The 57,671-nt window shown below is 66.8% G+C and carries 39 protein-coding genes (1 of these 39 running past the window's edge); 23 read left to right on the forward strand and 16 right to left on the reverse strand.

The genetic code is table 11. The annotated features are described in order from the left end of the window. Window position 1 precedes the first annotated feature (1 nt). Window positions 2-1,342, forward strand: a complete 1,341-nt coding sequence (gene gudD / locus ACY65G_RS21205) for a glucarate dehydratase (RefSeq protein ID WP_464999276.1) — start codon at window positions 2-4, stop codon at window positions 1,340-1,342. A gap of 191 nt (window positions 1,343-1,533) precedes the next feature. Here gudD and pyk read toward each other — a convergent pair whose 3' ends face one another. From pyk to ACY65G_RS21225, 4 genes are all read right to left on the reverse strand, one after another. Next, window positions 1,534-2,952, reverse strand: coding sequence for a pyruvate kinase (gene pyk / locus ACY65G_RS21210; RefSeq protein WP_464999277.1), 1,419 nt, complete (start codon window positions 2,950-2,952; stop codon window positions 1,534-1,536). A gap of 12 nt (window positions 2,953-2,964) precedes the next feature. Then, entirely contained in the window at window positions 2,965-4,269 is a 1,305-nt protein-coding gene (locus ACY65G_RS21215) for a glycerate kinase type-2 family protein (RefSeq protein WP_464999278.1), read from the reverse strand. 31 nt (window positions 4,270-4,300) lie between these two features. Continuing rightward, a complete protein-coding gene (locus tag ACY65G_RS21220) occupies window positions 4,301-5,650 on the reverse strand; it encodes a dicarboxylate/amino acid:cation symporter (protein WP_464999279.1) in 1,350 nt (449 codons plus the stop codon). A gap of 101 nt (window positions 5,651-5,751) precedes the next feature. Beyond that, window positions 5,752-6,840, reverse strand: a complete 1,089-nt coding sequence (locus ACY65G_RS21225; RefSeq protein ID WP_464999280.1) for a tartrate dehydrogenase — start codon at window positions 6,838-6,840, stop codon at window positions 5,752-5,754. 114 nt (window positions 6,841-6,954) lie between these two features. Here ACY65G_RS21225 and ACY65G_RS21230 point away from each other — a divergent pair, with 114 nt between their 5' ends. Further along, entirely contained in the window at window positions 6,955-7,875 is a 921-nt protein-coding gene (locus ACY65G_RS21230; RefSeq protein ID WP_464999281.1) for a LysR family transcriptional regulator, read from the forward strand. Between the two features lie 15 nt (window positions 7,876-7,890). On the opposite strand, the gene ACY65G_RS21235 is transcribed toward ACY65G_RS21230, so the two are convergent. Then, window positions 7,891-8,601, reverse strand: a complete 711-nt coding sequence (locus tag ACY65G_RS21235) for a PEP-CTERM sorting domain-containing protein (RefSeq protein ID WP_464999282.1) — start codon at window positions 8,599-8,601, stop codon at window positions 7,891-7,893. Between the two features lie 49 nt (window positions 8,602-8,650). Further along, window positions 8,651-9,568 (reverse strand): LysR family transcriptional regulator, encoded by a 918-nt coding sequence (locus ACY65G_RS21240; RefSeq protein WP_464999283.1) that lies wholly within the window; start codon window positions 9,566-9,568, stop codon window positions 8,651-8,653. A gap of 110 nt (window positions 9,569-9,678) precedes the next feature. On the opposite strand from ACY65G_RS21240, the gene ACY65G_RS21245 reads away from it, so the two are divergent. From ACY65G_RS21245 to ACY65G_RS21270, 6 genes are all read left to right on the forward strand, one after another. After that, complete coding sequence (locus ACY65G_RS21245) at window positions 9,679-10,863, forward strand: acyl-CoA dehydrogenase (protein ID WP_464999284.1); 1,185 nt, start codon at window positions 9,679-9,681, stop codon at window positions 10,861-10,863. Window positions 10,864-10,868: 5 nt separating this feature from the next. Beyond that, a complete protein-coding gene (locus tag ACY65G_RS21250; protein ID WP_464999285.1) occupies window positions 10,869-12,080 on the forward strand; it encodes a CaiB/BaiF CoA transferase family protein in 1,212 nt (403 codons plus the stop codon). A 164-nt stretch (window positions 12,081-12,244) separates the two neighbouring features. Next, window positions 12,245-12,502 carry a hypothetical protein gene (locus ACY65G_RS21255; RefSeq protein WP_464999286.1) on the forward strand — a complete coding sequence of 86 codons (258 nt, stop codon included), beginning with the start codon at window positions 12,245-12,247 and terminating at the stop codon, window positions 12,500-12,502. A 2-nt stretch (window positions 12,503-12,504) separates the two neighbouring features. Beyond that, complete coding sequence (locus tag ACY65G_RS21260; RefSeq protein WP_464999287.1) at window positions 12,505-14,076, forward strand: MFS transporter; 1,572 nt, start codon at window positions 12,505-12,507, stop codon at window positions 14,074-14,076. A 21-nt stretch (window positions 14,077-14,097) separates the two neighbouring features. Then, on the forward strand, window positions 14,098-15,132 hold the full coding sequence (locus ACY65G_RS21265) for an HlyD family secretion protein (protein WP_464999288.1): 1,035 nt from the start codon (window positions 14,098-14,100) through the stop codon (window positions 15,130-15,132). A 48-nt stretch (window positions 15,133-15,180) separates the two neighbouring features. Further along, window positions 15,181-15,828, forward strand: coding sequence for a TetR/AcrR family transcriptional regulator (locus ACY65G_RS21270; RefSeq protein WP_464999289.1), 648 nt, complete (start codon window positions 15,181-15,183; stop codon window positions 15,826-15,828). A gap of 25 nt (window positions 15,829-15,853) precedes the next feature. On the opposite strand, the gene galB is transcribed toward ACY65G_RS21270, so the two are convergent. After that, on the reverse strand, window positions 15,854-18,394 hold the full coding sequence (gene galB / locus ACY65G_RS21275) for a beta-galactosidase GalB (RefSeq protein WP_464999290.1): 2,541 nt from the start codon (window positions 18,392-18,394) through the stop codon (window positions 15,854-15,856). A 293-nt stretch (window positions 18,395-18,687) separates the two neighbouring features. On the opposite strand from galB, the gene ACY65G_RS21280 reads away from it, so the two are divergent. The 3 genes from ACY65G_RS21280 to ACY65G_RS21290 all read left to right on the forward strand — a co-directional run bounded on the left by ACY65G_RS21280 (window position 18,688) and on the right by ACY65G_RS21290 (window position 25,057). Further along, complete coding sequence (locus ACY65G_RS21280; RefSeq protein WP_464999291.1) at window positions 18,688-20,613, forward strand: glycoside hydrolase family 43 protein; 1,926 nt, start codon at window positions 18,688-18,690, stop codon at window positions 20,611-20,613. 118 nt (window positions 20,614-20,731) lie between these two features. After that, complete coding sequence (locus ACY65G_RS21285; protein ID WP_464999292.1) at window positions 20,732-22,828, forward strand: hybrid sensor histidine kinase/response regulator; 2,097 nt, start codon at window positions 20,732-20,734, stop codon at window positions 22,826-22,828. A gap of 141 nt (window positions 22,829-22,969) precedes the next feature. Beyond that, on the forward strand, window positions 22,970-25,057 hold the full coding sequence (locus ACY65G_RS21290) for a TonB-dependent receptor domain-containing protein (RefSeq protein WP_464999293.1): 2,088 nt from the start codon (window positions 22,970-22,972) through the stop codon (window positions 25,055-25,057). Between the two features lie 241 nt (window positions 25,058-25,298). Here the strand turns inward: ACY65G_RS21290 and ACY65G_RS21295 are convergent, their stop codons facing one another. Next, window positions 25,299-25,772: a transcriptional repressor gene (locus tag ACY65G_RS21295; RefSeq protein ID WP_464999294.1), complete on the reverse strand. Its 474-nt coding sequence runs from the start codon at window positions 25,770-25,772 to the stop codon at window positions 25,299-25,301. Window positions 25,773-25,906: 134 nt separating this feature from the next. On the opposite strand from ACY65G_RS21295, the gene ACY65G_RS21300 reads away from it, so the two are divergent. Further along, window positions 25,907-27,220 (forward strand): amidohydrolase, encoded by a 1,314-nt coding sequence (locus ACY65G_RS21300; RefSeq protein ID WP_464999533.1) that lies wholly within the window; start codon window positions 25,907-25,909, stop codon window positions 27,218-27,220. Window positions 27,221-27,305: 85 nt separating this feature from the next. Here the strand turns inward: ACY65G_RS21300 and ACY65G_RS21305 are convergent, their stop codons facing one another. Continuing rightward, entirely contained in the window at window positions 27,306-28,283 is a 978-nt protein-coding gene (locus tag ACY65G_RS21305; RefSeq protein ID WP_464999295.1) for an aldo/keto reductase, read from the reverse strand. A gap of 170 nt (window positions 28,284-28,453) precedes the next feature. Beyond that, on the reverse strand, window positions 28,454-31,477 hold the full coding sequence (locus tag ACY65G_RS21310; protein WP_464999296.1) for a TonB-dependent receptor: 3,024 nt from the start codon (window positions 31,475-31,477) through the stop codon (window positions 28,454-28,456). Between the two features lie 397 nt (window positions 31,478-31,874). Here ACY65G_RS21310 and ACY65G_RS21315 point away from each other — a divergent pair, with 397 nt between their 5' ends. Then, the gene (locus ACY65G_RS21315) at window positions 31,875-32,255 is read left to right on the forward strand and encodes a response regulator (protein ID WP_464999297.1); all 381 of its coding nucleotides are present in this window, start codon (window positions 31,875-31,877) and stop codon (window positions 32,253-32,255) included. A gap of 19 nt (window positions 32,256-32,274) precedes the next feature. On the opposite strand, the gene ACY65G_RS21320 is transcribed toward ACY65G_RS21315, so the two are convergent. From ACY65G_RS21320 to ACY65G_RS21330, 3 genes are read right to left on the reverse strand one after another with little or no spacing between them, the layout of a single operon-like run. Then, window positions 32,275-36,120, reverse strand: a complete 3,846-nt coding sequence (locus ACY65G_RS21320) for a TonB-dependent receptor (RefSeq protein WP_464999298.1) — start codon at window positions 36,118-36,120, stop codon at window positions 32,275-32,277. 8 nt (window positions 36,121-36,128) lie between these two features. Next, window positions 36,129-37,124: a FecR family protein gene (locus tag ACY65G_RS21325; RefSeq protein WP_464999299.1), complete on the reverse strand. Its 996-nt coding sequence runs from the start codon at window positions 37,122-37,124 to the stop codon at window positions 36,129-36,131. Continuing rightward, the gene (locus ACY65G_RS21330) at window positions 37,117-37,701 is read right to left on the reverse strand and encodes an RNA polymerase sigma factor (protein ID WP_464999300.1); all 585 of its coding nucleotides are present in this window, start codon (window positions 37,699-37,701) and stop codon (window positions 37,117-37,119) included. The genes ACY65G_RS21325 and ACY65G_RS21330 overlap by 8 nt, the downstream gene beginning before the upstream one ends. Window positions 37,702-38,055: 354 nt before the next feature. On the opposite strand from ACY65G_RS21330, the gene ACY65G_RS21335 reads away from it, so the two are divergent. From ACY65G_RS21335 to galK, 6 genes are all read left to right on the forward strand, one after another. Continuing rightward, a complete protein-coding gene (locus ACY65G_RS21335) occupies window positions 38,056-41,688 on the forward strand; it encodes a TonB-dependent receptor (RefSeq protein ID WP_464999301.1) in 3,633 nt (1,210 codons plus the stop codon). A gap of 15 nt (window positions 41,689-41,703) precedes the next feature. After that, entirely contained in the window at window positions 41,704-43,473 is a 1,770-nt protein-coding gene (locus ACY65G_RS21340) for an NPCBM/NEW2 domain-containing protein (RefSeq protein ID WP_464999302.1), read from the forward strand. After that, entirely contained in the window at window positions 43,470-46,220 is a 2,751-nt protein-coding gene (locus tag ACY65G_RS21345; RefSeq protein ID WP_464999303.1) for a family 78 glycoside hydrolase catalytic domain, read from the forward strand. Before ACY65G_RS21340 ends, ACY65G_RS21345 begins: the two co-directional genes overlap by 4 nt. Window positions 46,221-46,676: 456 nt before the next feature. Then, complete coding sequence (locus ACY65G_RS21350; RefSeq protein ID WP_464999304.1) at window positions 46,677-48,347, forward strand: sodium:solute symporter family transporter; 1,671 nt, start codon at window positions 46,677-46,679, stop codon at window positions 48,345-48,347. Between the two features lie 196 nt (window positions 48,348-48,543). Further along, a complete protein-coding gene (locus ACY65G_RS21355; RefSeq protein WP_464999305.1) occupies window positions 48,544-49,593 on the forward strand; it encodes a UDP-glucose--hexose-1-phosphate uridylyltransferase in 1,050 nt (349 codons plus the stop codon). Window positions 49,594-49,618: 25 nt separating this feature from the next. Further along, window positions 49,619-50,782 (forward strand): galactokinase, encoded by a 1,164-nt coding sequence (galK, locus tag ACY65G_RS21360; protein WP_464999306.1) that lies wholly within the window; start codon window positions 49,619-49,621, stop codon window positions 50,780-50,782. A gap of 79 nt (window positions 50,783-50,861) precedes the next feature. Here galK and ACY65G_RS21365 read toward each other — a convergent pair whose 3' ends face one another. Further along, a complete protein-coding gene (locus ACY65G_RS21365; RefSeq protein ID WP_464999307.1) occupies window positions 50,862-51,092 on the reverse strand; it encodes a hypothetical protein in 231 nt (76 codons plus the stop codon). A gap of 164 nt (window positions 51,093-51,256) precedes the next feature. Here ACY65G_RS21365 and ACY65G_RS21370 point away from each other — a divergent pair, with 164 nt between their 5' ends. Then, window positions 51,257-51,790, forward strand: a complete 534-nt coding sequence (locus ACY65G_RS21370; RefSeq protein WP_464999308.1) for a DUF488 domain-containing protein — start codon at window positions 51,257-51,259, stop codon at window positions 51,788-51,790. 6 nt (window positions 51,791-51,796) lie between these two features. On the opposite strand, the gene ACY65G_RS21375 is transcribed toward ACY65G_RS21370, so the two are convergent. Then, entirely contained in the window at window positions 51,797-52,735 is a 939-nt protein-coding gene (locus ACY65G_RS21375) for a DMT family transporter (protein WP_464999309.1), read from the reverse strand. Between the two features lie 472 nt (window positions 52,736-53,207). On the opposite strand from ACY65G_RS21375, the gene rnk reads away from it, so the two are divergent. Beyond that, entirely contained in the window at window positions 53,208-53,615 is a 408-nt protein-coding gene (gene rnk, locus ACY65G_RS21380; protein WP_464999310.1) for a nucleoside diphosphate kinase regulator, read from the forward strand. A 208-nt stretch (window positions 53,616-53,823) separates the two neighbouring features. On the opposite strand, the gene ACY65G_RS21385 is transcribed toward rnk, so the two are convergent. Beyond that, window positions 53,824-56,625, reverse strand: a complete 2,802-nt coding sequence (locus ACY65G_RS21385; protein ID WP_464999311.1) for a glycosyl hydrolase 115 family protein — start codon at window positions 56,623-56,625, stop codon at window positions 53,824-53,826. A gap of 203 nt (window positions 56,626-56,828) precedes the next feature. Here ACY65G_RS21385 and ACY65G_RS21390 point away from each other — a divergent pair, with 203 nt between their 5' ends. Continuing rightward, complete coding sequence (locus ACY65G_RS21390) at window positions 56,829-57,425, forward strand: histidine phosphatase family protein (protein ID WP_464999312.1); 597 nt, start codon at window positions 56,829-56,831, stop codon at window positions 57,423-57,425. Window positions 57,426-57,478: 53 nt separating this feature from the next. Continuing rightward, window positions 57,479-57,671: the start of a ThuA domain-containing protein gene (locus ACY65G_RS21395; protein WP_464999313.1), read on the forward strand. Its footprint extends 581 nt past the window's final position; 193 of the gene's 774 nt are visible here — the first part of the coding sequence; it begins with the start codon at window positions 57,479-57,481; its stop codon lies off the right edge, out of view.

Here is a 57,671-nt window from a genome sequence, read left to right on the forward strand (position 1 = left end):
CATGACCAACTACGTTTCCGGCGCCCCCACCGTTACCGACATGCGTGTCGTGCCCGTCGCGGGCCAGGACAGCATGCTGCTCAACCTCTCCGGCGCGCACGGCGCCTGGTTCACCCGCAACATCGTGATCCTCACCGACAGCGCCGGCAACACGGGCCTGGGCGAAGTGCCGGGCGGCGAGAAGATCCGGCAGACGCTGGAAGACGCGCGCTCCCTCGTGATCGGCAAGAGCCTGGGCGAATACAACAACATCCTCAACGCGATGCGCAGCACGTTCGCCGAACGCGACGCCGGTGGCCGCGGCCAGCAGACCTTCGACCTGCGCATCACGATCCACGCCGTGACGGCGATGGAATCGGCGCTGCTCGATTTGCTGGGCCAGTTCATGAACGTGCCCGTGGCTGATCTGCTGGGCGAGGGCCGGCAGCGCGACAAGGTGGAGATGCTCGGCTACCTGTTTTATGTCGGCGACCGCAGGAAAACCAATCTGGACTACCGCGCCGAACCGGATGCCGGCGACGCGTGGTTCCGCCTGCGCAATGAAGAAGCCTTGACGCCCGAAAGCATCGTGCGCCTGGCCGAGGCCACGCGCGAGCGCTACGGTTTCAACGACTTCAAGCTGAAGGGCGGCGTGCTGAGCGCCGACGCGGAGATGGAAGCGATCGTCGCGCTGCACGAGCGCTTTCCCGAAGCGCGCGTGACGCTGGACCCGAACGGCGCCTGGTCGCTGCAGGAAGCGGTCCGCGTGTGCCGCGACAAGCACGGCATCCTCGCCTATGCGGAAGACCCGTGCGGCGCCGAGAACGGTTTCTCGGGCCGCGAAGTGATGGCCGAGTTCCGCCGCGCCACGGGCCTGCCGACGGCCACCAACATGATCGCCACCGACTGGCGCCAGATGGCCCACTCGATCCAGCTGCAGTCGGTCGACATTCCGCTGGCCGACCCGCACTTCTGGACCATGCAGGGCTCCGTGCGCGTGGCGCAGCTGTGCCAGATGTTCGGCCTCACGTGGGGTTCGCACTCGAACAACCATTTCGACATTTCGCTGGCGATGTTCACGCACGTGGGCGCGGCGGCGCCGGGCAGGGTGACGGCGATCGACACGCACTGGATCTGGCAGGACGGCCAGCGCCTGACGAAGGAGCCGATGCGGATCGAAGGCGGTTTCATCGCCATTCCGCAAAAGCCGGGCCTGGGCATCGAGCTCGACGAGGCGGAACTGGAAAAGGCGCACCAGGCGTACAAGAACATGGGGCTGGGTGCGCGCGACGACGCGGCGGCCATGCAGTTCCTCGTGCCGAACTGGCAGTTCGACAACAAGAAGCCTTGCCTGGTGCGCTGACCGTTCGGGTGCATGCCTGCCCGGATGGCGTGTCATTCACAGGCCTGATGGGAGGTATGCGGGAAATAAAGTGGCGGAATGGCGGAGCGGATGAGATGATGCACCTGTCTCCTCCAGCTCTCCCAGAGAATTGGAATTTGCCGGCCCAGCGCCGGCATTTTTTTTTCCCGTTCGTCTTCGCGCTCTGTCGCTCAACCCACCTGCGCAATGCGCAGCAGGTTCGTGGTGCCCGGCACGCTGAACGGCATGCCCGCCGAGATCACGATCGTATCGCCCGCGCTGGCCACTTCTTCGCGCCGGGCGACCGCGCAGGCCTGGTCGCTCATCTCGGCCACGTCGGCCACTTCCGGGCACAGCACCGGGTGCACGCCCCAGGCCAGTGCCAGCCGCCGTGCGGTCGCCACGTGCGGCGTCATGCCGATGATGGGCGCGCGCGGCCGCTCGCGGGCCATGCGCAGGGCGGAATAGCCGGAGCACGTGTAGGCGACGACGGCGGCAATGCGCAGCGCCTCGGTCACGCTGCGCACGGCGATGCCGATGCCGTCCGATGCCAGCGTTGCCGCGGCGCCGGCGGCGATCGCCAGCTCCTCGCGGTAATACGGGTCGGCCTCCGTTTGCGCGATGATCGAATTCATGATGCGCACGGCGTCGCGCGGGTACTGGCCGGAAGCCGATTCCGCGGACAGCATCACGGCGTCGGCGCCGGCGTAGATGGCGGTAGCGACGTCCGACGCCTCTGCGCGCGTGGGCACGGGTGCGGAGACCATCGATTCGAGCATCTGCGTGGCCACGATCACCGGCTTGCCGACCTTCCTGCAGGCGCGCACGATACGCTTCTGGATGGCCGGCACCTGTTCGGGCGGCATTTCCACGCCCAGGTCGCCGCGCGCGACCATGACCGCATCGCTGGCCGCCACGATCGCATCGAGGCTGTGAATCGCTGCCGGCTTTTCCAGCTTGGCGACGATGGCGGCGCGACCCGCCACGATGGCCCGGATCTCGTCGATGTCTTCCGGCCGCTGCACGAACGACAGCGCCACCCAGTCGATGCCGAGCTTCAGGCCGAACTCCAGGTCTTGCCGGTCTTTTTCCGTCAGCGCGGACAGCGGCAGCACGACGCCCGGTACGTTGACGCCCTTGCGGTCGGAAACGCGCCCGCCGGTGACGACGCGCGTCGCGGCGAAATCCGGCCCGCACGCTTCCACGCGCAGCCGCACCCGTCCGTCGTCCACCAGCAGGTCGGTGCCGGGCACCAGCGCCGCGAAGATCTCGGGATGGGGCAGGGGCGCGCGATGCGTGTCACCCGGCATGTCGCGGTCCAGGTCGAGACGGAAGGCGTCGCCCGCGGCCAGCGTGACCCCGCCATCGACGAACGTGCCGAGACGCAGCTTCGGCCCCTGCAGGTCGAGCAGCACGCCGATCGGCCGCCCCGTTTCGGCCTCGATGGCGCGGATCGCGTCGAAGCGCTGGCGATGGTCGGCATGGCTGCCATGGCTGAAGTTCAGGCGGAAGATGTCGGCGCCTGCATCGAACAGGGCGCGGATGGTGTCCGGATCCGAACTTGCCGGGCCGAGGGTGGCGACGATCTTGGCGTTGCGTTGGCGGTGCATGGGTTCTCCGTATCAGTGTTCGCGCCGCGGCAAGCTGGATTGAACCACCAGCAGCGCGCGGAAATCGTTGACGTTCGTGAGCGTGGGGCCGGTGACGACGCTGTCGCCCAGTGCCCCGAAGAAGCCGTGGCCGTCATTGTTGTCCAGGCTGTCGTGCGGACGCAAGCCGGCGGCCCAGGCGCGCTCCAGCGTATCCGGCCCGATGACGGCGCCGGCAATCTCCTCCTGGCCGTCGACCCCGTCGGTATCGGCTGCCAGGCCGTATATGCCGGGTTCGCCGCGCAGGGCCAGCGCGCAGGCGAGCAGGAATTCCACGTTGCGCCCGCCGCGGCCGTTGCCGCGCACGGTGACCGTGGTTTCGCCGCCCGACAGCAGCACGCACGGGCTCGCGAACGGCTGGCCGCGCCGCGCCGTCTGCAGCGCCATGCCCGCCAGCACCTTGCCCACGTCGCGCGCCTCGCCTTCCAGGCTGTCGCCCAGGATATATGGCGTGATGCCGGCATCGAGCGCCACCCGGGCGGCCGCTTCCAGCGCCATCTGCGGCGTGGCGATCATGCGCACCTCGGAACGGGCCAGGCGCGGATCGCCGGGTTTCACGGACTCGCCGCGGCCGCTGCGCAGTACGTCGAGTACGCGCTCCGGCAGGTCGATACCGTAGCGGCGGACGATGGCCAGCGCATCGTCGCAGGTACTGGGGTCGGCCACCGTGGGGCCGGAAGCGATGTCGCGCGGATCGTCGCCCGGCACGTCGGAAATCAGCAGCGTGACCACCCGGGCCGGGTGGCAGGCCGCGCCCAGCCGGCCGCCCTTGATGGCCGACAGGTGGCGCCGCACGCAGTTCATCTCCCCGATGGTGGCGCCGGATTTGAGCAGTGCCGCGTTGACCCGCTGCTTGTCTTCCAGCGTGATGCCCTCCAGCGGCAGCGGCAGCAGCGAGGAGCCACCACCGGAAATCAGGCACAGCACCGTGTCGTCCTCGCGCAGGCCGCGCACCAGTTCCAGCATCCGCTGTGCGGCGGCGTGGCCTGCGGCATCCGGCACCGGGTGCGCCGCCTCGACGATCTCGATGCGCTCGCACGGCACCGCGTAGCCGTAGCGGGTCACGACCAGGCCTTCGAGCGGCCCGGGCCAGTTGCGCTCGACGGCGCGGGCCATTTCGGCCGACGCCTTGCCGGCGCCGATCACGATCAGCCGACCCTTCGGCGCCTCGGGCAGCAGGCCGGGAAGGCACAGCACCGGTTGCGAAGCGGCGATCGCCGCGTCGAGCATGCGCCGCAGCAGCGCGTGTGCATACGGGTCTTCCAGCGTGTCATCCATCGTTGTCTTCATGATAGGAGGATAGTACATGTCAGGCGGAGACCTTGTGCACCGGCACGAGCTCCGGTGCGGACGTGTCCGCGTTGTCGTCCTGCTCGTACAGCGCACGCAGCTCTTCGGGCGACGACTGGCCGTCCAGCACGCGGTGCATCTGCCTGCGGTCCAGCGCACCCACCCACTGGGCGATCGCCATCGTGCCGACCGCGTTGCCGATCGTGTTCGTGATGGCCCGCGCCTCGGACATGAACCGGTCCACGCCCAGCAGCAGCACCATGCCCTCGACGGGGATCTTGCCCATCGAGGCCAGCGTGGCGGCCAGCGTGATGAAGCCGGAACCGGTCACGCCGGCCGACCCTTTCGACGTCACCATCAGCACGCCCAGCACCACCAGCTGGTCGGTGAGGCTCAGCGGCGTGTTCGTCGCCTGGGCGATGAAGATGGCGGCCATCGTGTAGTAGATGCACTGGCCGTCGGGATTGAACGTGACGCCGGATGGAATCACCAGGCCGACGACGGGCTTCGATACCCCCACGTGCTCCAGCTTGCGCATCAGCTGCGGTACCACGGACTCGGACGAGCTGGTGCCCAGCACGGTGAAGATCTCGTCCTTGATGTAACGCAGGAATTTCCACAGGCTGAAGCCGGCGATACGCGCCACCATGCCCAGGATCGCCACGACGAACACGAAGCAGGTGAGGTACATGCAGGCCATCAGGTAGCCCAGCGAGACGAGCGACCCGAGGCCGTACTTGCCGACCGTGAAGCCGATCGCACCGAACGCGGCCAGTGGCGCCACGCGCATGATCATGCCGACGACGATGAACATGCTGTTGCTGAACGCTTCCAGGAAATCGACCACCGGCTTGGCGCGGCGGCCCATGTGCGACAGCGCCACGCCGAACATCGTGGCAAACACGAGGATCTGCAGGATGTCGTTCTTGGCCAGCGCCTCCACCACGCTGGTGGGGATCATGTGCAGCAGGAAATCGACGAAGCCGCCGGAGTGTCCCGCGGCGGCCGTGTAGTTCTTGATGCCGGTGGTATCGAGCGTGTGCACGTCGACGTTCATGCCGACGCCGGGCTTGGCCAGGTTGACGACGACGAGGCCCAGCGCCAGCGCGAACGTCGACATGACTTCGAAGTAGATCAGCGCGCGGGAACCCACGCGGCCCAGCTCCTTCATGCTGTCCATCTTGGCGATGCCCAGTACGACCATGGCGAAGATCACGGGGGCGAACACCATCTTGATCAGGCGGATGAACGCGTCGCCCAGCGGCTTCAGGTCCGCCGCGAAATGGGGATAAAGAACGCCCAGGATGCCGCCGGCGAGCACGCCGATCAGCACCTGGACATACAGCTTTCCAAGGAATCGTTTTGACATGGTTGTCTCCAGTATGGGTACCGCTTCGGGGTACTGCTACGCCGGATCCGCCACGCTCTTGACGGCAGGTCGGAACCGGCGGAAAACGATCGACCGCAGCGTCAGGCGGCCTTGCGGTCCTCGTCCCGCGACAGGAAGTCGCACACGGCGCGCGTCACGTCGGCGGTGGTGGCCTTGCCGCCCAGGTCGCCGGTGTGCAGCGCGCGGTTCGCGGTCACGTGTTCGATGGCGGCCATCACGCGCGCCGCGGCTTCCTGCTCGCCCAGGTGCTCGAGCAGCATGACGACCGACCAGAACGTGCCGACCGGGTTGGCCAGGCCCTTGCCCATGATGTCGAACGCGGAACCGTGGATCGGTTCGAACATGGACGGATAGCGGCGCTCCGGGTCGATGTTGCCCGTGGGAGCGATGCCCAGGCTACCGGCCAGCGCGGCGGCCAGGTCGGACAGGATGTCGGCGTGCAGGTTCGTGGCCACGATCGTGTCCAGCGTGGCGGGGCGGTTGACCATGCGCGCGGTGGCCGCGTCGACCAGTTCCTTGTCCCATTTCACGTCCGGGAATTCCTTCGACACCTGCAGCGCGATCTCGTCCCACATCACCATCGCGTGGCGCTGCGCGTTGCTCTTGGTGATCACCGTGAGCAGCTTGCGGGGGCGGGACTGGGCCAGCCTGAACGCGAAGCGCAGGATGCGCTCGACGCCGACCCGCGTCATCATCGACACGTCGGTGGCCGCCTCGATCGGGTGGCCCTGGTGCACGCGGCCGCCCACGCCGGAATATTCGCCTTCCGAATTCTCCCGCACGATGACCCAGTTCAGGTCCTGCGGCGCGCAGCGCTTCAGCGGCGCGTCGATGCCCGGCAGGATGCGGGTGGGGCGCACGTTGGCATACTGGTCGAAGCCCTGGCAGATCTTCAGGCGCAGGCCCCACAGCGTGATGTGGTCGGGAATGTGCGGGTCGCCGGCCGAGCCGAACAGGATCGCATCCTTGTCCCGGAGGGCGTCGAGACCGTCGGCCGGCATCATCACGCCGTGCTGGCGGTAGTAGTCGCCGCCCCAGTCGAAGTCTTCGAACGCGAACTGGAATGCGCCGCTGTGCGCGGCCAGCGTGGCGAGTACTTCGCGGCCCGCCGGTACGACTTCCTTGCCGATGCCGTCGCCGGGAATGGTTGCGATCTTGTACGTTTTCATGGTGTCTCCTGTGTGGATGGGTTGGAACGCGACTGAAAGTGATGCCACTGTAGCGGGTGGACTGGCGCCCGAATGGCCGTTAAACTCAATCCGTTGTCAACCTGGAGCTCAATAATGGAAGTGGGACTGCAACCAGCCGAATTGACGTTCATGGTGACGCTCGCCACCAGCGGCAGCCTGAGCGCGGCGGCCCGTGAACTGGGCATCACCACGTCGGCCGTCAGCAAGCGCCTCGCGCTGCTGGAAGGGCGGATCGGCGTGCCGCTGGTGAACCGCACGACGCGGCGCATGAGCCTGACCCCGGAAGGCGACGTGCTGATCGAACATGCCCAGCGCATCCTGCGGGAGATCGCGGACCTTGAGCAGATGCTGACGAAATCAAAGGGTGTGCCGAAAGGGCAGCTGCGCGTGAATGCCACGCTGGGCTTCGGGCGGCTGCATATCGCCCCGGCGATTTCGCAATATGTGTTGCGCTATCCCGAGGTCGACGTGCAGCTGCAGCTCTCGGTCGATCCGCCGCCGCTGGCGGACGACCAGTTCGACGTGTGCATCCGTTTCGGCGCCCCGGCCGATACCCGTGTGATTGCCCGACGGCTCGCGCCCAACCGGCGGCTGTTGTGCGCGGCGCCGAAATACCTGGACCGGCACGGCGAGCCGAAGACGCCGGCCGACCTGGCGCGCCACAACTGCATCGCGATCCGGCAGGGCGACGAGGCCTATGGTGTCTGGCGCCTCTCCAGCGGACGGGATGCGGAGCGCGATGCCACGGCTGTCAAGGTGCGCGGCAACCTGACGACGAACGATGGCGAGATCGCGGTGGGCTGGGCACTGGACGGGCACGGCATCCTGATGCGCGCCGGGTGGGATATCGAGCGTTACCTGCAAAGCGGCAGGCTGGTACAGGTGCTGCCGGGGTACCGCACGCCGGATGCGGACATCTATGCGGTGTATCCGCACCGGCATCAGCTGTCGGCGCGGATACGGACGTTCGTGGATTTCCTGGTGGAGCGGTTCGAGCGGCTGGACAAGCTGTGAGCCGCGGTCCCGGCGTCAGGCGCGCCGCTGTTTCCTGGCTACGAAGGCCAGCGCGGCCAGGCCCAGGCCGAGCATGGCGTAGGTGGAGGGTTCGGGCACCGGGACGGGTACTAGGGTCAGCGATGTTAGTCCGGCATCTGCATAAAATGAGACACCAGTGCTGTCGTCGCGAAAACTATAGCCGATGCTCGCGTTGTCGTACAGGTAATCGGCAAATCCAATCTGCTTCGGCGGTGCAGTGCCCACCAGTGCCGTGCCACCGTAATTCTGGAGCAGGAGATAGCTGCTTTCAAAATTGGAGCCGCCACCAAAGGTGGTGATGGCAATGCTGTCGTAATGGACGTTGGGGAGGGAGTCCATCACTTCCATCGATGCTTTTTGCTGCGCGTCGGGATCCGAGCTGTAGGACAACCCCGTTCTAGTGTCGCTGATTGTCGACCCGATATATCCTCTGTATTGCTGCGAGTTCGGCCACTGGGGCAGTGATAAATCCGAAGTCAACTCCGTATCGTAGTAGAACGTACCAGTCCAAATATCGTTGTAGCTTATTGTCGGACCCGCTAAATTGCTCGAATCAGTGAATTCGTAGTCGTTTGTACCAGCTACGTTTACTACAATGCGGAATACACTGGCCGTGTATTGGTAGGTGACCACAGCCCCTTGTGCTGGTGCCGCAGAAAGCGCTGCGAGTGGCAGCAGAAAAGAGGCAAGTGAAAGTGTTCTCATGGAAACTTATTTAAAAAAATAGCAATTTTCGCGTGGAAGTGTATGGCTGTCAACGCAAATCACTATGCGGAAAGTTTTTTGTGTCGATTGTTCCTGTTTCTTCGAATAGCCATTGCTTAAGGGCCTTGACCGGCGCGTACTCTGCCTTTCGTTCCGGATAGAGCAGTCGATAGGCGCGGTCGCTGCGATATATGTGCGGCGTAACCAGGATGAGCTTTCCCTGTTCCAATTCCTCCTCGATCAGCATGTGCGGGACTAGTCCAATCCCCATGCCCTGTACGGCCGCTTCCGTCACCATTGAAAACAACTCGAATCGCGGACCTGCCATGTCATTTGCGGTGTCCAATCCCTGGGAGCGGAACCAGTCACGCCAGTTATAGGGCCGGGTGCTGATATGCAACAGAGACTGTTTCTCCCAATCTGCCGCGTCGACCAGTCGTGCATGGCGGCCAGGGCAACTGACCGCCACCAAATCTTCGTACATTAGAAATGCACTTTCTGCGCCGGGCCAGATCGCTTCGCTCGCGTGGATTGCAGCATCGAACGGCGTATCGTCGAAGAGGAATGGGCGGGTGCGCGAACTGAGGTTGACAGTAATGCCTGGATATCGTGCCAGGAAGCGTGGCAGGCGGGGCAAGAGCCACTTGGTGGCGAACGTCGGCACGACGCCCAGTTCCAGCGTGCCGCCGCTGCCGCCGCCGGCCATCAATTCCAGCGTGTCGCGCTCCACGTCGTCCAGCCGCGCCGTTACCTTGCGGCTGTACGCGAGGCCGGCCTCCGTCAATGCCACGCCACGGCGCCCGCGGCGGAACAGTGCGACGCCGAGGAATTCCTCGAGCGCGCCGATCTGGCGGCAGATGGCGCTCTGCGTGACGGCCAGTTCGTCGGCCGCCTTCGTGAAGCTCTGGTGGCGGGCGGCGGCCTCGAAGGCGGAGAGGGCGAGGGTGGAGGGAATTTGTCGACGCATAAGGGATCTCCGAGTGCGATAAACGCACAGGTCAGTGCGAATAAAACGTTTGCCGCACGATTCGCGTGATTGTACATTGCGTCAATGTTCAATTTGCCCGAGATCCTGAAATGACATCCAAGCACAAAGCCGCCTTCCACTGGGACGACCCGCTGCTGCTGAACCAGCAACTGACCGATGAAGAACGCATGGTGCGCGATTCCGCCGCCGCCTATTGCCAGGACCGCCTGCTGCCGCGCGTGCTCGAAGCGTTCCGTAACGAAAAGACGGACAGCGACATCTTCCGCGAGATGGGCGAGCTGGGCCTGCTGGGCGTAACGATCCCCGAACAGTACGGCGGCGCCGGCCTCAACTACGTCAGCTACGGCGTGGTGGCGCGCGAGGTCGAGCGCGTCGATTCCGGCTACCGCTCGATGATGAGCGTGCAGTCGTCGCTGGTGATGGTGCCGATCTTCGAATTCGGCAACGAGCAGACGAAACAGAAATACCTGCCGAAGCTGGCGACCGGCGAATGGATCGGCTGCTTCGGCCTGACGGAACCGAATCACGGCTCCGATCCCGGCAGCATGATCACCCGCGCCCGCAAGGTCGACGGCGGCTACAAGCTCTCGGGCAGCAAGATGTGGATCACCAACAGCCCGATCGCCGACGTGTTCGTGGTGTGGGCGAAAGACGATGAAGGCGCGATTCGCGGCTTCGTGCTGGAAAAGGGCTGGCAGGGCCTGTCCGCGCCGGCGATCCACGGCAAGGTGGGCCTGCGCGCGTCGATCACGGGCGAGATCGTGATGGACGACGTGTTCTGCCCGGAAGAAAACGCGTTTCCGGAAGTGCGCGGCCTGAAAGGCCCGTTCACGTGCCTGAACAGCGCCCGCTACGGCATCGCCTGGGGCGCGCTGGGCGCGGCCGAGGATTGCTGGCACCGCGCGCGCCAGTATGTACTGGACCGCAAGCAGTTCGGCAAGCCGCTGGCGGCGAACCAGCTGGTGCAGAAGAAGCTGGCCGACATGCAAACGGAAATCACCCTTGGCCTGCAGGGCTGCCTGCGGCTGGGGCGCATGAAGGACGAAGGCTCGGCCGCCGTCGAGATCACGTCGATCATGAAGCGCAACTCGTGCGGCAAGGCACTCGACATCGCCCGCGTGGCGCGCGACATGATGGGCGGGAACGGCATCAGCGACGAATTCGGCGTGGCGCGCCACCTCGTCAACCTCGAAGTGGTCAATACCTACGAAGGCACGCACGACATCCACGCGCTGATCCTCGGCCGTGCGATGACGGGCATCGCGGCATTCTGACGGCCATGGCGGGCACGATGAACACGGGGGCATTGGCTGGCCTGAAAGTGCTCGACCTGTCGCGCGTGCTGGCCGGGCCGTGGGCCGGCCAGCTGCTGGCGGACCTGGGCGCCGACGTGGTCAAGGTCGAGCGGCCGGGCAGCGGCGACGATACTCGCGCCTGGGGGCCGCCATGGCTGCCCGACGCGGAAGGCAACCCGACGAGCGAGGCCGCCTATTACCTGAGCGCCAACCGCAACAAGCGCTCGGTGGCGATCGATATCGCCACAGCCGAAGGCCAGGCACTGGTGCGGCAACTGGCGGCACGGGCCGACGTGGTGCTGGAAAACTTCAAGGTCGGCGGCCTCGCGCAGTATGGGCTCGACTATGCCAGCCTGCAGGCCGTCAATCCGCGCCTGATCTACTGCTCGATCACCGGCTTCGGGCAGGACGGCCCGTATGCGCAGCGCGCCGGGTACGACTTCCTGATCCAGGGCATGGGCGGGCTGATGAGCCTGACCGGCCGGCCGGATGGCGAGGCGGGCGGCGGCCCGATGAAGGTCGGCGTGGCGCTGACGGATGTGATGACGGGCCTGTATGCGTCGAACGCCGTGCTGGCCGCGCTGGCGCACCGCGAGCGCAGCGGACAAGGACAGCACATCGACCTCGCGCTGCTCGATGTGCAGGTGGCCGTGCTGGCGAACCAGGCCGCCAACTACCTCGTGGGCGGCACGGCGCCGCGGCGCATGGGCAATGCGCATCCGAACATCGTGCCGTACCAGGACTTCCCGACGGCCGATGGCTACATGATCGTCGCCGTCGGCAACGACGGGCAGTTCCGCAAGCTGTGCGGCGTGCTGGGCCGGGCGGAGTGGGGGACCGACGAACGGTACGCCACCAATCCGCAGCGCGTGCGGCACCGCGCCGAACTCGTCGCCGGCATCCATGCCGTCACGGTCACGCGCACGACCGCCGAATGGGTGGCGCTGATGGAAGGCGCCGGTGTGCCGTGCGGTCCGATCAACACGCTCGACAAGGTGTTCGACGACCCGCAGGTCCAGGCGCGCGGGATGCGCATCGAGATGGCGCATCCGGTGGCCGGCACCGTGCCGCTGGTCGCCAACCCGATCCGCCTGTCGGCAACGCCGGTCACCTACGACCGGCCGCCACCGATGCTGGGCGAGCATACGGCCGAAGTGCTGGCCGACTGGCTGGGGCCTGCGCTGACCGATCAGTAACCGGTTAACGCAAATGTTGCCGGAAAAATGGGGACGTACCCCATTTTTCCGGCAACATTTTATCGGCGTTGAGGCTCGGGAAGAAAAATTCATAAGTAAAATACCGCTTGAAATTCAGATACCGATCAGTATAATTGATGCCTTTCATCAACTACTGACCGTCCATGCCCGCTTGGCACCCCTCCGATGAATCCGACCTGCCGCTGTGGGTGCTCGACCTCGATGACGAGCTGTACAGCGTTCATCACCGCCGCCTGTGCGCCTGGCCGGACGAGTTCGACGGCCGCTGGCACTGGGAAATCCAGACATACGAGAACGCCGGTGTTGCCGATTCCGGCATCTGCGCCACGCTGGCCGAAGCGCAGGCGGCAGCCGTGGCGGCGGCACGGCGGCTGGCGGCCGGCGCGGCGCGGGAAGGCTGACGATGTCCGCGACCCTCGCCGCGGTGCCGCCGGCATCGACACCAGCCGCGCCGGCCGTACCGGCTGCGCCGCCCATCCACCCGTTCGGCCCGCGCCTGCTCACCGGTGTGGTGGGCGTGTTCGTGGCCGCGATGATGTCCGGCCTGAACAGCCGCATCGGCACCTTGGCGCTGGGCGACATCCGGGCCGTGTACGGCATGGGTATCGACGACGGCAGCTGGGTATCGAGCCTGTATGGTGCGTTCGAGCTGGCCGCGATGCCGTTCTCGGCGTGGTTCGCGATCACGTTCTCGTTCCGCCGCTACCACATGGCGGTCGTCGCCGTCTTCACGCTGCTGGGCCTGGCCACGCCGCTGGCGCCGGATACGGCCACGCTGCTCGTGCTGCGCTGCCTGCAGGGTTTTTCCGGCGGCCTGCTGATCCCCGTGCTGATGGCTGCGGCATTGCGCTTCTTCCCCACGCCGATCCGGCTTTACGGTCTGGCGCTGTATGCGATGACGGCCACCTTCGCGCCGAACGTGGCCACCTGGCTGTCGGCCACGTGGACCGATGGCGTGGCCGACTGGCGCCTGCTGTTCTGGCAAACGGCGCCGATGGCGCTGTTCTCGCTGGCCGCGGTGGGGTGGGGCATCCCGCAGGACCCGGTGCGCCTGGAACGTTTCCGGCAGATCGACTGGCTCGGGCTCGTGACCGGCATGGCGGCCCTCGTGATGATCGGCATCGGCCTGTCGCAGGGCGAGCGGCTGGACTGGTTCAACAGCGTGCTGGTGTGCTGGCTGTTCGGTGCCGGGGGCGCGCTGCTGGCGATCTTCCTCGTCTGCGAGTGGTTCCACCCGATGCCGTTCATCAAGCTGCAGCTGCTGCACCGCCGCAACCTGGGCCTGGGCTTCACCGTGTTCGTCGGCATGCTGGTCGTGCTGCTGTCCGGTTCCCTGCTGCCCGCCGATTTCCTGGGCCATGCCTGGCACTTCCGCACGCCGCAGCTGGCCGTCATCGGCCTGCAGGTGGGCCTGCCGCAGTTCATCCTGGGGCCGGCCGTCTCCTGGCTGCTTTATAAAAAATGGGTCGACGCGCGGCACGTGTTCGTCGCGGGCCTGCTGCTGATCGCGGCCGCATGCTGGGTGGGCTCGCGCATCACGCCCGAGTGGATGGCCGCCGAATTCGCGCTGGCGCAGGCGCTGCATGCGTTCGGCCAGCCGATGGCCGTGATCGCGCTGCTGTTCCTGGCCACCAGCGTGGTGCAGCCGATGGAAGGGCCGCAGGTATCCGGTATCGTCAACACGCTGCGCGCGTTCGGCACCATGTTCGGCAGCGCCATCGTCGGCCGCCTGCTGGCCGTGCGCGAAGCCACGCATGCCAACGTGCTGCTCGACGGCGCCGCCAACATGCGCCGCAGCGCCGGCGCCGTGCCGCCGGATGCGCTGGCCGGCGTGGCCGGCCGCGTTTCGCACCAGGCCTTCGTGCTGTCGATCGCCGATGGCTACCTGGTGCTCGGCGCGCTGGCGCTGGCGCTGGTTCCGCTCGTGCTGTCGCTGCAGTACATCGCCCCGCCCGTGCTGCCGCCCAAACAATAATTTCATTCATTCGAGGATCACATGTCTCTTCCAACGTCCGCAAAGATCGCGATCGGCGTATTGCTCGCCGGCCTTGCCGCCGGCAGTGCCTGGTCGTGGAACCACCAGGAGGCGGGCGGCAGCCGCCAGAGCACCGACGATGCCTACGTGACCGCCGACTTCACGCTGGTGGCGCCGCAGGTCGCCGGCAAGGTGGCCGAAGTGCTGGTCGAGGACCACCAGTCCGTGCGCAAGGGCCAGCTGCTGGCGCGGATCGACGATCGCGACTTCGCCGTGGCCGTCGATATCGCCCGCGCCGAGCTGACGAAAGCCGAGGCCGACCTGGCCAGCGCCCGCGCCGCCATCGCCCAGCAGGGCAGCACGATCCGGCGCGCCGCCGCCGCGATCGATGCCGGCGCCGCCACGCTGAAGTTCGCCAGGGCCAATGCCGAACGCTATCGCGACCTGGCGTCGGACGGCTCGGCCTCGATGCAGGACCGCCAGCAGGCCGAATCGCAGACCGATGCCGCCGCGGCGAACCACGCGGCGGACAAGGCCGCGCTGGCCGCCGCGAAACAGCAGCTCGATGTGCTGGGTGCCCAGGTGGCGCAGGCCGATGCCCAGGTGGCGCGGGCGAAGGCGGCCCTCGCGGCCGCGGAACTGAACCTGTCGTACACCCGGGTCGAGGCACCGGTCGACGGCGTGGTCGGCCAGCGCGCCGTGCGCGTCGGCGCCTATGCGCAGGTGGGTGCCGCCATGCTTGCCATCGTGCCGCTGCAGCACGCGTACATCGAGGCGAACTTCCGCGAAACGCAGCTGGCCAGGATGCGTGCCGGCCAGCGCGTTACAATTGCGGTCGACATGCTGCCCGGTACCACGCTGACCGGCCATGTCGAAAGCCTCGCGCCCGCCAGCAGCGTGTCCTTCTCGCCGATCGCGCCCGACAATGCGACCGGCAACTTCACGAAAGTGGTGCAGCGCCTGCCGGTCAAGATCGTCATCGATCCGGGCCAGCGCGCCGCGCAACTGCTGAAGGTGGGCATGTCCGTCACGCCGACCGTCCTTTGCGACGCATGATGCTGCCGATGACGGGCGCATGACGGACCGTTTACCCGAACAAGGATCATGACCGACCACGATGCAACCTTCACCAGGCCGGCGCGCCTGACGCGCGAACAGAGCCGCGCCCGCACGCGCGAGCGCCTGCTGGCCTCGGCCGCCGTCGTGTTTACGCGCGAGGGTTACGCGGGGGCGTCGATCGACCGCATCGCCGAGGAGGCGGGCTATTCGAAAGGCGCGATGTATTCGAACTTCGCGTCGAAGGACGAACTGTTCTTTGCGATGTTCGACTACTACGCGCTGGGCCAGGCCGATGAACTGTGCCGGCGCCTGGATGCGGTGGACGATCCGGATGCCGTCATCGAAACAGTCTGCGCTTGGGCCGACGGCATGCAGCATGAACCCGACCTGCGCCTGCTCGTGGTGGACATGGCACGGCTGGCACGTGCCGATGCGGCGGTGGCGGCGCGGCACACGAAGATGTTCGACGACGAGTGGCACCAGGTGGGCTCGCGCCTCGTGAAGATCTTCCCCGGCGGCGCATCGCCTGTGCCCGTGCTGCAGCTTGGCGCGCTGGTGATGGATATCGCCTACGGCAACGCGACGCAGCTGCATGCCGGATTGACGGCGGGGAATCTGATCGGTGTCGCGCTGCGGGCGCTGCGCGATGCCTACGGCGCCCGCCCGCCGGCACCGGGAAAGCGGCTGGCGTAGCCCCTTTCCCGGTCACGGGCACGACTTACGGCGCCTTGCTCTGCAGCGTCACCTTCGCACTCCCCAATCCTTCCGAAGTTGCCGTCAACACCAGCTTGCCCGCCTGTCCCGCGCGGGTGCGCACGATCGCCAGCGCCAGCCCATTGAACGCATTGCGCTCGCGCGACTGGAACGACTCGAAACTGGTCGGGTCGCCATTGTCGGTGGCGATGATGTCGCCCGGACCGGTGAGCGTGAACTTCACGCGGTTGGCGGTGCGCGGCACGGGCCGGCCGTCCTTGTCGGCGATCGTCACCGTGACGAACGACAGGTCGTCGCCATCGGCACGGATCGCCTGGCGGTCGGCGGACAGCAGCAGTTTCGCCGCCTTGCCGGTGGTGTGCACCGTATCTTCGGCCCAGCGCTTGCCGTCCTTGTAGGTGACAGCTTGCAGCGTGCCGGGCTGGTAGACGACGTCGTCCCAGCGCAGCCGGTAGTCGCGCGGGCCGCGCTTCTTGCGGCCCAGCGATTTACCATTCAGGAACAGCTCGGCCTCGTCGCCGGACGTATACAAATGCACCGGCGTGACTTGGCCCACGCGTTCCGGCCAGTTCCAGTGCGGCAGCAGGTGCGCCATCGGCAGTTCCGGGCGCCAGCGCGCCTGGTACAGCCAGAAGCGGTCCTTCTTGAAGCCGGCCAGGTCGACGATGCCGAAATACGAGCTGCGCGACGGCACGGCGATCTTCTTGAGGCTTTCCAGCCGCTGCGCCATGCGCTGCTGCTGCGCCGGGTCGGTGAAGTTCAGCAGGTTCGTCGTGTCGCTGTTGTATGGCGTGGGCTCGCCCAGGTAGTCGAAGCCGGTCCACACGAATTCGCCGGCGACGAACGGGTTGTCGTCCTGGCCGCGGAATTCCTTGTCCGGCGGCGACGCCCACGGCGGGGCGCTCAGGTCGTAGCTGCTGACATGGAAATTGGCCAGGCCCTTCGACTGGTCGTCGCTGACGGGGAAGAAGTATTCGCCGCGCGAGCTGACGGTGGATGCCGTTTCGCTGCCCAGCAGCGGGATGTGCGGCGCATGCTCGTGGAACTTCGCGTACTCATGCGGCTTGTAGTTGAAGCCGAACACGTCGACGGCATTCTGGAAGCCGTTGTAGGCCGAGCCGACATGGTTGAAGGCTGCCGTGGTGGGGCGGGTGCGGTCCTCGCCGCGCGCGATCTCGGACAGGTGCGCCGCCACTTTCCAGCCCTCGTTCTGGCCCTGTTCGACGATCTCGTTGCCGATGCTCCAGGCAATCACGCTGGGGTGGTTGCGGTCGCGCCGTATCATCGCGCGCAGGTCCTTCTCGTGCCACTCCTTGTAATGCAGGTGGTAGTCGTTCGGGTTCTTCTTCAGGCCCCAGATGTCGAACGCCTCGGCCACCACCACGAAGCCCATGCGGTCGGCCAGGTCGAGCAGCTCGGGCGCCGGCGGGTTATGGCTGGTGCGGATGGCGTTCACGCCCATCTCGCGCAGGATCTCCAGCTGGCGTTCGAGCGCGCGCACGTTGATCGCCGCGCCCAGTGCGCCCAGGTCGTGGTGCTGGCAAACGCCCTGGATTGCCAGCCGGGTGCCGTTCAGCAGGAAACCGCGCTGCGCATCGAACGCGATGGTGCGGATGCCGAACGGCGTTTCGACGACGTCGACCACGTTGCCCTTCGCGGACACGGTGGTGACGGCCACATAGCGCTGTGGCGAGGCTGTGCTCCACAGCCGCGGCCTGGCCACGGCCAGCGCCTGGTTGAACTGCAGCTGGTGGCCGGCGGGGGATTTCCAGGGCGTGCTCGCATCCTTGCGTGCCACCGGCTCGCCGGTACGCCTGCCTGCGCCATCGAGCGCGTAGATCTCCGTGGCGACCTGCACTTCGGTTTCGGCGCCACGGTTGTCGACGGTCACCTCGACGTTCACGGTCGCCGATTCCTTCGTCACGATCGGCGTGGTGACGAAGGTGCCGTACTGCGCCACGTGCACGGGCGCCGTCTTCACCAGCCACACGTTGCGGTAGATGCCGCCGCCCGGATACCAGCGCGACGAAGCGGGCGGATTGTCGAGCCGCACCGCCACCACGTTGGCGCCGCCCGGTTTCACGTGCGGTGTCAGGTCCACGCGCCACGAGGCGTAGCCATAGGGCCAGCCGCCCACGTGCTGGCCGTTGATCCACACCTGGGCATTCGACATCGCGCCATCGATGTCGAGGTAGACACGGCGGCCGGCATCGGTCGCCGGCAGCGTGAAGTGCTTGCGGTACCAGGCCACGCCCCACCACGGCAGCTTGCCCGTGTCGTTCGGGTACTCCTGCCGGAACGGGCCTTCGATACCCCAGTCGTGGGGCAGCGCCAGCTTGCGCCAAGCAGCATCGTCGAAGCCGGGTTGCGCGGTCGGCGTGCTGGCGTCGAACTTGCCGGCTTGTTCCCTGCCGGCCTCTTCTTTCTGGAAGCGCCAGTCGGCGTTGAACGCGATGCGCTCGCGTACCGGGGCTTCGGCGGCACAAGCGGCGCCGGTGAGTGTGAGCAGGCCAAAGGCCACCAGGGGAATCAGGCGTCTTAACATGGGTGAATGACTCGATGACGGAATCAAAAAGTCTAGCCGCAATTGCAACGCCATTGCTATTCCATTTATCGCGCGCGCTATCCGGAAGCGATATAGCGCAGTTGCGCGGTCCATCGATCGTGCGCAGTTGCGGTCATCGATCGCACGCGGCTGCGTTCGTCTACCGAGTTCGTCTACCGATCATGCATGGCCGGCCGATCAACCGGATGATCGATCGGCCGGCGCACCGCTCGGGGTGCCGCGCGGCATGCTAAGGTGCGGCCCAGTGGCGACAACAACGAGGAGAGAAGACCATGCCCACCAACCCGACATCGCGCCGCACCGCGCTGGCCATCGCGCTGCTGGCGTTTGCCGGCGGCGCGGCGGCCCAGCAATCGAAGTGGCCGGACATCACGTGGCTGTTCACGTCGTTCCAGGGCAAGGGCGATGGACTGCACCTGTCGGCCAGCGCGGACGGCAAGGCGTGGTCCGACCTCGGCAAGGTCTTCCTGAAACCGTCCGTCGGATCGGGCCTGATGCGCGACCCGCACATCCTGCGCGGGCCGGACGGTGTATTCCGGATGGTGTGGACCACGGGCTGGAAGGACAAGGGCATCGGCTACGCGGCATCGACGGACCTCGTCAACTGGTCGGCGCAGCGCTACCTGCCGATCTTCGAGAAGACCGCCGGCGCGACCGATGCATGGGCGCCCGAAACGTTCTACGACGAAGCGGGCGGCCATTACGTGATCACGGTGTCGTCCGATATCGACGGCCGCTTCCCGGAGACGAAATCGGACGAGCGGATGAACCACCGCACGTACTACGTGACGACGAAGGATTTCGTCACGTTCAGCGAACCGCGGCTGTTCCTCGACCCGGGCTTCGACCACATCGACACCACGGTCGTGCGGGAGGAGGGCAGCAGGGGTGGACGCCATATCGCCGTCTTCAAGGAAGGCGACAGGCAGAAGGCCGGCAAGTGGGGCGCCGTGCGCTGGGCGGTGGCGGACAGCGCGCTCGGCCCTTACCGCGTGATGCCCGAGCCATTGATCAAGGGCCTGCGTGCCGAAGGGCCCACGCTGTACACGCACGATGGCAAGACAACGCTGCTGGTCGATTTCTATGCCGACAAGCGTTACGGCGCCTTCGAGACCACGGACTGGAAGACATGGACCGACGTGTCGGCGCAGGTGGCCGTGGCGAAGGGGCAGCGGCATGGCACCGTGCTGGCAGTGCCGGCGTGGCTGGCGAAGGATCTCGCCGCTGTGCAGCCCCTCATGCAGCGGCCCCCGCAGGCCGTGGAGCCGAAGCCTGCGCCGCCTCCCGCACTGGAAGGCTTCACGGCCGATCCGTCCATACGCCTGTTCGGCGACACGTATTACCTCTATCCCACGTCCGACAAGCCGAACTGGCAAACGACGGATTTTTCCGTGTGGTCGTCGAAGAACCTGGTGGAATGGAAGAAGGAGCGCATGGTCCTCGACGTGGCCAACGACCTGACATGGGCCAACGTGGAAGCATGGGCGCCCGACGTGATCGAGCGTAACGGCACCTACTACATGTACTTCTGCGCGCAGGGGAACATCGGCGTGGCCACGTCGAAGTCGCCCACCGGCCCGTTCGTCGATGCGCTCGGCAAACCGCTGATCGCCAAGGGCACTGGCGTGCAGTCGAACACGATCGACCCGTATCCGTTCATCGACGACGATGGCCAGGCGTATCTCTACTACGGGAACGGCAAACTGGGCAACGTATACAAGCTGAAGGCCGATATGGTCACGCTGGACGGCCCCGTGCACACGATCAAACTGCGCGACCACCGCGAAGCGCCGGTCGTCTTCAAGCGCAACGGCAAGTATTACTTCATGTGGTCGATCGACGATGCTCGCAGCCCGAATTACCGCGTGGGCTGGGGCGTGGCTGATTCGCCCCTCGGCCCGGTGCGCTCGCCGGACCGGGATTTCATCGTCCTGCAGCGCAACGGCCCCGCCGTCGCCACGGCGCACCACAGCGTCGTCAACGTGCCGGGCACCGACCGCTGGTACGTGGCGTATCACCGCCATGCGCTGCCGCAGGGGAATGGCTACCAGCGCCAGACCCTGCTGGCCAAAATGACGTTCAATCGCGACGGCTCGATTCAGCCGATGGACCCGATGACCGTACCGTTCCGGCCGGGTGACGTGGGCGAGCCGGTCAAGGATGGCACGGCGGCCGCACCAGTTGCTGCCAGTCGCTGAGCGGCTTTGCTGAAGCATTCCAGCAAGCCGTCCGTCGGCTTGCGCGCCCGGCGACGTGTTGTTTGATGGCATGGTATCGTGCGCGTTTGCGGCATGCCGCGCCACGTTGCCCATTGCCATGCCCGACCATCGCCCCGATCCTGTCACCGCCATCGCGACCGCTCACGACTGGGCCATGACCCCGTTCGGCGCGGTGGGGACGTGGTCGCCGGCGTTGCGCGTGGCGGCCGGCATGGTGCTGCATTCGCGGCAGCCGATGTGCGTGATGTGGGGCGGCGCGCTGCGCATGCTGTTCAACGACGGCTATCGCGCGTTACTGGGGGCGCGGGCCCATGACAATGCGGTCCTGATGGGCCAGCCCTTCCGCGCCGTCTGGCCCGAACTGGCCGACCCCGTCGGCCCGCTGCTCGACGATGCGCTGCGCGGCCATGCCACGGGCGCCGTGGAGGACCATCCGTTCACGGTGGAACGCAACGGCTACCCGGAACAGATCCACGTCACGTTCTTCACGAGCCCGATCCATGATGAGGAGGGCACAATCGCGGGCCTGCTGGTCACCTGCGTGGAGACGACGGCCAGGGTGGCGTCGCGCCGCGAACGCGACGATGCGATGGAGCGCCTGCGCCTGCTCGACGAGATCGGCGAGGCCACCCGCGTGGCCAGCGAGCCGCGCGCGATCATGGAGGAAGCCACGCGGCTGCTGGGCGAACACCTGGGCGTGACGCGCGTGGCGTACGCCGACCTGGAGCCGGACAACGACCGCTTCACGATCCGGCACGACTGGCGCGTGCCGGGCGCGATCAGCACGGCAGGCGTGTATTCGCTCGACCTGTTCGGTTCGCGCGCCACGCAGAACCTGCGCATGGGCCGCACGCTCGTCATCAACGATGTCGATCGCGAACTCGCGCCGGGCGACGGCGACGGCATGTTCAACAGCATCGGCATCAAGGCAATCATCTGCTGCCCGCTCGTCAAGGGTGGCCGGCTGGTGGCGATGATGGCCGTGCACCAGGTGCATCCGCGCCAATGGACGGCCGAGGACCTGGCGCTCGTGGAAGCGGTGGTCGAGCGTTGCTGGGCGCATATCGAACGGGTGCGCTCGACCGAGGCGCTGCGCGAGGCGGACCGCCACAAATCCGAGTTCCTGGCCGTGCTGGCCCACGAACTGCGCAATCCGCTGGCGCCGATCCGCAACGGCCTGGAGCTGCTGCGCCTCGGCTCGGGCGGCAGCGACGTCGTGGCGAAGGTGGGCGGCATGATGGACCGCCAGCTGAGCCACATGACGCACCTGATCAACGACTTGCTCGACATTGCCCGCGTGTCCAGCGGGAAGATCGTGCTGCATCGGGAAGCGGCGGACCTGAACCGTATCGTAACGGCGGCCGTCGAGGCAAGCATGCCTGCGCTGGAAGCGGCCGGCCACGACCTGGACGTGCAATTGCCCGGCAGGACGCTGCCCGTCGAGGCGGACCCGGTACGCATCAGCCAGGTGATTGGCAACCTGCTGACCAATGCCGCGAAATACACGCCGCGCAACGGCAGGATCCGCGTTGCCGCCGGTGCCGACGGCGACATGGCCGTGATCACGGTGGCCGACAACGGCATCGGCATCCCGGCCGAGTCGCTCGACGCCGTGTTCGACATGTTCACGCAGGTTGCCCGGCATACGGAGCGCGCGAACGGCGGCCTCGGTATCGGCCTGTCGCTGGTGCGGCGGCTGGTGGCGCTGCATGGCGGCACCGCCACGGCCGCCAGCCCGGGGGCGGGGCAGGGCAGCACGTTTACGGTGCGCCTGCCGCTCGCGGGCGCGGTGGCGCAGTTAGCCGAACCGCCACCATCCGCCCCGGCCACCACGAGGCGCCTGCGCATCCTGATCGCGGACGACAATGCCGATGCGGCCCATTCGCTGTCCGACCTGCTGGCGCTGGACGGACACGATACCCGCGTTGCCGCCGATGGCGCGGCGGCGCTGGAAGTAGCGGCGCTGTTCCTGCCCGAAGTCGTGTTCCTCGATATCGGCATGCCCGGCATGGACGGCTACGAGACGGCACGCCGCCTGCGCGGGATGCCCGGCCTGGACGGCGTGCGGCTGGCCGCGCTGACCGGCTGGGGCGCGGCGGAAGACCGTGCGCGCAGCCAGGCCGCCGGCTTCGACCATCACCTGCTCAAGCCCGCCGTGCCGGCCGAAGTCAACGCGGTACTGGCCGAAGCCTGACGCGCGCCGATGCCGGCCGTGCCGGCATCGGTCGTACCGGTTTTCGATATTCCCGCGATCATGGACGATTGCATCTTCTAACGATAATGAATTCTCATTATAATTAGGGGAATTTCCTACCCATGACAAGGATGCATTCCCATGTACGACAAACGCACTCCGCTGGCGCTGGCTCTCGCGCTGGCATTCGGTACATCGTTCACCGCCCAGGCCCAGACCACGGCCGAGCGCCATGGCGGCGATCCGGACAGCATTCCCACCGTGCTGGTTTCGGCCAGCGCCCTCGGCGTGGTGGCCGACGACATGATCACGCCGGCCACCACGCTGTCCGGCGCCGAGCTGGTACGGGTGCGCGAATCCACGCTGGGCGAAACGCTGGGCCGGCTGCCCGGCATCACGTCCAGCCACTTCGGCGCGGGCGCGAGCCGTCCGGTGATCCGCGGCATGGATGGCCCGCGCGTGAAGATCCTGGCCGACGGCGCGGAAGTGCAGGATGCGGCAACGATCAGCCCGGACCACGCGGTGGCGTTCGAGCCGCTGCTGGCCGAGCGCATCGAGGTACTGCGCGGGCCGTCGGCGCTGGCCTACGGTGGCGGCGCGGTGGGCGGCGTGGTGAACATCATCGACCGGAAGATCCCGACGGCCCTGCCGTCGAAGGCCGTCGAGGGCAGCGCCGAAGTGCGCGCCAATTCGGCCGCGCGCGAAAAGGCGGGCGCGTTCGAGATGACAGCGGCTGCCGGCAGCGTGGTCTTCCACGCCGAAGGCGTCAAGCGCGATGCCGACGAATACCGTGTCGGCAAGGACTGGCCGGAAGGCCGGCGCGTCCATGGCAGCTACAAGGAGTCGGAAACGGGCACGGTCGGCCTGTCGTGGATCGGTGAGCGCGGCTATCTCGGCGCGGCGTTCACGAAGGAACGCACGGAATACGGCATTCCCGGCCACAGCCACGAGTTCGAAGGCTGCCATCCGCATGGCGATCACCTGCACTGCGGCGGCCATGGCCATGACGAGGAAGAGGGCGACGACCACGACCACGGCCACGAGCACGAGGAAGGCGCGGTACCGTTCGTGAAGCTGGACAGCGAACGCTGGGACGTGCGCGGCGAATACCGCGACCCGCTGGCCGGCTTCTCGAAAGTGCGGCTGCGCGCATCGTTCACGGATTACCGGCACGATGAAATCGAAGGTGCGGAAGTGGCCACCACCTTCACCAGCAAGGCGCACGACGCGCGGCTGGAACTGGAGCACAAGCCGGTGGCGGGCTGGCGCGGCGTCGTCGGCCTGCAGACCACGCGGCGCGATTTCGCGGCGCTGGGCGAGGAAGCCTATGTGCCGGCAACCCTGACGAAGAAGCATGCCGCCTTCGTGACCGAGGAATACCGGCTGGACGACTGGCGCTTCGAAGCGGGCCTGCGCCACGAGTGGCAGGACATCGACGTGGCTGCCCAGCCGGAACGCGGTACCAGCGCACGCGGCACGTCGCTGGCGCTTGGCGCGGTATGGAAGTTCGCTCCCCGGTACTCGCTGCGCGCGGCCATTTCGCGCAGCCATCGGCTGCCGGGCGCCGAGGAACTGTATGCGGACGGCATCCACCTGGCCACCAGCACGTGGGAAATCGGCAACGAGAACCTGGACAAGGAAACGTCGAACAACATCGACGTCACCTTGCGCAAGTTCGCCGGCCCGACCACGTTCTCGGTGAGCGCGTTCCACAACCGCATCGACAACTACATCTATGCGCGCACGCTGGACAACCACGAAGGCTTCCAGCTGGTGGAGTATGCGCAGCGCGATGCGACGTTCACCGGCATCGAAGGGGAATTGCGGCAGGAACTGCCGGCGGGCCTGCAGGCCACGCTGTTCGGCGACTACGTGCGCGCAAGGTTGAGTAGCAGCGTGCGTGATGGTGGCGGCAACGTCCCGCGCATCCCGGCCGGCCGCCTGGGCGCGAAGCTCGATGGCGAATGGCGCGGCTGGCATGGCATGGTCGAAGCCTACCGCGTGGCCACGCAGGAGAAGGTCACGCCGTATGAGGACCGCACGGCGGGCTACAACATGCTGAACCTCGGCACACACTACAACACGCGCATCGCGGGCCTGCCTGCGATGCTGTATGCGCGGCTGAACAACGTGACCGACGAGCTGGCGTTCAGCCACACGTCGTTCATCAAGCACGCGGCACCGCTGCCGGGCCGTAACCTCACCGCGGGCTTGCGCGTGACGTTCTGATCATGCCTGAGCTCGTGTCCTCGTGCCTGGCAGCCGGACTACAGTCCGGCAACACAAGCTCAGGCGCAGTTGCGCGTGTCCTCGTGCCTGGCAGCCGGACTACAGTCCGGCAACACGGGCTCAGGCGCAGTTTCGCGTGTTCTCGTGCCTGGCACCGGGACACGCAGGCAGCGGGACACAGGCTCGGGCACAATCTTGCCGATAAAATCAGGTCGACCGCGCCTGCGGAAGAACCGGCCGGTCAGTGCTTGTGGGGGCGGGGCGGGCGCTTGGCCGCCGAAGTGACAGAGGAGCTGGCCGCCGAGGTGGCGGCCACCGGCGCCGCCTTGCCCTTGCCCTTGGCGGCGCATTCGGCGCATTCGCCGTACAGGGTCAGCTCGTGGCGGTCGATGACGAAGCCGGCAGGCGCCAGGTCGTCCATCCTGCCCGGGCAGCCCTCCACTTCGAACACGCGGTCGCACGCCACGCAGTGGAAATGGTGATGGTGGTGGTGTGCCGCGTGCGACGTTTCATAGCGCGGGTTTTCGCCCGGCAGCGTGACGGCCTCGAGTTCGCCTTCGCCCAGCAGCAGCTTCAGGTTGCGGTAAATCGTCGCGATGCCGATCTCGGGAACGGTTACACGCACGGCATCGAGGATTTCGTGGGGGCTGAGCGGGCGCGCGGCGGCTTCGATTGCCGCGCGAATCGCGGTGCGCTGGCGGGTTGAGCGTTCCATGGCAAGGCGTATCGGGTAAAGCCGCATTATCCCATAAGCGGCCCCGATCGGCGCGTCAGCGGCGTGGGCGGGCCGTGAGGTATATTGCGGCACTGGCGCTGTCGCCATCCGACCAGGAGCCCACATTGAAATCCATGCTCGTCCGCATCGCCCTTGCTTCGCTGTCTCCGCTGTTCCTGTCCCAGCCCGTCCATGCCCAGTCGGTGGCGCCGCTGAAAGGCGACGTCCGTGCCCGCGTCGATGCGATGTATCCCTGGCTGGACACTGTCTACAAGGACTTGCACGCCCACCCCGAACTCGCGTTCCAGGAAGTGCGCACGGCCGGGAAGCTCGCGGCCGAGATGCGCAAGCTGGGCTTCGAGGTCACCGAGAAGGTTGGCAGGACGGGTATCGTCGCGGTGCTGCGCAACGGCGCCGGCCCCACGGTGCTGGTGCGCACGGACCTCGACGGCCTGCCGATGGAAGAGAAAACCGGCCTGCCTTATGCCAGCAGGGCGCGCGCGCAGAGCGGCGGCCGGGAAACCTTCGTGACCCACAGCTGTGGCCATGACGTGCACATGGCCAGCTGGCTGGGCGCCGCGCGCACGCTGGTCGAGCTGAAGGCCCGGTGGAAGGGCACCCTGGTGTTCGTCGGCCAGCCAGCGGAGGAAACGGTGTCCGGCGCGAAGGCGATGCTGGACGACGGCCTGTTTACACGCTTCCCGAAGCCGGATGTGGCATTCGCGCTGCATTCGTGGCCGCTCGCGCACGGCACCGTCGGTTTCAACGATGGCCCCGTGTCCTCCAATTCGGACGCGATCGACATCGAGTTCAAGGGTCGCGGCGGCCACGGTTCGGCGCCGGACAAGGCGCTGGATCCGGTCACCATCGCGGCACGCTTCGTGGTGGACGTGCAGACCGTGATCAGCCGCGAGAAGGATCCGAAGGAGTTCGGCGTGGTGACGATCGGCGCGATCAACGGGGGCACGGTCGGCAACATCATTCCCGACAGCGTGCAGGTGCGCGGCACGATCCGTTCGTACAGCCCCGAGGTGCGCGACAAGCTGCTGGACGGCGTGCGGCGCGTGGCCAATGCCTCGGCGGCAATGGCCGGCGCGCCGGCGCCGGACGTCAAATTGACTGCCGGCGGGCAGGCCATCGTCAACAGTACGGAACTGGTGCGCGGGATGGAAGCCGTGTTCAAGGACGCCTTCGGCGACGCGAACGCGCAGCGCATGCCGGCGATGACGGCCAGCGAGGATTTCTCGCTGTTCGTCAACCAGGGCGTGCCATCGATGTTTTTCTTCACCGGCATCTACGATGCGAAGGACGTGGCCGAGTCGCAGCGGCCTGGCGGCAAGCCGCTCGCGTTCAACCATTCGCCGTTCTACGCACCCGTGCCGGAACCGTCGATCAAGACAGCCGCCACGGCGATGAGCCTGGCGGTGCTGCACGCGATGGCGCGGTAAGGCGGCTGGCCGGGACGACAGCGCCCAGGATCGGCAACTGCGCGGCAACTGCGCGCCACCTGCACGCCATCGGGCAGGGCCGGACTCAGTAAGGGCCGCGGATATGGTCCCGCACGTGCCGCGCGTACACGTCGGCCAGCGCGCCGTGCAGCGCGGCGGGCAGCGGGTCGACGCCGGCGGCGGCCACGTTGCCGGTGACCTGCGCGGGCGAGCTGGCGCCGGGGATCACGACGGACACGGCTTCGTGGTCGAGGATCCAGCGCAGCGCCACCTGCGCCATCGTGAGCCCCGGCGGCACGAGCGCGGCCACCTGCTCGACGGCGGCGATGCCGCGTTCCAGTTCCAGGCCGGCGAAGGTTTCACCCACGTTGAAATGCTGGCCGTCGCGGTTGAAGTGGCGGTGGTCGTCCTGGCGGAACACGGTTTCGCGCGTGATCTTCCCGCCCAGCAGGCCGCTGGCCAGCGGCAGGCGCACGATGATGCCCACGCCTTGCGCCTGTGCGCGCGGCAGCAGCTCCTCGGCCGGCTTCTGGCGGAAGATGTTGAAGATCACCTGCAGCGATGCCAGGTCCCGCTGTTCCAGGCAGATCAGCCCTTCCTCCACCGATTCCACGCTGGCGCCCCAGCGGCCGATCAGGCCTTCCTGCTGCAGTTCGCGCAGCCAGTCGAACACGTGGCCCTGGCGCAGCACGTCGGTGGGCACGCAGTGCAGCTGCGTCAGGTCCAGCGCTTCCACGCCGAGCCGCTCGATCGAGCGCAGCGTGGCGTCGCGCAGCGATTCGCGGGTATAACCGTCGGGGTAAATGCCGGCGCGGCCCAGTTTCGTGGCCACCACCAGCGAGGGATCGCGGTGCGTGGACAGGAATTTGCCGATCGAGCGTTCGCTGGCGCCGTCGCCATAGACGTCGGCCGTGTCGATGAAGCGCACGCCGGCATCGTAGGCCGTTTGCAGGGTTTGCTGGGCAATGGCGTCGTCCCAGTCGTCGCGCCAGCCGCCGCCCAGCTGCCAGCAGCCGAGGCCGATTTCAGGGACGGTGAAGCTGGCGAGTTTTCGTAGTTGCATGGTGTTCCTTGTTGATAGGTTTAGCCGGGGCACATGATAGTAAAAAGTCGTCCGGTTGTCCGCGCGTCTGCTTGCCATTGCACCCCGAAAGCAAAAAGCCGGGGTCAGACCCGTCGGGTCTGACCCCAGCATCAGCCGTTGGGGTGAAAAAGTGCGTTATCGAAGCGGCATCAGAACGTATAGTTCGCCTGGATCGTATACCGTGGGCCCGTGACGAACCACGCATGCCCGAACGTGCCGGCATGCTGCTCCATGGTCTGCTTCGACGTGGCATCGTTCAGGTTCTGCGCCTCCAGGCCGATGCGGAATTTCTCCGTCACGTTGTAGAACACCGAGGCGTCGACCTGGCCGTAGTTTTCCTGCCACAGCGGCAGGCCCCAGGCCACGTTGTGCTGGCCGTAAGTCGGGCTGGCCGGGTTGCCGTCCGTGCCGTTCGTGTCGCGCGTGCCCCACTGGTTCACGCCGGCCAGGTAGCGCGAGCGCCAGTTGTAGGCCACCCGCGCCGACACCGGGCCGCGTTCATACATCAGCGCGAAGTTGATGGTCTTCTTCGACAGGCCCTGCAGCGGCATGTTGCCGAACGTGCGGCCATCCGTGTCGCAGCCGTTGATGTACAGGTTCAGGTTGTTCGCGTCGGCATTGCCCGAGCAGTATTCCGCGAAGACCGGGTTGTCCAGCTTGCGGCTGCTGTCCACGTACGTGAAGCTGGCCTGCACGCCCAGGCCCTTCAGGTAGCCCGGCAGCCAGTCGTAGTACTGCTGGTACGCGAGCTCGAAACCGCGTGCGTAGCCGTGCGCGCCGTTCACCGGGCCGGTCACCGCGAAACTCTGGGTCTTGCCATTGACGTCCTGCACTTCGTAGTTGTACATCTGGTTGACGATGACGTTCTTCAGGTCCTTGTTGAAGAGCGCGAGCGTCACCGAGCCTGCCGGCGCGAAGTACCACTCGGCCGTCACGTCAACCGACGTACCGGTGGTGGGGCGCAGGTTCGGATTGCCTTCGGCCGTACCGGTCAGCGACGTGTTGGTGACCGTCACGATATTGTTCGCCGTGTCCGTGACGGTGGTGATCGTCTGCGACAGCGGCGTGTACGCCTTCATCTGCGAGAAGTCCGGGCGCGACATCGAGCGGGCGATCGCGGCGCGGAACTGCAGCTGGTCGCTGTACTTGAGCCGCAGGTTCAGGCTGGGCAGCCAGTTGTGATAGTCGTTCTCGTAATCGCGGCGGGTGGCGAACGGCGTGATGTTGGCGATTTTCAGGCGGTCCAGGACGGCGGCGGCATCCTCGAACGTCGGAATCGTCGGGTTGTACGTCGTGTAGCCGGCCGCGGTGGACTTCGTTTTCACGTAGCGCACGCCGATATTGCCGTCGACCGGGTACTTCAGGTTGTCCCAGCCGAAGCGCAGCTGCGTATAGAACGCCCGCGTCTTTTCTTCCTGGAAGTTGGTGCCGGCCGGATCGTTGTCGAAGGTCGCCGCCGGCCATGGCGTGCAGGTGGTGCCCTTCTCCGCGCACAGTATGTCGTGGTAGGTGTGCAGCTTGGCGTAGCTGTCCGGGTAGCCGCGGGCGACGGCGTCGTCCGGGAACATGATCGCCGGCACCTGCACGTCGCCGCCGAAGAAGTTGTTGAAGCTGCGCAGCGTGGCGCCGCCGGCGAACTTCGGATCGTCCAGCGTGGCCAGGCGATCGACCTGCCAGCCCAGCATCCACGGCTGGCTGATCGCCTGCCAGTTGTAGCTCGGATTGGTGTTCTGGTTGCGCGAGCTGCGGTTCTGCAGGCGCGCGCCGAAGCGCAGGTCGCGCAGCACCGGGTGGTCGAAGTCGTACTTGATATCCGTCTTCCACGCCTTGCTCTCGGCCTTGGAGCGGTCCTTGTGCTCCATGGTGTACGCCCAGTAGTAATTCTTCGGGTCCGACAGGTACTTGATGTCGTCGGCATCGAACGTGATCTTCGGCAGGCCGCCGGTCAGGTCCAGCGTTTCCTTCTGCATCTGGATGCCGGTCGCCACGTCGGAATCCAGTGCCTCGGTGCTCGCGCGTACCACCTGGAAATCGGTCGTCGCGCTCCATGCCGGCGCGATGCGCCACTTGAGGTTCAGCGCCAGGTCGCGCGTCGCCGACTTGCGGTCGGACACGCGGCGGTCCGAGTTCAGGTTGATGCCGCCATTGGCGGGGTTGGAGATCACGCCGGAGAGCAGGGCGCCGTTGTTGTCGTATACCCCGTTCGCCACCTGGATGCCGTAGGGCCGGTCGCCCGTTTCCTGCGACAGCAGCGCCTGTTCGGACCAGCCTTCCTTGTATTTCGACTGGAAATAGGTCAGCGCCGCCGTGATGTCGCGGTTCGGGCGCCACTGGAATGCCGCGTACTGGCCCTTGCGGTCGCGTTCCCAGTTCATCGAGCGCCACTGCGCGCCGCGCGGCACCCACACGGTGCGGCCCGGTTCCACGTTCGTCAGCGGGTAATAGGCTTCGATGAACAGCTCGTCCGTGCGCGTGTGGCTGATCGACGAGGCCAGGTCGATCAGGGCGCCGAACTCGCCGAAGCGGGTATTCCAGCGGTCCGACAGCAGCAGCGAGCCGGTCGGCTGGGCCTTGCCCTTGCGCAGGTCCGAATAGGTGTACGACCCGGACAGCGAGCCCTTGAACCCCTTGAAGTCGAAAGGCAGGGCGGTGCGCAGGTTGACGAGGCCGGACACGCCGCCCTCGGTCTGCTCGGCGGACGGGTTCTTGTACACGTCCACGCCGGCCATCAGTTCGGGCGGCACGTCGGTGAAGCTCAGCGAGCGGCCGCCGTTCGCGGAGAACGACTCGCGGCCGTTCAGTTCGGAACGCACATAGGTCAGACCGCGGATGGCGATGCCGGAGCCTTCGACGGCATAGTGCTGCGGGTCGTTACTCATGCTGCGGTCCATGGTGACGCCCACGACGCGGCTCAGCACTTCGGTCACGGAACGGTCGGGCAGCTTGCCGATGTCCTCGGCCACGATCGAATCCACGACCTCGTCCGCATCCTGCTTGAGCTTTTGCGCGGACTGCAGCGCGGCGCGCTGGCCGCTGACGACGACAACGGCGCTGTTACTGGCGGCGGGCTGATTTTCGGTAGCGCTAACTTCCTGGGCAAGGACTGCTCCGTGCGACCAGAACGCGAGTTGAGCGGCGGCCACGGCGATTGCCGTTTTTTGAAGGTGTCTCACTTTTTGTCTCCTGTGTTTTTTATATGGCCTGCGCTGCTGCCCTCTGGTGGAGCAGGCCGGCGCGGCGGGCAGGAAACGGTCGCGTTTGAAACCGTTTTCATCTGTCCAGGACCGAATGTAGACCAACTCGGCAGCCTCGGCAATGGCGACTTGCAAGGCGTTGTTGTTCAGTCAGCGTCACGAAACATCCTCTTGCCAAGCGCAACTTTTGGTGATCTAACATAAATATGGTTGCGCAAACATCCTGTCTTAATAATGCGATAAGGAAAATGATATTTTTCACCACAAATCTTTTATCAGCCTCGAATCCGACATTACTCCGGGATGCCGTCCTACAAGTTTCCTGTGGATAAGAGGTAACGTGTGCCAGGGACGGCATTTGCATGGAATGGAAAGCATGGGCACGAGAACAAGTGACAGCGCCTGCCGGCGCATACTGATAGTCGACGATAACTGCGATGCGGCGGAGTTGCTGGCCGAGCTCGTGCGCCTCTTCGGGTACGAGGTCACGGTCGTCTTCAGCGGCCTTGCCGCCCTGCAGAGCGTGGCGGCACTGACGCCGGACGTGATACTGCTCGACATCGGCATGCCGGGCATGGATGGCTATGAAGTCGCCCAGGCCCTGCGCGAGCGACCGGACTGCGCCACGTTGCGCATCATCGCGCTCACCGCCTGGGGCGATGCCGATGCGCGGGCACGCACCGCCGCCTCGGGCTTCAACCTGCACCTGACGAAACCGGCGGCGCTGCCGATGCTGCTCGGCGCGCTCGAAGCCTGAAGACCCGAAAGCGTTCGGCTCAGTTCCGGATCACGATCCCGAACATGTACTGCGCCCCCGAAAACGAATAATCGACGAGGTTCGGCCTTCCGTCCGCATAGGCCGCGTAGCCACCGTGCGATGTCGATTCGCCCGCGCGCCCGATATTGCGGCCTTCCACGAACAGTTCGATATGGCGCGACAGCCGCCAGCCGAGGCGCGCGTCGATGAAGCGCGTGGCGCTGTTGAAGGTGGGCGACGCCGGATTGAACGGCAATACCGGTGCGCTCTCGATCCCCACGGCCGGGTAGGCATTGGCGGCGGCCGGCAATTCGCGGAACGATCCCGCCGCGCTCTGGATGGCCACGCGCGCCTGCAGGCGCCCATCGTCGTACCACAGCGATGCGTTCCAGGTGTAGCGCAGTTCGCGCTGGGGACCGAGCGCCGTGCCGGTCAGCAGATCGCGGATCGGTTCGCCCAGCACCTTCGAGCGCATCCGCGTGTAGTTGGCGTCCAGCCCTGTATGGCGCAGGAACGAGGGCAGCCCCGTGAACGCGGTCTTGCCGCTCAACTCGATGCCGTTGCGTGCCGTCGACGGGCCGTTGACATAGGTCGCGTAGGCGTAGCGCAGGGTTGTCAGGTCGGCGCCGGTGACCGGGTCGGTGGCGCCGGAATCCCCGAACGGCTGGCCGGCATAGACCGCCACGCGCAGCGGCGCGCCGGTCAGGCCGCGCTGGCGAAAGCCGGCCAGCGATACCATCGTGTCGCGGTTCGGATACCACTCGAGCGACAGGTTCTGGTTGCGGCTGCTCATGGCGCGCAGCCCCGGGTTACCCAGCGTGCCGTCGCACGACATGTCCTGCATGCCATCGGACGCGAGCTCGCCGGCGAGCCGGCGCTCGTCGTGGGTGCAGGTCACGTTATTGCTGTACAGGTATTGCACCGGCGGCCGGGCGATCGCCTTCGCGCGGTGGTAGCGCAGCGCCAGCGTGTTCCCGGCCGACCACCAGGCCACGTTCAGCACCGGCATCACGTCGGTGGTGGCACTGCGCAGCGTGGTGTTGCGCGCCGTCGCGCGCTGCACGATGCCATTCGCCGCGCCTGGAACGGCGGCATCGTAGGCATCGGTCTTCGTCACCGACTGCAGCGTCATCAGGCCGGTGCCGGCCACGTCGGTGCGCACGACGCGCCAGCCGAAGTTGCCATCGACCTTGGCGCCGAACGGCAGCGCCATCGCCGTGAATGGCACGCGGTCCACCTGGAAGTCGCCGCTCAGGTAGCCGGCAAGTGTCCGTTCGCCGACGGCGGTGCGCGGCTGCTCGTACACATTGCCGTCGGTGCCCCGGCAGGTTTTCACGCAATCGAGGTTGAAGTGCTCCACGCCGGCCAGCGCGATCACCTTGCGCACGTCGATCTCCGTCCAGCCGCGCACCATGCCGTCCGGGATGCCGCGCGCGCTGTGGAAGTAGCGGATGTCGTTGCGGTTCAATGCCTGGGCCACGATATCGCGGTACTGCGCCTGGGGCATGACGATCGTGCTCGAGAAGGCGAAGGCCGGATCGCTGCCGTAGCTGGTCCCGTACCGGCACGGCCGGCCGCCCGGCGCCAGCGATCCCGGCGTGTCCTCGCACGCCTGGAAGCTGCTGCGTACCTGCGCCCACGGCACCACCACCGCGGGCGACGTCGCCGTGGCCGCCTGCACGGTATAGCCGGCCCCGGACCAGTTCACCGTGCGGTAATCGCGGTGCTGCAGGCCGAACTTGAACCGGCCGAAGAAGGGAATACGCCCCGCCGACACGTACGACATGTCCAGCCGCGCCGTATCCTCGCGGCGTTCCATGATGCGGGGATTGGCCATCGTCAGCTGCGTGGCCGCGGAGGTGCGCGGCGCGGCGGCGTCCGCCGGCACCGACAGGCCGCCATAGTTCGCCGGGTTTGCCTGGTCGTACTGCATACCCGCCGGCAGGGTGTGCGTCCACATGCCGTTCGGCGCCACGGACAGCGTCGCCTCCCCGTACGTATAGCCGAGGTTCGTGCGCCACTGCATGCGCCAGGCATCGGAGGTGGCGTGGCCGTACAGGAATTCGGCGCGCAGCGGCCCGGAACGCCACGTGCCGCCGAACTGCGCATATTGCGACGAGCTCTCGATGCGGTCGTAGATCTGGTCCACGTTGACGCTGGCGTCGGCGAGCGTGTAGCGCAGCAGGTGGTGGTTCGCATCGACGACGGCCGACCCGTGCACCACGTTGGCCACCGAACCGTCCGTCATGCCGCGCCAGGCGGTGGTGCTGGCGCCGAGGTTGACGGGCGAGGGATACCAGAACGTGTTCGCGCCCGGTGCCGGCGTGCGCGCGATGGCCGGCGCCGTGCCACTGTCGGCGTAGCGGCCGGCCGGATTGACGTTCACGTTCCCCAGCGAGAAGAAGGACTGCTCGTCGTCGATCCGGCGCGTGTTCCGGTTGAACTTCGCATACAGCGCCAGGTTGTCGTTCACCTTGAAATCCAGGCGCACGTCGCCGTACAGCCGCTCGTCGTACTCGCGCCGCACCAGGTAGCGCACCTGCTGCGGCGTGTAGTCGTTCCACTGGTTCAGGCACGTAAGCAGCTCGTTGGCGCGCTGGCTCTGCGCGGTGGCACGGTTGGCCCGGCTGGCGATCGGCGCCAGTTCCTCCGCCGTGTACTGCGGAAAGGCGGCGTTGCAGTCTGCCTTCGTGCGCGCCGCGGCCGAGCGCCGCACGATTTCCAGCGGACTCAATGCATCGAAGGTGCCGCCGCCGCTGCGCACCCAGCGCGCCAGCGGCGCCGTGGCCGCCGGATCGGCCAGGTTGACGGTCGAAGGATTGAACGTGAACGTCTTGTCGGGCGAGCCGTCGACATCGAGCTGGCGCGCGATGCCCAGGTTGTACGCCGAATACAGCGCCGTATGGTTTTCGTTGTGGGCCGCCGTGCTGGTGAGGTTCACCACTACGCCCAGGCGCTTGTCCAGGAAGCGGTCGGCGAAGATGAGGTTCAGGTTCGGCGTCGTGCGCCCGTTGATCGAATTGCGCTGGGCGGCGGCGCGCAGCGCCACGTAGCGCTTGTCGAAGTCCAGGCCGGAGCGGGTGCGGATCAGCACGCCGCCGCCCAGCGAGCCCTCCGTCATGTCGACGGTGGAGCCCTTCACCACCTCGATGCTCTTGATCAGGTCCGTCGACAATTCGCGCAAATCGACGCCGCGGCCGGATCCGCCGTTGTTCAGGTCCGTGCCGCCGGCCGCCTGCACGCCGAGGCCGTCGATTTCCACCCGCACCAGCTCTGCGATATTGGCCCGCACGTTGATCGTGGTGCCCTCGCCATAGTCGCCACGGTCCAGCGTCACGCCGGCCACGCGCGAGATGGCTTCGGCCACGTTGCGGTCCGGGAAGGCGCCCACTTCGTCGGCCTTGATCACGTCCACGGCCGTGGCGGCATTCTTCTTGTCGAAGATCGAGCCGCGTTCGGACGCGCGGGTGCCGACGATCTTTATCCGCGGCGGCGGCGCTTCGGGTGCCGGCGGCAGAGAAGGGGAGGCCGGGGGCGGGGGAGGAGAGGATGGCGGTGCCGGCATGCGCCGGACCAGCACCGCACCGTTCGCGTTCAGCGTGGCCGCCAGGCCCGTGCCGGCGAGCAGCCGGTCGAGCGCCTGCCGCGACGTGAAGTTGCCGTGCACGGCATTGGTGCGCACACCCGCCAGATCGTCGCCGCTGGCCAGCAGGCGCAGGTTGGCCTGGCGGGCGAATTGCGGCATCGTCACCGCGGCGGGGCCGGCCGGTAGCTCCAGGGGCAGGGTTGCCGCCGCGCCGGGCGGCGCAATCAGCGCAAAAGGCGCACAAAGCGCAATCGCCGCGAACAGCGGGCCGCGGGACATCACGCGGCTCAGCGTGCTGCGCCGATCCGGATGCCGTCGGCGCGGATGGCCACGGGCACGTTCAGCAGCGCATGCACGTCGTTGGCGAATTCTTCGGGCTGGTCGATCCGGTAGTGTCCCACCAGCGGCTTGCGGCGCAGCGCCGGGTCGGCCACCACGATCTGCCGCGCGTTGTAGCGGTTGAACTCGGCCACGGCATCGCCCAGCGGCGCGTTCTCGAAGACCAGCTTGCCCTCGCGCCAGGCCAGCCGCCGCACCACTTCGCCGGCATCGGCGCTCACGCGGGTTGCGCTGCCGTCGCCGGGAACCAGCGCGAGCTGGCCGGCGGCAAGGCGGCGGCGCGGCACCGCACTGCCGTTGGTCCACACGTCGACGACGCCTTCCGTCACCAGCACTTCCGCGCCATGGGCGTGGCGCCGCACCGAGAACGCGGTGCCCACGGCGCGCACGCGCACGTCGCCCGCTTCCACCAGGAAAGGACGGGCCTTGTCCTTGGCCACCTCGAACCAGGCTTCGCCCTGGCCGAGCGCGATGCGGCGCTGCGCCTCCGTGAGGTGCACTTCCACGTGGCTGCCGCTGTTGATGCTGATCGTCGAGCGGTCGGCCAGCTGCACCTTGCGGAATTCCCCGCGCGCCGTTTCATACGTGGCGCGGCCGAACAGGCCGGAGACCAGCGGCGTGACCGCCACCGCGGCGACGCCGGCCGCCAGCGCGCTGCCCAGCACGAATGCGCGCCGGCCCCGTGCGGGCCGCTGCGGTTCCACGATATCGTTCGCCGGCCTTTCCGGGGCTGCCTCGCCAGGCGGCTCCGCCTTGGGCTTCAGGCTGGCCTGTACCGTGATGCCGTCCACGGAATGCGCGATCGCCCGCGCGCGCAGGTAGGCGCCCTGGTGCCTGGGGTTGGCCAGGAACCAGGCTTCGAAGGCGGCTTGCGCGGCATCGTCCAGCTGGCCCGCCGATTCGCGGGCCACCCATTCCAGCGCGGCGTCGTCGATGCTAGACATTGCGCTTTCGGGGCGCGCGCGCCGCGGGGGGCACAACGGCCTGGCCGCTGTCGACGCCGACGCGGGCCACCATGGCCGCCACCATTTTCAGTCCTCGCATCATTTCCTTTTCCACCACGTTTTCCGAGATGTCCAGGCGCTGTGCCGTTTCCTGCTGCGACAGGCCGTCGATCTTGCGTGCGCTGAACACGCGGCGACAGCGTTCCGGCAGGTTGGCCACCAGGCCCAGCACCCACTTCAATTCCGCCCGGGCCAGCGCCACCCGTTCCGGCGAGGGGCCCGGATCGGCCACGTCCAGCGTTTCCAGGCTGGCCACGGCTTCGATGTGGACGATGGCTTCGCGGCGAAACCTGTCGACCAGGATGTTCTTGGCCACCTGCATCAGGAACGCCTTCGGCTCCAGCACGTGCTGCACCGATTCCATCTTCAGGATACGGAAGTACACGTCCTGCACCAGGTCGTCCACCTCCGCATCGCTGTTGCACAGCCGCCGCAGCCGCGCCCGCAATTGCGCTTCGTATGGAATCACGTGGGCACTGACCCAGGCGACGATGGCGGGATCCAGGGGCGCGATCATGCGACCCTCCCGCCAATGTGACGAGTGGCGCGCGGTTTCCCGCCGGCACCGTGTTGCTGTTTGCTCCGATCCATGCGTCTCCTCCGTCCGCTTTTTCCATCGTGCTTGCGACCGTGTTGCAGCTTGCCAAGAAAATGGCTGCGGCATATCAATAGTGCCTGCATGTATACACGGTTAGGGCGGGCTTCTCAACCGTGGACTGAGCGGTACCGTGACTTTTTTGCCGCATGGCGCGCAAACGATCACATTGCGTGATTGTTTGCGCACTGCACGGCGGAAGTTCTGCGGGCGCCACGTCATTGTCGGTAAGGCAGCGCGAAAGCTGCCGCCGTCAAACATACCCGGAGACCGACAATGAATTCGAAACGCGCCTTCCCCCAGCCCAGGATCGCCGCGCAAGCGGTATCGCTTGCCCTGGCCTCGCTGATGGCCGGCCAGGGATTGGCACAGCAGGCCGGCCCGCAGGCTGCCGCCTCCTCGCAGGCGGATACGAGCGCCGAAACCGGCGAAGTGCAGAAGGTGGTCGTTTCCACACGCCGTTCGCAGCAGTCGTCGATCGACCGCAAGAAGAACGCGTCCACCGCGATGGACTCGATCGTCGCCGAAGACGTGGGATCGCTGCCGGACCGGAACATCGGCGAAGCGATTTCGCGGATGGCCGGCGTGGCGATCGACCGCGGCGAATATGGCGAAGGCGTCAGCCTTTCCGTGCGCGGCAACGGCTCGAGCCTGACCCGCGTGGAGCTCGACGGCATGTCGGTGCAGTCGGCCGGCGGTTCGGACCTGAACGGCGGCGGCGATGGGCGCGGCGTGGAATTCCGTTCGCTGTCGGCCGACCTGATCAAGAGCGTGGACGTGATCAAGGGGCAGACGGCGGACATGGTGGAAGGCTCGCTGGGCGGCGGCATCCGCATCCAGACCCGCACCGGCCTCGATTTCAAGAAGCCATTTGTTTCCGTGCGCGCCTCGGGCACCCAGCACAGCCTGAACGAGAAGTGGACGCCCGACGTGTCCTTCACGGGCGCGCGCCAGTTCGGCGACGGCCGGCTGGGCGTGGTGGTGAACGCGAACTACCAGAAGCTGGACAACGAGGCGCACCAGATGCAGACGTCGGGCAATGGCCAGAACGGCTACGGCCGCTACGCGGACATCGACAATTCGCCGGAAAAGACATTCTCGTTCCAGCCCGGTTCGCTGGATATGTCGAACCCCTTGTCCGTGCAGCCGACCACCGAGATCAGGGACGCCAGCGGCCGCGTCGTGTTCGCCGGCGCCACGCCGCAGGACCTGCTGCAGCGGGCCGCCGCGGCGCAGTCGAAGCAGGCGTGCTTCGACGCGTTCCCGCAGTTCACGAAGACGTCCGGCGCGCTGGCCGGCCTGTCGGCCGGCGATATCAACCGGGCGATCGACCACCGCGGCAACGAGCTGCTCACCTGCCTGAACCAGTGGAACGACTACAGCCCGCAACTGCTGCGCTACTTCGTCAAGCGCCAGATCGACGAGCGCAAGGGCCTCGACCTGCGCACCGATTTCAAGGTGAACGAGCACCTGACCGTGTATGCGAAAGGATCGTTCAGCCGCCGCACGGTGGACGACAACTTCATGACGTACAGCCTGGGCCAGGTGTCCGTCAACGGCACGAACAGCTACGTGGATGCGAACGGCCTCCGCACGGCCGTCCCCGGCATGGGCAACTACACGTCGCCGCATACCTATGGCCTCGGCGCCACCGGTACCGGCGTCGTTCGCGGCGCGGCCGTCAACTTCAATCCGGCGACGGCGGTGGTCGATTCGACCCACCACCTGACGAGCTTCTCGATGGACAACGGCGGCGCCGGCACCGACCAGATCCGCAACCTGATGGAAGTGAACACGAAGTACCTGCAGTTCGGCGGTACGTTCAAGCGCGATGCGCTGACGGTCGAACTGCTGGTGGGGGCCTCCCAATCGGACTTCCGCCGCGCCAACGCGCGCTGGTCGGTCAGCTTCAACAATGCCGGCCCGGCCACCGCGTCGGTGGGGCCGAACGGCACGTGGGGCTACGATTTCGCCAACGGCATCCCGGACAACGGCAATCCGGCCAATTACAACCAGACGCTGCCCAACACGAATCCGGCCATGCCGAACGTGACCAGCGACCGCAACCTGCTGTGGCAAAGCCCGCGCGTCATCGAGACCGACGAGCAGACCGCCAAGCTCGACCTCTCGTATGCGCTGTCGGACAGGATCCCCGTCTTCAAATACCTGAAATCCGGCTTCAACCTGCGTCGCAGCGGTAACGACAGCTGGGGCGGCGGCGGCTACACGGTGCGCACCGCGCAGGGCACCGCCGGCCAGCCGAACTACAGCCCGGCGGTCACGGTGCCGAGCACCGAAGTGCGCGGCGTGATCCGCGGCTGCACGGATACCCCGGGTTCGGCCGGCACGGCCAACGCGTGCAAGTACGGCTACACGCCGGGCACGGCACCGTCGCTGTCCGGCACGTGGGTGCTGCCGATGCAGGACTTCCAGAACCTGCTGGGCGCCGCGATGACGGACCCGGCCACCGCCACGAAGCTGTTCAACGGCGCCTCGGGCCGGCCCGGCAACACGCTCGACAACTGGAACCAGCTCGACGTGCTGCGGGTGATCGACCTCCTCAGGATGCCGAACTATAACTACGACTGCACGAAGGCGTGCACCGGCAGCGACGGCCAGGTGTACCAGCAGCCGATCTCCAAGGTGCGCGAGGATACGAAGGCGTTCTATCTGATGACCGACTTCGGCTTCGACACGATCCCGTTCACCAACCGCGCATTGCCGTTCGGCTGGGAAGTCGACGGCAACTTCGGCTACCGTTACGTGCACCGGAAGGTGCAGGGCACCGGCAGCATGACTTTCCGTGTCATCACCAGGACGCCGCAGTTCGATCCGCTCAATCCGGACGCGGCGGCCGGCATCGTCACCAATGCCGTCACGCAGAACACGGCCATCGATTCCACGAACCACATCTTCCTGCCCAGCTATAACCTGGGCCTGTGGCTGGTGCCGAACCAGCTGGTGGCGCGCTACAGCGCGGCCAAGTCGGCGGCGCTGCCGCCCGTGTCGCGGCTGCTGGCCTCCGGCACCTGCACCTACGACGAGCGCAATGCCGACGACGTGGCAGGGGACGACGGCAGCCTGCGCTGCAACACGGTCGGCAATCCGGCGTTGCAGGGCCAGAGCAACTTCAACCAGAACCTGTCGCTGGAGTGGTACCCGAATGCCGACACGATGTTCAGCCTGGCCGGTTATCGCCAGGAAGGCCGCATCGGCGCCAGCAAGACCACCGGCGTGTTCGACGTGCCGCTGTTCGCCGGTTCCTCGGAAGTCAACCCGGTAACGGGCCAGCCGCTGTCGGACATCGTGTTCGATTACACGACCTACACGAACGGCCTGCCGACGACCCGCACCGGCTGGGAGTTCGGCACCCGCAGCGCATTCACGTTCCTGCCGTCCTACCTGCGCTACACGGGCCTGGACGCGAACTACACGCGCCAGAAGTCGACGATGGACCAGGCGATGATCGACCCGCTGACGGGCCAGGTGCAACCGCAGTCGGGCGAGCCGAAATACTCGTACAACCTGGCGCTGTGGTATGACGACGGCAAGCTGGCCGCCCGCGTGGCCGTGCAGGCGGTCGCCGCGTATTACGGTTGCACCGCGCCTTGCGGCGCTACCGGCACGGGCCTGAATTCCTATCCGGCGTTCAACGTCAACTCGTCCACGTCGCTGCCATGGAACCCGGGCACGGCCAACATCCGAGATGCGACGCGCTTCATCGACGCGCGCATCTCGTACAAGCTGCGCCCGCAACTGGAAGTGTTCGTCGAAGGCCGTAACCTGTCGAACCAGACGGAAACCCGCAGCATCGCCTCGACCGGCTATTCGGACGGCACGCCATATCTGCAGAATTATGCCTATGCCGGTCGCCGCGTCACGGTGGGCCTGGTTTATCGTGGCCTGTAAAAGAGGAAGCAGCCGATGCGCATGAAAGCGATGATGGCGATGAAAACGATGATGGCGATGCTGGGCGGGGCGTTCGCCGCCATGCCGGTCCATGCGGCCGGTGGCGCCGCCACGCCGCCGATGGGCTGGAACCCGTGGAACGCCTTTCGCACCGAAGTCACCGAGGCGAAGATCCTGGCCGTGGCGGAAAAGCTGAAATCGTCCGGGCTGGCCGAGGCGGGCTACCGCTACGTAAACGTCGACGACGGCTGGTGGCTGAAGCGGCGCGCCGATGGCCGCATCGTCGTGCGTACGGCCATGTTCCCCAGCGCGGCCACGCCGGATGGCATGACGAGCCTGAAACCGTTCGTCGACCGGTTGCACGGCATGGGCCTGAAGGCGGGCCTGTACACGGACATCGGCCGCAACATCTGTTCGCAGGCGTGGGATCCGAAGAGCCCGAACCTGCCGGTCGGCACGCAGGCCGAGCGCGAAGTGGGCTCGATGGATTTCCAGAGGCAGGACATGGCGCTGATCTTCGGCGAATGGGGCTTCGACTACCTGAAGGTGGATGCGTGCGGCATGGCCGACTACGCGCCGGACCGCAAGTTCGTGCGCGACGGCACGTATCGTGCGCTCGGGCCGCATATCGTGCGGCACCGGCCCGGGCTCGGCGATGCGGCGAAGGTGGAGTCGCTGTATGCCAGCCTCGCCGCGGAAGTCGCGGCGGTACGCCCCGGCAAGGACTACGTGCTGTCGATCTGCACGTGGGGCGAGGCCGGCGCCAACGACTGGGCCGGCAAGTACGGCCAGTTGTGGCGCACGAGTCCGGACATCCATGCCAGCTGGAAGTCGATGCTGGCCAGTTTCGACACGGCGGAACGGCGCGCGCTGTACGCGGGACCGGGCCGCTGGAACGATCCGGACATGCTCCAGATCGGCAATGGCGAATTCAGTGGCACCAACCTCGTGGAGGCCAGGGCGCACATGTCGCTGTGGGCGATCCTCGGCGCGCCACTGCTGCTGGGGTATGACCTGACGCGCTCGCCGGACAGCCTGGTCGCCATCGCCGGCAACCGGGAAGCGATCGCCATCGATCAGGACCCGGCCGGCAACCAGGGTGTCACCGTCAGCCGGGAAGGCGATGCCCAGGTGATCGTCAAGAGCCTTTACGAGCGCGGCGCGAAGGCTGTGGCGCTGGTCAACCGCGGCGCCACGCCGGTCACCGTATCGGTACCGGTGCCGCAGCTGCGCCTGCAGCGCGGCGTTTCGGTGCGCGACGTGTGGCAGGCGCGCACCGAAACGTTCGATGGCACCACGATCACGCGGCGGCTCGCCCCGCGCGAAACGGTGCTGCTGCGCGTGACCGGCACGCCGCTGGCGGCCGTGCACCTGACGGAAATGACGGGGCGGGTCCGCGTGCTCGATGACGGCAGGGCGGGGCGAAAGGTCGATCCGGCCTGGGTGCCGGCGCAGGTGAACGCGGCGCCGTCCGGCGAGCCGCTGGTACTGGCGGGCCGCCGTCACGACGATGGCCTGGGCGTGCTGGGCAAGTCGCGCCTGCAGGTGGCGCTGGACGCGCGATTCGGCACGTTCCGCGCCACCGTCGGGCCGATCGACGGCAGCGCTGCGGCCACGTTCAAGGTGCTGGGCGACGGCAAGGTGCTGGCCGAACGGGCGGCGTCCGCACCGGTGGACCTGGAGGTGCCGGTGGCCGGCGTGCGCTCGCTCGAACTGGTGGTTCAGGAACAGGGCAGGCAGGCAGTGCCCGTGATGGCGGCGTGGGCACAGGCGCGGCTGGAATGATGCGCCTGTTCCGTTTTCTGCTGGCCGGCGTGCTGGCGTTTGCTTTCGCGGGCGCCGCCGGCGCCGCCGCGCCGTTCGCGCTGACGGCCGAGTACATGAGCGATCCGGTCGGGATCGACGTGCCCCGGCCAAGGCTGGCGTGGAAACTCGGTTTCACCGAACGCGATGCCGTGCAGCGGGGCTGGCAGGTGCAGGCGGCAGGGACCGCCGCGCAGCTCGCTGCGGGCAGGAACCTGCTGTGGGACAGCGGGCGCGTGGCATCCGCCGACTCCGTGCACGTGCCTTATGGCGGGCCGGCGCTGGCGCCGGGCCAGCGCGTGTACTGGCGCGTGCGGGCGTGGAATGGCGCCGGCGTCGTGTCGCCGTGGAGCGCGCCCGCCCATGTCGAGGCGGGACTGATGACGCCCGCCGAGTGGCGGGCGCAATGGATCACGGTCGACCCGGCGGCGGCAAGCAGCGCGCCCGGTCCCGCGGTGCTGCTGCGGCGCGAGTTCCGCCTCGATCGCCCCGTGGCGCGGGCACGCCTGTACGTCACGAGCCTTGGCGTCTACGAGGCGCAGGTCAACGGCCGGCAGGTTACCGACCAGGTGCTGCGCCCCGGGTGGACCAGCTACGACAAGCGGCTGCAATACCAGAGCTATGACGTTACCGGCCACCTGAAGCCGGGCGACAACGCCATCGGCGCGATGCTGGGCGACGGCTGGTACCGCGGCGGCATCGGCTTCAATGGGCGCGACCACTATGGCACGCGGCGCGCGCTGCTGGCCGAGCTGCGCGTGACGTATGCCGACGGCACGGCCGCGCGCATCGTGACCGATGACCGCTGGCGCGCATCGACCGGGGCCGTGCTGGCTTCCGACCTGCTGCAGGGGGAGACGTACGATGCCCGCCTCGAGCAGCCCGGCTGGGCGGCGCCGCGCTTCGACGCCGGCGGCTGGCGTGCCGTGTCGCTGCTGGCCCACCCGAAAGAGGCGCTGGTGGGGCAGGCGGCGCCCGGCGTGCGCCGCATCATGGAACTGCGCCCGCAACGCATCCTGCGCACGCCGAAAGGCGAGACCGTGTTCGACTTTGGCCAGAACATGGCGGGCTGGGTGCGGCTTGCCGTGCAGGGCCCGGCCGGCACGACGATCAAGCTGCGCCATGCCGAAGTGCTCGACAAGGACGGCAATTTCTACACCGCGAACCTGCGCACGGCGGCGCAAACGCATCGCTACATATTGAAAGGCGGTGCGCGCGAAACGTGGGAACCGCGCTTCACGTTCCAGGGATTCCGCTATGTTGCCGTGGAAGGTTTCCCGGGCGAGCCGGGCCTCGACGCCCTGACGGCCGTGGTGCTGCACAGCGACCTGGGCACGCCGAACCGCTGGGAAAGCTCGCATCCGCTGCTCAATCAGCTCGTGCGCAATACGGAATGGGGCCAGCGCGGCAATTTCATCGACGTGCCCACCGACTGCCCGCAGCGCAACGAGCGACTGGGCTGGACGGGCGACGTGCAGGTGTTCGCCCGCACGGCGACCTACAACTTCGACAGCGCCGCGTTCCTGTCGAAATGGATGGACGACCTGTCCGCCGACCAGAAAGGCGACGGCAGCATCCCGTTCGTGATCCCGGACATCATCTCGCGCAGGAAGACCGGCATCGACGGCGCGGCCGGCTGGAGCGACGCGGTGACCGTGGTGCCGTGGACCGTTTACCAGGCATATGGCGACCGGTCGATCCTGGCGCGGCATTACACCAGCATGCAGGCATGGGTCGACCACGTGGCGTGGCGGGCGCCGGACGGCGTGTGGAACACCGGCTTCCAGTTCGGCGACTGGCTCGCGTACCAGGCACCATCGTCGGAAGCGCGCGATTATCCGGGCGCGACGACCGGCAAGGATCTTGTCGCCACCGCCTACTTCGCCCATTCCGCTGGCTTGCTGGCACGCGCCGCCGCCGTGCTTGGAAAAGAAGACGATGCGCGCCGCTACGCGGCGCTGGCCGGCAAGGCAAAAGCCGCCTTCAACCGCGAATTCGTGGCCGCGGCCGGCAGGGTGGGCGAAAACACGCAGACGGCCTACGCGCTGGCGCTGCGCTTCGATCTGCTGCCGGCGAAACGCCGCATGGAAGCGGCCCGGCGGCTCGCCGGCGCGGTGGCCGAGCGCAAGGGCCACCTGACCACCGGCTTCCTGGGCACCCCGGCGCTGCTGTTCGCGCTGAGCGAGCACGGCCAGCTCGATACCGCCTGGCGGCTGCTCACGCAGGCGTCGTACCCATCGTGGCTATACCCGGTGAAGATGGGCGCGACGACCATCTGGGAGCGCTGGGACGGCATCAGGCCGGATGGCACTTTCCAGGATGCGGCGATGAATTCGTTCAATCACTATGCCTACGGCGCTGTGGTCGAGTGGATGTATGCGGTGGCCGCCGGCATCGATACCGACCCGTCGGGACCGGGCTACCGGCGCAGCATCATCCGGCCACGGCCCGGCGGCGGACTCACCTGGGTGGATGCCGCCGTGGAAACGATGTACGGCCGGCTGGCTTCGCGCTGGGAAACCGTGGACGGCGCGATGCGCCTGACGGTGGCGATTCCGCCAAATACGCGGTCGACCGTGGTGCTGCCCGGCGCGGTGCTGGAAACCGTGCTGCTCGATGGCCGCCGGCCCACCGGCGCGCGCCAGGCCGGCAGCGATGTGACGGTGGAGCTGGGTGCCGGCCAGTACCGATTTGTCTATCCGCGCCGGTCAGGCCAACCGGCCCCATGATCCTGCAGGCCTTCTCCGCCCGCGTGCCGGGTTTTGCGCGGTCCTCGGGCCGCGTTTTTTTGCCCGGCTTTCCCGGACTCGCGGATTCCATACGCCAGGCTGGTGAAAATCGTAGTAATTTTTCATGGCTGGATGCGAATGGAACCCTTACCAGTGTCTTCGACTACATTTTTTGGCTCTGCAATGTAGTCGCACATGGTATAGTTAGCGCTATCGCAACTATGATCGCCAAGCCTGTACAGTAATCAACCTGCTGAGTGTTTGTGATCGCGATCGTCGAGGGGAGCGCCGCCTGGTGCATCCTGTCGCCGCATTGGGGCATTGGCACCGGGGTCGGCCAAAAGCGGAGGCCGGGCCGGCGTCGCCAAGTCAACAAAGTAAAAGTAAAAAGTAAAAAAGTAGAAGCAGGGTGGGGTTCAACCGCCCATTATCAGAGACACACTCAAATACTTTCCGATGAATCAACTTTCCACCCTGGACACGCTTGTCTTCCTGTTTTACTTCATCGTCATCTCCGGCTACGGCATCTGGATCTACCGCCGAAAAAAGAGCACTTCCGGCCAGGCCTCGCATGACTATTTCCTGGCCGAAGGGTCGCTGACCTGGTGGGCCATCGGCGCCTCGCTGATCGCCTCGAACATTTCCGCCGAGCAGTTCATCGGCATGAGCGGTTCCGGCTTCAAGATCGGCATGGCGATCGCCGTGTATGAACTGATGGCCGCGGCCACGCTGATCATCGTGGCGGTGTTCTTCATGCCCGTGTACCTGAAGAACCGCATCTACACGATGCCCCAGTTCCTCGAACAGCGCTACGGCAAGGCCGTGGCGACGACGATGGCGCTGTTCTGGCTCGGCCTGTATGTGGTGGTCAACCTGACGTCGATCCTGTACCTGGGCGCGCTGGCCATCTCGAGCGTTGCCGGCATCAATGTCTTCGCCTGCATGATCTTCCTGGCCGTGTTCGCCGCGATCATCACGCTGGGCGGCATGAAGGTGATCGGCTACACGGACGTGATCCAGGTGCTCTGCCTGGTCGTCGGCGGCCTCGTCACCACGTGGATCGCGCTGGACCTCGTGGCCACGCTGGGCGGCAAGAGCGGCTCGATCGCGGGTGCCAGCGAGCTGTTCGTGCGCGCCGGCGAGCATTTCGACATGGTGCTCGACCGCGGCAATCCGAACTACATGGACTTGCCGGGTCTCACCACGCTGATCGGCGGCATGTGGATCGTCAACCTGAACTACTGGGGCTGCAACCAGTACATCACGCAGCGCGCGCTGGGTGCGGACCTGAAGACGGCCCGCAAAGGCCTGCTGTTCGCCGCGTTCCTGAAGCTGCTGATGCCGGTCATCGTGGTGCTGCCAGGTATCGCCGCCTTCGCGCTGGACAAGTCCGGCGCCCTGGGCGACTCGATGCGCGTCGGCGGTGAACTGAACCCGGACCGCGCGTACCCGACGCTGCTGGCCATGCTGCCGACCGGTATCAAGGGCATCGCCTTCGCCGCGCTGACCGCTGCCGTCGTGGCGTCGCTGGCCGGCAAGGCCAACAGTATCGCCACCATCTTCACGCTGGACATCTACAAGCAGCACTTCAACAAGACCGCCAGCGAACAGAAGCAGGTATGGGTGGGCCGCCTGACCGTGATGGTCTCGATCGCCATCGCCGCGCTGATCGCGCCGTTCCTGGGCATCGACAAGAAGGGCGGCTTCGCCTTCATCCAGGAATACACGGGCTTCGTGTCGCCAGGCATCCTGGCCATGTTCCTGCTCGGCTTCTTCTGGAAGAAGACCACGCACGCGGCGGCCATGTTCGCCACGGTGGGCGGCCTGGTGCTGTCGATCGTCCTGAAGTTCCTGCCCGGCATGATGGACCTGTCGTTCCTGGCGCCGATCGGCTTTGCCGTCGACAACGGCACGGGCGTCTACGAGATCCCGTTCCTGGACCGCATGTTCATCGTGTTCTGGATCGTCGTCGCCGGCATGGTGGTGATCAGCAAGACCGCGGCCGTCTCCGGCGAGGCCAAGCGCATGATCGTCGATACCGGCATGTTCCGGGTGGAGCGCGGCTTCGCGATCGGCTCGGCCATCATCTGCGCACTGCTGATCGCCGTCTACGGCGCCTGGTGGTAAGTTGACCCCGGGGGGCCGCGCCGGGCCCTCCGCACCATTCACGCGACCCGGCTTCATGATTGCGCGCAACGCGTTATCATGCCGGGTCGCTTCCGGTTTTCCGATCCCTCCTGTCCGGTTGGTCTGATGACGAGCCCGGCGGGAGTGCGCCGGTTACCGTCCAGTCTTAACGTACGAAGAAGAATAGAGGAACCGCATGTTCGATCCCACAGACCACCCGCACCGTCGTTTCAACCCGCTCATCGGCGAGTGGGTGCTCGTTTCACCGCACCGCGCCAAGCGGCCCTGGCAGGGTCAGCAGGAAGCGGTCGACAATTCCCCGCGTCCGTCGCACGATCCGACCTGCTACCTGTGCGCGGGCAATACGCGCGTCAACGGTGAAGTCAATCCCGACTACAAGGGCACCTTTGTCTTCGACAACGACTTCGCCGCGCTGCTGCCGGACACGCCGGATGCCCCGGCCAGCACCGATCCGCTGTTCCAGAACACGAGCGCGCGCGGCACCAGCCGCGTGATCTGCTTCTCGCCGGACCATGGCAAGTCGCTGCCGGAACTGGACCTGCCGGCGCTGGAACAGGTGGTCGACACCTGGTGCGCGCAGGCCGCGGAACTGGGCAAGTCGTATCCGTGGGTACAGGTGTTCGAGAACAAGGGCCAGGCGATGGGATGCTCGAATCCGCACCCGCACGGCCAGGTATGGGCGAACAGCTTCGTGCCGAATTCGCCGGCGAAGGAAGACGTGCAGCAGCGCGAATACCTGGCGCAGCACGGCCGGCCGATGCTGCTCGACTACGTGGAACGCGAAGCCGCCGCCGGCGAGCGCACCGTGATCCAGACGGAACACTGGCTGGCCGTCGTGCCCTATTGGGCCAGCTGGCCGTTCGAAACGCTGCTGCTGCCGCGCTTCGAAGTGAAGCGCCTGGACGACCTGACCCGCGAACAGCGCGCCGACCTGGCTGTCGCCCTGAAGGCCCTGACGATCAAGTACGACAACCTGTTCCAGACGTCGTTCCCGTATTCGATGGGCTGGCACGGTGCGCCGTATTCGGCCAATGCGGGTTCCGATGACACCCAGCCATGGCAGCTGCATGCCCACTTCTACCCGCCGCTGCTGCGCTCGGCATCGGTGCGCAAGTTCATGGTCGGCTATGAAATGCTGGCCGAGGCGCAACGCGACCTGACGCCGGAACAGGCGGCGGCGCGCCTGCGCGAACTGCCGGATGTACACTATCTCCAACGCCAGTAAGTTACCCCAACAAGAAGAGATCCTGATGAGCGAAACGCTGATTAACCATACCCGCACCGCGTTTGAAAACAAGTTCGGCGCCGCGCCCGAAGTCGTCGTGCAGGCCCCGGGCCGCGTCAACCTGATCGGCGAGCACACCGACTACAACGACGGTTTCGTGCTGCCTGCCGCGATCGACTACAGCACCGTGATCGCCGCGCGCCGCCGTGACGACCGCATCGTGCGCATCGTTGCCGCCGATTACGCCGGCGCCGAAGACCAGTTCTCGCTCGATGCGCCGATCGAGCGCCGCGACGAGCCGATGTGGGCCAACTACGTGCGCGGCGTGATCATCGACATGATCGAGCAGGGCCTGCCGCTGCAAGGCTTCGACATGGTGGTGTCGGGCGATGTGCCGCAAGGCGCGGGCCTGTCGTCGTCGGCGTCGCTGACGGTCGCCATCGGCCGCCTGTTCGCCACGCTGCCGGGCTTTGAACAGGTCACGCCGATCGACATCGCGCTGGCCGCGCAACGCGCCGAGAACAACTTCGTCGGCACCAAGTGCGGCAATATGGACCAGATCATTTCCGCCTCCGGCATCGCCGGCCATGCGCTGATGATCGACTGCCGTTCGCTGGAAACCCAGCCGGTGCCGATCCCGGCCGGCGCGGCGATCATGATCTTCAACTCGAACGTGCAGCGCGGCCTCGTGGACAGCGAATACAACACGCGCCGCAAGCAGTGCGAAGCGGCCGCCAGCCACTTCGGCGTGAAGGCCCTGCGCGACGTCGACCAGGCGATGCTCGATGCCCGCGGCGGCGAACTCGATGCCATGACGCTCAAGCGCGCGCGCCACATCGTTTCCGAGAATGCCCGCGTGCTGGCCGCCAACGAAGCGCTGGGCAAGGGCGACCTGTCGCGCATGGGCGAGCTGATGGCCGCATCGCACGCGTCGATGCGCGACGATTTCGAGATCACCGTACCGCTGATCGACCAGCTGGTGGACATCGTCAAGGACGTCATCGGCGATGCGGGCGGCGTGCGCATGACGGGCGGCGGCTTCGGCGGCTGCGTCGTGGCGCTGGTGCCGGAAGCCCAGGTGGCGCCCGTGCGTGCTGCCGTGGAGAAGGAATATCCGGGCCCGAACGGCCAGGGCGCCACGATCTATGTGTGCAAGGCTTCGGCAGGTGCCGATGTCGTCTCTGCCTGACCTGAAGTTACCAAAATAAAAAGCCGCGCAGGCCAGGAAGGCTGCGCGGCTTTGCTTTTGTGCGACCGCGCAAATCGATTCAGGCCGATTCCAGCCCCTGGCGGCTCGTCCGTTCGGCGTGAACAGCCGCGCGCCGCCGCCGCCGGGTACCGGAATCGAGCTCCAGCACGCGGCGGATCGCGTTCGGCGAAATGCCGAGCTGAACGAGGTGGGACCACGCTTTCAGCGTGCCTTCAAGATGTTCGAGGGAAATGGCGCGATCGATTTCCCGTGCCATGTCCGTATCGCGCCGACGGTCTAGCGGTTGCATGAATTCTCCAGGGGGATGGTGCATGGCAGCATCCCGCAATGTTAATCGAAAGTCAAGCCTGATCTGCTAGTCGGTTACGATTATTTATTACTGCCGGTATCGTGGCGCCGCCGCGCGGGTGCCTGCGCGACAATGGATGCCATCACACCCGCTTTGCGTCGCACATGGAATCTGTCTATACCATCGGCCATTCGAACCGTCCGATCGAGGAATTCCTCGACCTGTTGCGCGAGCACGGTATTGCCCGCCTGCTCGATATCCGCACGGTGCCCAAGTCGCGCCATAACCCGCAGTTCGGCCAGGACCAGCTGCCCGGCTCGCTGGCGGAGGCGGGCATCGCGTACCGGTACATCGGCGCGCTGGGCGGCTTGCGGCACGCGCGCAAGGATTCGCCGAACGCGGGATGGCGCAACAAGTCGTTCCGCGGCTATGCCGACTACATGCAGACGGACGAATTCCGCCATGGCGTCGACGAAGTGGCCGCCATGGCGGCGAACGGGCGTGTTGCCCTGATGTGCGCCGAGGCCGTGCCGTGGCGCTGCCACCGCTCGATGGTGGCCGATGCGCTGGCCGTGCGCGGGATTCCGGTGGAGCACATCATCAACCGGGGCAAGACGCGGCCCCACGCGCTCACGCCGTTCGCGCAAGTGGACGGCACGCGCATCCTGTATCCGCCCGAAGAGGGCGCCGCGCAATGACGGCGCTTATTTAGGCGCGCGCGTCACCAGCCAGATGCCGGCGCACACGAGTACCAGCGCCGCCAGGTTCTTCCATTCGAGGATGCTCTCGTGCAGGAACAGCGCGGAAAGGGCCGCGCCGAACACGGGGATCAGGAAGGCGAACATGCTGATCGTGCCGACCGGGTTGTATTTCAACAGCAGGCTCCACAGCGTAAACGCCGCGGCCGACAGCAGCGCCAGGTAAGCCAGCAGGATGGCGGGAGCCAGCGTCATGTTCCCGACCGTGCCGCCCGTCGCATAGCCGCCGGCGAGCAAGGCAGCGCCGCCGATGGCGAGCTGCCAGCCCGTCATCACCATCGCATCCATGCCGCCCGACACGTGCTTGCCGTAGATCGACGCGGCCGACAGTACAAAGGCGGCGATGACGATGAAGCCTTCCCCCTGCAGCGTGAACGCGATGTCGAGCGGGCCGGAACCCAGGTTCACGGCAAGCACGCCGGCAAAACCCAGCAGGCAGCCCGCGGCCTTGCGGGGCGACAGGCGGTCGTTGCGGTAGATGAAGTGCGCCAGCAGCACGCTGAAGAAGGTGGTGGTGGCATTCAGGATCGATGCGCGCACGCCCGTGGTATAGGCCAGGCCGATGTAGAAGAACACGTACTGCAGGCCCGTCTGGGCCAGGCCCAGCACAGCCAGTTGCCGCACCTGGCCGCCGCTCAGTTTCAATGCCGGCTTGCGCAGCGCGATGGCGAGCAGCACCAGACACACGCCGGCAATCAGGAAGCGGTAGCCCGCAAAGATCAGCTTTGACGGCACGTCGTGCTGGGCAATGCCCAGCAGCTCGTAGCCGGTCTTGATCGACGGGTAGGAGCTGCCCCACAGCAGGCAGCACAGGATCGCGACCAGCAGCACGGTCCGGGGGCGGGAAAAGAACGGGCGGGTGTCGGCGACGCTGGCGGAAGTCATTGATCTTCAGGAATGAAATAATGTCAATCCGCGATGATACGGGACATTGCTGCGCCTTGCAGGCGACGCCGCAGGCGCACGGCCGCCGTGTGTATAATCCGCACGAAGCGCCCATCTTCCAGGGCGTTCGAATGCGATGCCCGCCAGGATTCCAGCCCCTCTCCGCCAGCCACATGGTTCGTCCCTGAACAAGGGTGGCCTCGCCGCGTCCATTGCCTGCGCTGCCGCTGCTTCCTCGTCCATCGCATGCACGTCCGCTGCTTTGACATCCAATTCTCTGCCCGCGCCGCGCTCTTGCAAGCGCCCGCGACATCTCGCCTGGCTTTCCCGGGCTCGGTGAGGAACTCCCAGGCGGCCATCTGCCGACTTGTCCTCCCGGGCCTCTCCACTTTCCGACTGCCGCCCGCTTGAAGCGGGCGACGCCAATCCATACCGCCCGGCCGAAGGCCGGCATCCATTTGCAGGAATCATCATGAAACCGAAAATCGTCGTATCGTCGCTGGACATGGACCGCCTGGAAGCACTGCTCGACGCGCTGCCGGACGCGCAGGCGCGCGGGCAGGGCGCCCTGTTCGAGGAGCTGTCGCGGGCCGAGGTCGTGGAACCCGCGGACATGCCGCCCAATGTGGTGACCATGAATTCGCGGGTGCGTTTCGTCATCGACGACACCGCCGAGGAATTCGACATGGCCCTGGCCTATCCGAAGGACATCGACGGCAGCGCCCCCAGGCTGTCGATCCTCACGCCCGTCGGCAGCGCGCTGCTGGGGCTGAAGGTAGGCGAAAGCATCGACTGGACCCGCCAGGATGGTGCGACCTTCACCGTGACGGTGCGGGAGCTCGTCTACCAGCCGGAACGCGCCGGCGAGCTGCACAGGTAGGGCGCACGCCGGCCTGAAGGGCCTGGCAGTCGCCGGACAGGCCTTCGCGGGCGACGCCGAAGTTCCCGGCCTGTTTCCGAAGGCGGGGCGGGCGTCCGCATCGTGTGTTGTCCTCGTGGCGACAGAATCCGCCGACCGCATCCGATCAGCGAATCCCGCCGCGATCGCGCCCGCCGCACCCCGTCGCGTCTGCCCGACGAAGGGCCATTCAGTCGTTCTTTCGCGCGCCCGGCGCGGCCCCGTACCAGGTCGGCGCACCATCGAACACCACCTCGATCCGGTCCAGCACGAAGCCCGGATCGAGCGCGTGCACGCGCAGCGTGTGCGCTCCGGCCTTCAGCGCCGGCAACAGCAGCGTGCGCACGGCGGCGTTCGAGAGCACGTTCTGCTTCCACTCGTCGCTGCGGCCCACGGTGCCGAAATCCAGCGTGACCGGCGCAGCCCCGTCGAGCGACACGGCGATGCGCAGCCTGTGGCGCGAAGTGAGCGCATGCACGGGCACGGCCACGATCCGCAGCCGCGCCTCGGCCTTTGTGTGGCTGTGGAAGGCAAAATCGAGCGCGGGGGCGCCGGCCGGATCGTCGCGCGACGGCAGCGCGAGGTCGGCCCGCTGCGCCGTGCCGAGGCTGCCGACGTCGACGGTCGTCCATCCGGCACCCGACGCCGCCGTGGCCGGCAGCGTGACGATCCGGTCGCGCTCGGTGGCCACAACGCCACCGGCAGCACCGGCAGCGCCCGGCGCCACCTGCACGCGCACACCGAGGCGCTGGTCGCCGCAGCCGATCCGCAGGCCGTTCGTGTCGCCCTGGCCGTCGTACGTCACGGCAATGCGCTGCTCGTAGCCGTTCGTGGCGTCGAGCGCGCCGTTCGCTTGCGACAGGCGCAGGCCGGCCGGTACCACGTCCGCCGACCAGCGCAGCGGCGTGGCCGCGTACTGGATCACGGTCAGCGTCTTCGTTTCCGGCACGCCGCGCGTAAACCACAACGCGCCCCCCAGCGCGGACAGCGGAGAAGGAAACGCCAGGCCGCAATCCTTGCGGGCCGGTGCGCCGTAGGCCGGGAACACGGGTTCGAGGAACACGGGCAGGCGGCGCGGCGCCGCATCCATCATGCCGCGCCACTTGCCGCCGGCAAGCGCATTGTATTGCGCGGTATCGGCGGCGATGGCTTCCTGCGCGGCTTTGGCCGCCATGGCATAGTGTTGCGCCGACGGGCGGCCCATGCGCGCATACTGCGCGGCCAGGTCCAGCTTCAGGATGCGCGCGTTCAGGTTGGCGCTGGCGCGCACCGGGTACAGCACGAGCTGGAAGAACGCGTCCTTGCGGTCGGCCGGCAGCGCGGCGCCGATGGCCTGCGCGCGCAGCGCCAGTGCCTCGTAGCGGGCCAGGCGCTGTTCCGCCTCCTCGCCACCGGAAGCCATGTAGTCCGTCTGCCGGGTCGGCCCGGTGGGCTCCGTCTGCGAAAAGCCCATGTACTCCGGCTTGCGTTCCCACGCCAGCGCGTAGTACTCGCGCATGATCGCGGCGATGGCGGCGGCGTGCTCGTTGCCGAACTGCCGGGCAAACCATTCCTGCATGTGCGCGGCGGCGGGACGGTCGAGCTGGCGCTTGTCGAAGGCCGCGTCGAGGAAATACTGGGTCAGGTATTCGGCCGGCTTGATGTCGCCCACGTTGACGATCCACGCGCGCTCGGTCTTCGTGGCCACGGCGCGCTGCAGCTGGTCGCGGATCAGGCCGGGATGCGTGGTGGCGAGCCACAGGTAGTCGTGCGGCCGGCCCCAGTAGGAAATGTGGTAGTACAGCCCATTGCCGCCGCCGCGCGCCGCTTCCTTCGCGTTGCCAAGCTGGTGCAGGTAGCCATAGTTATCGTCGGGCCAGACGAGGGTGATGTCGTCCGGCACCTGCAGGCCGCTGTTGTAGATGTCGAGCACTTCCTTGTACACCGTCAGCGCCTGCGGGATCCGCGGCAGCGGCTTGCCGTGTGCGCCGGCCAGCAGCCTGCGCTGCAGCGCGATGGCATCGGCGACGCCGGCACGCGCCTCGTCGATGGTGTCGGCCCCTTCCATCGCCGAGTCGTGCACACCGCGGATGCCCATCGTGTACATGGCATCGGCACCCGTGGTTTCCGCGACGCGGCTTTTCCAGTAGCGCGCGATCGCATCCCGGTTGGTGAAGAAGTTGAACGGGCCGTCGTTCCTGTTCCATTCGCGCACGTTATTGCGCATCATCGGCTCGGCATGCGACGTGCCGACGACGATCGCGTAGTCCTGCGCCGCCTGTGCGTTGCCGGGAACCTGGTAGAAGGGCTTCGTGGAATCGTGCATCGCCGGCCACAGCAAATTGGCCTTCAGGCGCCACAGCAGCTCGAAGATGCGGGAGTAGGTGGCCGGGCCGATATCCTTCGCCGGATCGAACGTGTGCGCGGCCCATGGCTGGAGGCCCCAGTCCTCGTCGTTCAGGAAGATGCCGCGGTAGCGCACCGACGGCGCCTCCGACACGATCCTGTCGCCGCGCACGGCCACATCCCCGGCAACCTTCGGCTTCACGTCCGCCCACCATTCCCATGCCGAGACGCCCAGTTCGCGCGTCACGTCGACCGCGCCGAAGACAGCGCCGCGCACGTCCGACCCCGCGATGAGCAGCAGGCGGGTGCCGGGCTTCGTGCGCGACGCGATGCCGATACGCTCGTATTGCTCCCACTTGCCGGCCAGCGCGGAAAAATCGAGGCCCTCGGCTTTCGCGATCCCGCGCAGCAGCGGCGAATCGTGCCGGCCGACGACGATGCACACCTCGCGGCAGTCGGCGAGCCTGTTTGCCACTTTCGTGGCCACCTTCGCATCCTCGCCGCCCACTGCCCGCAGGTCGCGGCGCAGCAGGTCGGCGGCGATGCGCATCGTCGCGTGGTCTTCCGCAAGCACGGCCGCGCCCTGGAGGTTGAAATCCGCGGCGTGGACGGCGGAGCCGAACAGGAGGGAGAGGCACAGGGCGAGGCGGTTTCGGTGAAGGATCATGGATGTTGGCAAAAGCGGGTGGCAAAAGCGGGTGGCAAAATCGGGTGGCAAAATCGGGTGGCAAAATCGGGTGGCGGCAGCCGGGCAGTGGAAGCGCTGGTATATTACGCCGGACCGTGCACCGGAATGCCTGTCCATTGCTCATCATGGTGAGCGGATGACGGTTCTGGCCCTGTACGGTCCAAACCACATGAGGAGGCGCCATGTTCCGTTCCCTGACCGCCAGCCTGTTCGCGCTGGCCGCATTGCAATCGCCCATGCTTCACCTTCCCGCACATGCCGCCGATGAAGCGGCCTTGTGGAAGCGCCTCGCCTCCGGCGGCCATGTCGTGGTCATGCGCCACGCGGCCACCACGCCCGGCGTCGGCGATCCGCCCGGTTTCAGGCTCGAAGACTGCAAGACCCAGCGCAACCTGTCGCCGGCGGGGCGGGCCGACGCGAAGGCGGTCGGCGCGGCGTTCCACGCGCGTGCGGTGCCGGTGGGGCGCGTGCTGACGAGCCGCTATTGCCGCTGCGTCGATACGGCGGAGCTGGCGTTCGGCCGCGCCGAGCCTGCCGAAATGGTGGACTCGACCTGGCAGCAGGACAGCGCCACGCAAGACCGGAAGGTGGCCGCGGTGCGCAAATACGTGGCCACGTTCAGCGAGCCGGGCAACCTCGTGCTGGTGACGCACGACGTGAACGTGCGCGCGCTCACCGGCGAGAGCCTGGCGCAGGGCGAGATGGTGGTCGCCAAGGCGAAGGAGGATGGCGGCCTGGAGGTGCTGGGAACGCTGGGTGTGCCGCGGCCGGGGCGGTAGCCGGCGGCGGTTTTGTTCTATGCTACGGGTCGTTCCAACTTCCCGACGACCTCATGCGCACCTTTCTCCGCTCCGTCCTCCGTTGCCTCCTTCTGTGCCTCGCCTTCTGCAACACCGCCTGGGCCGACCCGCAGTTCAAGCTGCTGGTGCTGGCCGTGCCGAACAAGTACCACTTCGAATACATCCCGGTCGCCCGCGACAGTTTCGAGCAGCTGGCGAAGCTGCATGCGTTCGAGATGACCTATG

It is taken from the genome of Pseudoduganella sp. jia 12, assembly GCF_055502675.1.

Coding starts and splice junctions, on each gene's coding strand:
- ACY65G_RS21220 (WP_464999279.1), bottom strand. CDS start 5,650: ATGTCAAAACGATTCCTTGGAAAGCTGTATGTCCAGGTGCTGATCGGC.
- ACY65G_RS21365 (WP_464999307.1), bottom strand. CDS start 51,092: ATGCAACCGCTAGACCGTCGGCGCGATACGGACATGGCACGGGAAATC.
- ACY65G_RS21335 (WP_464999301.1), top strand. CDS start 38,056: ATGAATTCGAAACGCGCCTTCCCCCAGCCCAGGATCGCCGCGCAAGCG.
- ACY65G_RS21235 (WP_464999282.1), bottom strand. CDS start 8,601: ATGAGAACACTTTCACTTGCCTCTTTTCTGCTGCCACTCGCAGCGCTT.
- ACY65G_RS21330 (WP_464999300.1), bottom strand. CDS start 37,701: ATGATCGCGCCCCTGGATCCCGCCATCGTCGCCTGGGTCAGTGCCCAC.
- ACY65G_RS21340 (WP_464999302.1), top strand. CDS start 41,704: ATGCGCATGAAAGCGATGATGGCGATGAAAACGATGATGGCGATGCTG.
- ACY65G_RS21320 (WP_464999298.1), bottom strand. CDS start 36,120: ATGTCCCGCGGCCCGCTGTTCGCGGCGATTGCGCTTTGTGCGCCTTTT.
- ACY65G_RS21280 (WP_464999291.1), top strand. CDS start 18,688: ATGCCCACCAACCCGACATCGCGCCGCACCGCGCTGGCCATCGCGCTG.
- ACY65G_RS21355 (WP_464999305.1), top strand. CDS start 48,544: ATGTTCGATCCCACAGACCACCCGCACCGTCGTTTCAACCCGCTCATC.
- ACY65G_RS21260 (WP_464999287.1), top strand. CDS start 12,505: ATGTCCGCGACCCTCGCCGCGGTGCCGCCGGCATCGACACCAGCCGCG.
- rnk (WP_464999310.1), top strand. CDS start 53,208: ATGAAACCGAAAATCGTCGTATCGTCGCTGGACATGGACCGCCTGGAA.
- pyk (WP_464999277.1), bottom strand. CDS start 2,952: ATGCACCGCCAACGCAACGCCAAGATCGTCGCCACCCTCGGCCCGGCA.
- ACY65G_RS21350 (WP_464999304.1), top strand. CDS start 46,677: ATGAATCAACTTTCCACCCTGGACACGCTTGTCTTCCTGTTTTACTTC.
- ACY65G_RS21305 (WP_464999295.1), bottom strand. CDS start 28,283: ATGCAACTACGAAAACTCGCCAGCTTCACCGTCCCTGAAATCGGCCTC.
- ACY65G_RS21250 (WP_464999285.1), top strand. CDS start 10,869: ATGGCGGGCACGATGAACACGGGGGCATTGGCTGGCCTGAAAGTGCTC.
- ACY65G_RS21270 (WP_464999289.1), top strand. CDS start 15,181: ATGACCGACCACGATGCAACCTTCACCAGGCCGGCGCGCCTGACGCGC.
- ACY65G_RS21285 (WP_464999292.1), top strand. CDS start 20,732: ATGCCCGACCATCGCCCCGATCCTGTCACCGCCATCGCGACCGCTCAC.
- ACY65G_RS21295 (WP_464999294.1), bottom strand. CDS start 25,772: ATGGAACGCTCAACCCGCCAGCGCACCGCGATTCGCGCGGCAATCGAA.
- ACY65G_RS21245 (WP_464999284.1), top strand. CDS start 9,679: ATGACATCCAAGCACAAAGCCGCCTTCCACTGGGACGACCCGCTGCTG.
- galB (WP_464999290.1), bottom strand. CDS start 18,394: ATGTTAAGACGCCTGATTCCCCTGGTGGCCTTTGGCCTGCTCACACTC.
- ACY65G_RS21375 (WP_464999309.1), bottom strand. CDS start 52,735: ATGACTTCCGCCAGCGTCGCCGACACCCGCCCGTTCTTTTCCCGCCCC.
- ACY65G_RS21300 (WP_464999533.1), top strand. CDS start 25,907: ATGCTCGTCCGCATCGCCCTTGCTTCGCTGTCTCCGCTGTTCCTGTCC.
- ACY65G_RS21215 (WP_464999278.1), bottom strand. CDS start 4,269: ATGGATGACACGCTGGAAGACCCGTATGCACACGCGCTGCTGCGGCGC.
- ACY65G_RS21390 (WP_464999312.1), top strand. CDS start 56,829: ATGTTCCGTTCCCTGACCGCCAGCCTGTTCGCGCTGGCCGCATTGCAA.
- galK (WP_464999306.1), top strand. CDS start 49,619: ATGAGCGAAACGCTGATTAACCATACCCGCACCGCGTTTGAAAACAAG.
- ACY65G_RS21315 (WP_464999297.1), top strand. CDS start 31,875: ATGGGCACGAGAACAAGTGACAGCGCCTGCCGGCGCATACTGATAGTC.
- ACY65G_RS21255 (WP_464999286.1), top strand. CDS start 12,245: ATGCCCGCTTGGCACCCCTCCGATGAATCCGACCTGCCGCTGTGGGTG.
- ACY65G_RS21385 (WP_464999311.1), bottom strand. CDS start 56,625: ATGATCCTTCACCGAAACCGCCTCGCCCTGTGCCTCTCCCTCCTGTTC.
- ACY65G_RS21265 (WP_464999288.1), top strand. CDS start 14,098: ATGTCTCTTCCAACGTCCGCAAAGATCGCGATCGGCGTATTGCTCGCC.
- ACY65G_RS21370 (WP_464999308.1), top strand. CDS start 51,257: ATGGAATCTGTCTATACCATCGGCCATTCGAACCGTCCGATCGAGGAA.
- ACY65G_RS21225 (WP_464999280.1), bottom strand. CDS start 6,840: ATGAAAACGTACAAGATCGCAACCATTCCCGGCGACGGCATCGGCAAG.
- gudD (WP_464999276.1), top strand. CDS start 2: ATGACCAACTACGTTTCCGGCGCCCCCACCGTTACCGACATGCGTGTC.
- ACY65G_RS21345 (WP_464999303.1), top strand. CDS start 43,470: ATGATGCGCCTGTTCCGTTTTCTGCTGGCCGGCGTGCTGGCGTTTGCT.
- ACY65G_RS21325 (WP_464999299.1), bottom strand. CDS start 37,124: ATGTCTAGCATCGACGACGCCGCGCTGGAATGGGTGGCCCGCGAATCG.
- ACY65G_RS21290 (WP_464999293.1), top strand. CDS start 22,970: ATGTACGACAAACGCACTCCGCTGGCGCTGGCTCTCGCGCTGGCATTC.
- ACY65G_RS21230 (WP_464999281.1), top strand. CDS start 6,955: ATGGAAGTGGGACTGCAACCAGCCGAATTGACGTTCATGGTGACGCTC.
- ACY65G_RS21240 (WP_464999283.1), bottom strand. CDS start 9,568: ATGCGTCGACAAATTCCCTCCACCCTCGCCCTCTCCGCCTTCGAGGCC.